A 56732-nucleotide genomic window follows, 5' to 3' on the forward strand; every position below is an offset into this window, starting at 1 on the left:
CGCTGCACCGGCTGCCCTCGGACGAGCGGGAACACGGTGCGCAGCGCCTCATGACGGGCGACCACCGCCGACAGTGCCTTTTCCAGGTAACGCCGGAGGGGGACAAACGGCAGCCTCTGCGCAATCGAGATATTGTAGAAGGGATTGCCCGGAACGAGTTGGTCGAGGAACCACAGGCGATCTTGCGAGTGTGAAAGCGGGAAGTCGCGTCCGTCGCGCGGCTGGACAGGGATTTCTTGCGCCGGCCGAACCCGAATGAGGTGCTCGCGCAGCGAGCGCTTCTGCTCCGGGGTCATTGCGGTGATACGGTTTTGCAGACTGTTCAAGGCGCCCCTCTCGATTCCGCTGGTTCTCGTGAGGCGAGCAGCGCCTCGCGCTCGGCCGCTGGCAGCGACGTCAACAGCTCCAACAGCTCGTCGTCGCTGGTTTCCGGAGTCGCGGCCTGGCGCTCCGCGATCCAACCGGCAAGCTGGCGGACAGACGGGTGGTCAAACACGACTCCCGCCGGCACATCGGTTCCGAGTTGGCGTGACAGTCGTGAACTGACGCGCAAGGCCGCCAGCGAATGCCCGCCGAGATCGAGGAAGAAGTCTGCGTCAAGCGTCACCAAATGCAGCTGCAGCACCTGCGCGAAACACGCCTGGACCTCTTTCTCAAATGGCAGCACCGGATTCGCATCGCCAGCATCCGGCAGTTCTCCCGGCGGCGGCAGCGCCAGTCTGTCGCGCTTTCCGTTGGGCGTCAGCGGCAGCGCATCGAAACGCACGATGACCGCCGGCAGGAACGCGTGCGGAAGCCGTTCCCGCAACCCAGCCAACAATCGCCGGGCATCGAAGCTGGAAGCGGGCGCGGCGACGTAGGCAACGAGGCGATCATCCCGCAGCACGACCATGGCATCGCTGACTTCGGGGGCTTGGCAAAGAACCGCCTCGATTTCGGCCGGTTCGATCCGGAAACCACGCAACTTGATCTGCTGGTCGCGCCGGCCGAGGCAAACAATCAAGCCGTCGCGCTGCACCCGGGCCAGGTCCCCGGTGCGGTACATTCGTGCCGCTTTTCTGCCTGCAAAAGGGTCGGTCACAAAGCGCTCACGCGTCAGTTCGGCAGGCCCGAGATATCCAAGCGCGACACCTGCGCCGCCAATGTACAGCTCGCCCGCCACCTCAAGCGGAACCGGGCGCAGCTTGCTGTCGAGGACATATGCACGCACGCCGGTGATTGGTCGGCCGATCGGGACGACGGCCAGCACAGGAGGTTCTTGATCGGGGTCGAACCAGGTGGCGTCCCAGATTTCCGAAGTCCCGTAAAGATTGTAGAGCGTGGCCTTCGCATGGTGTCGGCGGAAATGGTGGTAGAGGTCTACCGGGAGCGGCTCGCCGGTGCAAACCCAGAACAGCAGGTGCGGCAGGTGCCGCCCGAGGTCCGGTTGCGCTTCGAGCATCATCTTCAGCAGCGACGGCACCAGCCACAGCCGTGTGACGCCGCGCGATGCCAGCAGGCGGATCAACGTGGAAGCATCCGTTCCGATCTGCTCGGAAACGATCGTGGTCGGCACACCGCGCAGCGTGGCGCCCAACAGCTCCCACAGCGAATCGACAAAATTGATTGCGGTACGCTGACAGGCCATTTCGTTCGCGCCGAAGGGATAGACCTGCCACATCCAGATGAGCCGGTTCGACACCTGGCCCCATTGAACCAGCACTCCTTTCGGCCGGCCCGTCGAACCCGATGTGAAGACGATGTAGGCGGGGTCGTCGCGCCGCCAACGGACCGGTTCGTCGTTTGCCGCATCGTCGCTGCAGGGCTCTAGGACGTCGCCGATGTCGATCACGGTCGCCGGTCCGTCCGGCGGCGTTGAGCCGGTTGCCAGCAGCACGGCCGGCTTGGCGTCCGCCACCATCTGCTCCAGGCGGTGCCTGGGATAGGCCGGATCGAGCGGCAGATAGACACCGTGCGCCTTGAGCACAGCGTAGAAGGCCACAACTTGCTCCAACGAGCGGGGTGCGGACACGGCGACCGGCACGCCGCGATGCACACCTAGGTTGCGCAACCGTCGTGCGAGCCGCGACGACGCGCGCTCCAAAGTGTCGAAGTCGAGCACGCGATCGTCGGCAATGAAGGCGGGAGCCGCGCCTTTGTCGTGCGCCAGACCCCGCAACAGTTCAAGCGGATCCAGATCCACGCACGCATCGGCATCGCCGATGTTTGGTTCTTCGATCAGCCGCCGGCGTTCAGCATCGGAGAGCGGCGAAAAGGTCGCCAGAGTTGCAAAGGGCGCAGCGCATATGCCCCGCAACAGGGTGAGCAGATGCTCGATAAGAGCTCCCATGTCATCGCCATGGAAGCGGCTGCGGTCGAACCGCAGTTTGAGGTGCAGCCGATCACCCGGAATAGCGAGCAAGCTGAGCGGCACATTGGCACGCGCCAAGTCGACGCCGCCGGTCGTGGATTCAAGCTTCGCCGCTGCTTGCGGGAAATTCTCGAACACCACCAGCGTGTCGAACAGAGGTCGGTCGGGGGCGATCTCGCAGCAGCGTTGCAGTTCGGCGCTGTCGAGGTGGTGGAAAGCCGAGCCGCGTGCCTGCGCGCTCTGCAAATCCTTGAGCCATGGCACCAATGCTGCCTGCGGATCCACGCGCACCCGCACCGGGACTGCGTTGATGAAGAGACCAATCATCTGCTCGATACCAGGAACCTCTGGCGGTCGGCCCGAAACGACGGCACCGAAAACCACATCGTCGCGGTCCGTATAGTGGCCGAGCAGCAAAGCCCACGCACCTTGCAGCACGGTGTTCAACGTCAGGCCGTGCTGGCGTGCGAACGCCCTGAGCCGCTCCGATTCCTCTGCATCGAGGTTGCCGCTGACCTCGGTGTCTGCATCTGCAAGAGCCGCTCGGCCAGGTGGCCGCGGCAGGCCAATCTCCACCGGCTCGTCGTAGCCACGAAGCAGATCGGCCCAATACTCGCGCGCGGCTTCGAGGTCGCGCGTGGCCAGCCAGTCGATGTAGTGGCGTAGCGAGCGTCGCACCGGAGGCTGGTAGGGCGCGTTGCGGACCAGCGCGCGATAGTGTTCGATCATCTCGGTTGCCAGCAGTTGCGCACTCCATCCGTCGAGCAGGATGTGATGGAACTGCCAGACAAATCTCACTTGGCCGGCGCGGCCGCGGATCAGCGCCAACCGCATCAAGGGTGGACGATCGAGCACGAAGCCCGCCCGGCGGCTGTCCCCCAGATACTGTGCCAGCTGAGCTTCGAAGGCGGCCGTGTCGAGATGTCGCCAGTCGAGTCGTTCGAAAGCCAGTGCGACGTGACGGTGAACAACTTGTACCGGCTGCTCAAGGTCTTGCCAATGGAAGGATGTGCGCAGTGCAGGCGTGCGCCGAACCAGTTCATGCCACGCCGTCTGGAACGCGTGCGCATCGACGGGCTCCGGCAGCGACATCACCTCCTGCTGTATGAAGACGCCGCTTTCCGGCGCACGCAGACTGGCGACCAGCATCGCCGCCTGGAGCGGCGCCAGTGGCCAGAAGTCTTCAACGTCAACGCTGTTCGTGTTCAATCTTGGCCTCCCTGCCCACGGTTGAGGCGCGACATCAACGTGACCAGATCCTCCGCCTTGATATGACGGGCGAACCCCCCAACGTCCTCTTCTTCGCCAACGTTCTCTTCAACGGATTCGGTCGGCTTCGCGGCGCGAGCGAGCAGGGCCAGTGTCTTGTGGACGAAGATGTCGTTCGGCTCGATCGACAGCCCCGCTTCACCAGCGCGACTGACCACCTGGATGCCGAGGATGGAGTCACCGCCGAGCTCAAAGAAATTGTCGTTGATGCCTACCTGCTCAAGCCGCAATATTTCGCCCCAGATGGCGGCGAGCCGCAGTTCAGCGGCTGTCGACGGGGCAACGTACTCAGCTCCGAGTTCAGGCCGCATACCGTCTATCTTCGGCAGGCGGTGGCGGTCGATCTTGCCGCTCGCGGTCATCGGCAGCGCGTCAAGCAGCAGGAAGCGCGCCGGGATCATGTAGGCCGGCAAACGCTGGGCAAGGAAGGCGCGGACCTGCGGCACCATCTTGCGCGCGAAGGCGGATTGCAGCGGGTTGTTGGTCCAGCGCCGCCGGTGCCCGGCGCCGCCTCCAAGAGTCCGCCGCGGGATCGGCCCGCGGCCCGCCCGGTTCATTGCGAGCGGACGGAACACGGCGTCGATGTGACCGGTCGCATGGCGTCCCGCAACATGAAGCTCGACCTTGCAGCCGGCTTCGGCTGCGCAAGCGAGCAACTGGTCGGCGTCAAGCCCCTGCACGGTCACCTGTCCTGCGTTCGAGCGCAGATCACCGACGCAGCGCGATCCATCGCTGCTCATGACCTCCGCGGCGGCGAGCATCTCGGCTGCGACGGTTCGGCCTGGAATGTCGGCGACCAGCAGGGTTTTCCCGTCAAGTGCCCGCAACGTCCGCAGCAGCGCTTCGGCGCTGCCCACGCTCGCCCAGTCACAGGTGTCCCCCGCCTCCACAACCTCGGGCGACCAGCCGACATGGAGCATGACGTCATATCGGAAAAGCGTCAGCTCATTATCGGCACGGCACGGTTTGGTCAGAATTTCAACGGCCCGGATGCCGGGGAAATCCGCTGCCAGCGCGAGGAAAAATTCGGAATCGACCGCCAGCTCTTGTTCCAGCCCCAGGCGGCGCGCCACACGTTCCTGCAAGGTGGCCAGCGGCAGGTCGGACTCGGCCCGGTACAACTCCACGGAGGCTGCGAAACACTCCAGCAGCGCCAGGCTCCGCACATCACCTATGAATACGGTGCCGCGGGTACCCAGCGTCGACAACGCGGCGCCTATCACGTCGATCAGGTAGCGTTCGCTCGGGAAGTACTGCACGACCGAATTGAGGATCACCAGGTCCACCGCATCCATCGATTGGGCCGCGACCTCGTGCGCTGCGCAACGACGGAACTCGATGCCCTTGATCCCGGTGCCGGCCGCATGCTTGGCTATATGATCAAGCGCGCCTTGCGAGATGTCGGTTGCCACATAGCGACGGGCCTTGGGTGCCAGGCGAAAAGCCAGCAACCCCGTGCCGCAGCCAATTTCGAGGGCTTGCTCGGCTGCGAGAGAATTCAATCGTTCAACCGTGCTTGCCAGCCACTCTCGCATCGTCCGCTCGTCGAGCGGCAGGCCCGTGTAGCTGCTGTTCCAGCCATCGATCACAAATGCCGGGTCGGTAGCTTCCGCGATCGTACCGTAGGTTTCATCGTAGATGCGGTGCCAGTGTTCCACCTGCTCGCTGGAAGCTGCGCTCTCGAACTGTGCGTCAGGTGCGCGCGGGTCGTCGCGCTGCACCACGTATGCGACGAGACGCGCATCTCCAGCGCCGACCTCGCGCACGGCGACCGCCGCCTCGGCGATCTCGGGATGCGATTGCAATGCCGCCTCGACTTCGCCGAGTTCGATGCGGTGACCGCGAAGCTTGACCTGGCGATCGATGCGGCCGATGAAGTCGATGCGCCCGTCGGCAAGCAATCGCACGCGGTCGCCGGTGCGATAGATTCGTTCGACAGGGCCATTGCCCAGCGGCAGCTCGACAAACCGCTCGGCCGTCAGTTGCGGCCTGCCAAGATATTCCCGCGCCAGTCCGATCCCTGCCAGACAGAGCTCACCTGGGACGCCGATCGGAACCGGCTCTCCGTGCGCATCGAGGACGAAGGCGCGCATATTGTCGATCGGCACACCGATGGTCGGCGCGCGCGAAAAATCCTCGCATCGCTGCCACGTCGCCCAGATGGTCGTTTCCGTGGGGCCGTACAGGTTGAAGAAGCGCCTGCCGGGCGCCCATTGTGCCACTATCGAGGCCGGACAGGCTTCGCCTGCCACCATCAGCGTGGTGAGAGTTCGCAACCCCGATGCATCGAACGCGAACAGCGCGGAAGGCGGCAACACCGCGTGGGTGACGCGCGCCTCGTCGATCAGCCGGGCGAGCCCGGGACCGGGCATGCGTTGCTCCGTTCCCGGGATCACCAGCGTGGCGCCGACGCCGAGGGCGAGGCCGAGTTCGAACACGGCGGCGTCGAAGCTGAGCGAGGCGAACTGCAGCACGCGGCTTTCCGCCGTCGTGTCGAGCAGTCGTCGTTGGGCCGCCAGAACATTGGCCAGTCCACGCTGCCCGATGACCACGCCCTTCGGCTGACCCGTCGAGCCTGAAGTGTAGATGATGTAGGCCACTTCACCTGATGCGCGCTCAGCTGCACGCGGGGCAGTGGTGGGGTCGCGCGCCATTGCGCTGACGAAAAGTGGCCGGCATTCGAGCAACGACAGCGCGCCCTCGACGCGCTCCCACGCCGCAGGCTCGGTGAGGACGTGGCGCGCCCCGGTATCCTCGGCAATATAGCGCAAGCGCTCGATCGGGAGATCGATATCGAGAGGTACGAACGCCGCGCCTGCCTTCAGCGCGGCGAGCATCGCGACCACGGCCGCAGGGGAGCGGTCGAGCAGCAACAGTACCGGTTCGCCCGGCCGAACGCCGGCTTCCTCAAGTCCGGCGGCGAGTTTTTCAGCCTGCTGATCAAGCGCCCCATATGTGAAGGTGCCCGCGGGGCCGGCAAGTGCGATACGGTCAGGTGCGTTCGCTGCGAAGCGCTCGAATTGCTGGCAGAGCGGCGTCTCGTCGAAGGCGACCGCTTTGCCCTCGGAAGCGTGCCGGAACCGGTTCCGCTCGTCCCGGTCGAGCATCGCGATCGTATCGATCGGCTGGTCGGGGTCTGCCGCCGCCGAGTTCAGCAGGAAGCAGAAATGCCTGACCATGCGCGCGGCCGTCTGGGGATCGAACAGCGCGGTGCTGTATTCCATGCCTCCGGAAATCCCGCCGGCATGCTCATGCAGGTGGAATGCGATATCGAAAATCGAGGTCCCGCGTTCGATGGAGACTACCGAATCCTGAGCCGGCAGTGCACTGCCGCTATCGATGTTCCATGCGTTCTGCAGCACCAGCCCGATTTGAAACAACGGATTGCGGTTAGGCTGGCGCTCGGGCTGGAGCGCTTCGACCAACTTCTCGAAGGGCATGTCCTGATGTGTGTAGGCATCGAGCGCGGTCTGCCGCACACGGCGCACCAGTTCGCGGAAGGTCGGCCTGCCACTGGCGTCGATACGAAACACGAGTGTATTGACGAAAAAACCGATCAGCGCCTCGACCTCGGGCCGCGTGCGATTGGCGATCGGGGCGCCGATCGCGATGTCCTCGTCGCCGGTGTAGCGCTGCAGCAACGCGGCAAGGCCTGCCAACAGCACCATGAACAGCGTAGCGCCTTCTTCGCTTGCCACCCGTTTCAGCAAAACGAGCACGGCGGCCCCGATGCTCAACTCCTCGAAATCGCCTTCGAAGCTCGGCTCGTCCGGACGCGGTCGGTCCGGCACCAGCGCCAATTGCGGCAGATCGGCGAGCTGCCGGCGCCAATAGGACAGTTCCGTCTCCAGCCGCTCGCCGCTGAAATACTGGCGCTGCCATTCGGCGAAATCGGCATACTGGATCGTCAGGGGTTGCAGCGGGGAGGGCCGGTTGGCGACGAACGCCCCATAGGCGGCAGCCAGTTCGCGCAGCAGGACCTGCATTGACCAGCCGTCACAAGCGATGTGATGCAGGGTCAGCAGGAGCCAGTGTTCATGCATCGACAGTCGCAGCAAACGCGCGTGCACCATGGGCCCATGCCGCAGGTCAAACGTCAGCCGCCCCTGTTCGCCGGCCTCGCGGCGCGCTGCCTTCTCGCGTTCCTTCGGCTCAAGATGCATTAGGTCGAGCAGCGGCATCGGCACCGGGCCGGGTGGCATCACCTGCTGCATCGGCTCGCCGGCAATGTCAGTGAACACAGTGCGCAGTGCGGCATGGCGTGAAATCACGTGATCCAGGGCGCGCTTGAGCGCCGCCACGTTCAGAGGCCCGCGCAGGGGCAAGTTCAGAGGCACATTGTAGAAAGGGCTTGCCGGCGCGAGGCGCTGCATGAACCACAGGCGCTGCTGGGCCCAGGAAAGCGATGCCAGGCCAGCGTGACTGCGGGGCGACAGTAGCGGATCACCTGACGCGGGGGGCTGCAGTCCGGCCGAGCCAAGCAACTTGCCGAGCAGCGAACGACGTTCGGCACTTATGTTGCCGGATATGGGGATTGCCGTCATATGCCGACCCCAAACAGAGCAATGTCATTCGTCGGATTTGCCGCTCGCCAGTGTCTGCAGGTCGGCCAGGTAGTCCGAAAAATTCGCGCGTGCCTTTTGCTGAGCTTCGTCATATGCGGACGCCAACTGCTCGCCCAAGTCCTTGATGGTCTGCCCGACGCTGTTCTGATGCTTGCTGATCACTTGCCCGTACTGGCGCGCGTGATCGAGCCATGCAGAGGCGGCGCGCTGTTGCGCGTCGTCGCCGTTGCCAGCCTCGCTCAACGCCCGCTGCCACGAGGCCATGATTTGTTGGAGTTGATCACGGGCCGGGACTTCGGCCTCTTCCAGCTGCTGGCGGCTGCGGCCGTAGAGTTCCTGGGCGCGCGCTGCATATTGCTGCGCCACCTCAAACCCTTTCAGGCAGTAGTTCGAATAGGCATTTTCAGCACTCATGGCGAGCTCCCGCGATCGTGGGCCCTCTGACGGCTCAGGCGCAGAACGTCGCTTGGAAGCGACTTCGTCGGACGTGCGACTTCTACGTCGGACCATGCCGGCCCTCCCGAAAAAACTAGTCGGAGGTAGCGTTGCCGAACGGTCTCGTCTGTCGCTTCCAAGACGAACAGACTCCTGATCGGCCTCCAAATCGGACGGCTTCACTACGCTCTAGCGGCTCGCATCTGCGCCGCGCAAGCAACTTAAAGTTTGCAATGCCCATCGTCAACAGATTTATTTTAATCTGTATTATTAAAATAAAATGTTATAGAAAGAAATACAGAAAAAAACTTGCGACAAGCGCCATGACTAAGGTCGGGCGCCGATAATTTCTATCTACAATCGAACGCTTCGCCAGAATGTATTTGGCCAAGCGTGACGCACTCGGCGTCAACGTCGCGGTTTGGGTGCACTGGCAGCAAGTCCGGCAATCCATTCAGCAACGGCTGCGAGGTACTCCGGGTTCGGTGGCAGATCCTGGCGGTAACGCTCCGGCGTCGACATTTCGGGCTCGAGCCGGAATAGATGGTCGGCGTTGTGGATTTCCTTGTATGTGGAGCGGACATTGTGGCTGCGGGCGGCGCGGTGCAGCGCTTTGGCATCACGGTCTGCCGATGTCTGAATGTCTTTGTCGCCGTGCAAGATCAGCATCGGACAGCGGACGGCTCCAACCGCTGCGCGTGGATCGGTTTCGAGAACGGCCGGATCGGTGAGCGGTCTCAGGCCCCCGAGCCGCAGTTCCGCGCCATCTGTCCTTGCTTCCCGGTCGAGCCACTGCCGTAGTGCCGCGTCTCGCTTGCCGGCCTCTTCCTCCGACACCTGTAGGCGTGCGCTCTCGCGTGCATTCTGTTCCATCAGGATGTCGCGCAACGGCCTGCCGGGGGGCGCGAGCAGGATCAGACCCGCCGGCGCCAGGGCCGGGTCGGCCGACAACAGCTGCAGGATCACAAGGGCGCCCAGGCTATGACCGGCCGCGAAAAGATGCAGGGCGTCGACGTCGGCGCGCGCGGCGAGCCAGCGCCAGGCGGCGGCGGCATCGGCCAGCCGCGTCGCGCCCAAGGGGCGGTCGGCCTTGCCGAATCCGGTTTTGCCTGCTCCGCGCGCATCTATCGCCAGGCTGGCTACGCCGACTTGCGCGAGCGCATCCATCGTCTCGAGTGTCTTCAGGCGCATGCCGGGCGCACCGCCCCAGCGGGTGATGGAGCCCGATCCATTCAGGAACAGGCAGGCCGGACTAGGCCCGGCGGGTTCGCGTCCGTGTACGAACAGGCCGTGCAGCGTGATATCCTCGCTTTCGATTGTAACTTCTTCGCGGTCGATGCCAGGGGGAGGCGGTGGTGGTTCGATGCTTTCCTCGGCACCGCGAAGGGTCTCAATCGGCGCCGCGTGGAACACCGGCGTGCCCGCCCGCCCGATAAGCGTTCCCTTCTCGTCCATTCCCACGGCGGAGACCAGGGCGCCACTGGCGCTCATGTTGAGCCGTATGCCGATCGACGTCTCCCAGTCCAGCGCTCCGGCAGGCGCGACGTCGAACTCGCGCACTGCCAGCGCTTCGGGCGAAAAGTAGTGAAGTTTCCGCGGACCTTCATCGCGATCGAGCGCGGCAAGACAGCGCGAAAGCTGCAGAAGCAAATTCTGTTGAAGCACGAGGTCGGGTGCGACAGTCAGCGCCAACTCATGCTCGTTGCCGTCGCGCAAGGTCAGGAGCGCGCGGTTCTGACCGAAAACGGCGCGGTGAAGCACGGCGCCGGATGAAAACAGCGAATAGTTCGCAACCTTGCCGTCGTCACCGATTTCAATGACTGCCGCTTCTTGAACAGGCTTGGGTCCGCCAACCTTCTCGGCGTGCGTGGTCCAGTGATATTCGTCGACGGTCGACGATACGCGCCGCCGCGCCTGTTCGACGAAGAGTTCGCCGCGAAGCAAAATTTGGAAACCCTCCATGCGAGGCAAATCGATTGGCTTCATTGCACCGGCTCAGGTCACCGCCGCTTCGTCTTGTCGGGCAAAGCGCATCGATGGCGCCGCCATATCCACGTGCTCGGCATCCTGGCTCGTGTCGGCGGCAACTTGGATCGCCAGCGCAAGGTAGAGATCGTCCTCCTGGAGAACGAGGTCGCTTTGGATGAAGCCTTGCACCGTTTTGGCCACGGTTTCCTCGTCCCAAGCGCGATCGGGGGCAACGCCGCGCAAATTGGCGGTGAGAGAAGCAATGGATTGAATGCTGTCGAGGCCGAGATAGACGAGCCGATCGTCCCCGACCAATATGTAAGGGCGAACCGGGTGATCCGGCCGCAGGTCGATGATCGTAACCAGATCGGTGCCGACGATAGCGCTCAGCGCGGCGTGCCGGTGCTCCTGCTTCCAGTCCTGCGCCTCGCGCCAGGCGCGATTGATCCCCTCCAGCGTCTGCGCGTCGGTGGTCCCGCGGTAGGTGAAGAAATAGGCGATGCGCGCCCGTGCATCTGGTGAAACGCCCGGGTAGCAAAGGTCATAGGATGGGTATGGCTTGATGTCGGAAAGCCCGAAATCGTCCGGCCGGTCGAACATCGGCGAGAATCGGTCCAGCCGAAACGCAGCGAAGGACGACGGCGGGGTCAGGTGACGTATCGACCGCATGAAACGGATGGCTTCCTCATAGTCCTCCGGCCGTTCTCCAGGAAAGCCGCAGAGAACGTTCCAGGTGACCAGCATCTTGTGCTGGCGGACCCATTTCAAGGTCTGCACATTCTGGATGCCGCGAATGCCCTTGTCCATGAGCTTGAGCACATGCGTGTTCAGGTGCTCGATTCCGGGCTGCATCCAGGTCGTTCCCAGGCGCCTGAGAACCCCGATCTGGTCCTTCTTGAGGTTTGCCTTGGTCTCGTAGAACAGCTGCAGCTTGGTGCCATCCTCCACCAGGGACGGAAACACCGTCGCGAAGTAGCGCATGTCGACAATGTTGTCGGTTGCGAAAAAGGTATGAATCCCCGTGCTGTCGCGCAGATGGCGGAACTCGGCCAGCGCGCGGTCCGCCGACTTTGCTCGGTAGCCGATACCGAGGCCGTTGAGGCCGCAAAAGGTGCAGTGGTGCTTTTCGCCCCACCAGCATCCGCGCGAGGTTTCGATCGTTAGCTCCGGTTCGATGAATTGCGGCGCCGTGGACCGCTCGAACGCGGCGAGGAAATCGCTGTGATCGGGGAAGGGGAGGCTGTCCATGTCGCGGATCGCGGCTTGTGGCACAAGGCTCTCGACCGTTTCGCCTGCCGAACCGCGATAGACAAGGCCGCCAATGGCGGACATGTCCGCACCTTTGCGAACGGCCTCGATCAACTGCGGAAAACTCGTATCGGACTCGCCGCGGCAGACCGCGTCGATGAAGGTGAAGCTGCGATGCAGTTCAAGCCCCATCTCACCCTCGCAATTGGCGCCGCCGAACACGACATGGAGGTTTGGCGCGCGCGCCTTGAGCGCCTTGGCCATGGCAAGGCTTGCGAGGTTCTGCTGAAAGGTGCTCGAGAAACCGACAATGTCGACGTCTTGAAGGTCGATCATTTCCGCCAGATCGTCGATATACTGAGGAGCCTGCTCCCGCGCGTAGCGGATCTGACCCAGGAAGGCGTTGGGGTAGTAATCGCCAGGCGTGGTCCTGGCATATCTATCGAAGGCCTCGTCGGGTAGCGCGTCGTGCCTCCAAAGTGCGCGGCTGAACACCCATTCCCCCGGCAGGTCGTGCGTCGGAGCGCTTTGCGCAATCCGCTGATAGAGCGGAAAGCCGATGCGGTCGGCAAAGCGGTGATTGGCGTAGAATACGTCGCATGCAATGCCTTGCTGTCGCAGACGCGCGGCAAACAGACTTACGCCCAGGGCCGGCCTTTCAATCGGCAGGAACGGCATCACGCACAGCAGCACTTTCGAATTAGCGGCCTTTCGCATTGGCGGCCTCCGAGGCTTGCTGTGTTCGCCGATCCAGTTCAGCGAGGCGGACTTCCAGCCGCGACAGGCTCGCCAACCGGCTCTCCAGAACCGAAATGCGCGCTGCGAGAGGCTCGATCGCCTTGCCAACCGTGCTTCCAGACTTGAAGGAACCGGTGACGGCGATCGCCGTCACCGCAACCGCCACTGCCACGGCTTCGGCAATGATCGCCACGTCGACGTCGACATAGGCAAACGCCCCGGCCAGGTCGGTCGGGTTGGCGATGCCGACTTCAGGATGATGCGCAAGGATGTACTCGCGTAGCCGGTCGAGTTCCCCACGGCTGTGCAGCTCGACCACCTGAGGGTCGAAAAACAGCCGGATGATTGCCTTCTCGCGGTCGCCAAGCGCAATCGTCTGGTCGGCGTTCACGCCATAGGTCCGCAACACCGTTCCGGGATGATCACAGAAACTGTCGAGCACCCTGCGATCGGCAGCGATGTCGTCGCGCAGCCGGGCCAGCCCGACCGGTGGAGGTGCCGTCACAAATTCCCGCAACAGTTCCCTTTGCCGCATACCAGCCCTCCAGTGTCCACACGGACGAAGACACGGGGGTGAACGCTATGGGCGTTCACCCGGTGATGCCGCGTCAGCGAATGCGCTGCTCGAGACGGGTGACCTTCGCATCGAGCTTGTCGACAAGATTGACCCGAGCCTCGAGCGCCGCCACCTTGGCGCTGAGAATTCCCGCCTCGGCCTCGATCGTTGCCAGCTTGGAAAACCTGTCGGCTGCACCCGCCACAACGATCGCCGCGACGGCCACCGCAACGGCGACGACCTCGACCTCGATAGCCACGTCGAAGTCCGCGACCGCCACTGCGTGGGTGTCGCCGGGATTGGTGATCACGATTTCCCTGTACTTGTCCGTGATGTGGGCGCGCAGGTCGTCGATCTTGCCGCTGTTGTACAATTCGATGACGCGAGGATCGGAGAACATCCGGATCATCGCCTTTTCACGGTCGCCGAGCTTGATGTCGCCGCTCACCGCAAGGCCGTGATCCTTCAGCACCGCTGACGGCTTGTCGACGAATTTCTCGAGTAGGCTCGGGTCGGACGCAAGTCTTTCTGACAGGTTCCTGACTTTTTCCGGAGGGTTATCGCTGACGAGTTTTCTGATGAGATCGCTATCATGCATGGTCTATGGCCTCCTGCCGGGATGAGGCGATTGGCGTATGCCGGGTGGACTGGTCCGGCCATTCTGCCTCGGGTTTTTGATGAGCCAGCCGATAACGGTAAAGCACGTCGTCGCGCCGCTCGCGCCAATGGTGGGCAAGCACGTCGCGCACCAATGCATCGTCATAGAGCGCGCGGCATGCGTCACAGTGATGATTGAAACGGTTCTCCCAGTCGATGCGTGGATCGATCGTGGAAGCCCAGGCGAGTATGTGCTCCGGCCCCTCTACCGCGAGCCATATCTTCAGGAAATCATTGCCGGCGGCTTCCGCGAGTTCCACGAGCGTAGCGTCTTGAAGCGATCCGATCTGCATTTCGGGAATCTGTTCGCGCGTCAAACCGCAGCAGGCGCCGACCTCGCCGCGCGGATTGACCACCATTGTGTCCAGCACGCTTTCACACGGGGCGCGGCGGTGAATGTTCAGGTGGTTGGTCAGGCTGGCGGGGCCATGCCGCACGGAATCGCGATCCTCCATCGCCATCCAGGGACTGTCGAACACAATGAGGTTGGGATGGTCGCGGATCGCTGCCATCTCCGGGTGAGAGAGTAGTCCCTGGGCATGAAAAGTCCGGTCCATTTCGCGCTCCACCACGACGACGGCGTTCATGCCGAGCCTGATCGCTGCGGCTGCGCCATAGGCGATGCGCTCGACCGGTACGAACTGCTGATGGTGGTCGCCGGTGCTTAAGTTGATTTCACGCAGACCAGCCCTGTAGAGCGGCTCGAGGCGTGCGTGCGCGGCTTGCGCCGACTTCGCCCAATAGCCGTTGGTGACACACCGGCTGGCGAGCCCTCGCTCGGTGCAGCGCGCAACCGCCACGACAAGCTCATCTTCCAGCATGAAGCATTCCCCGCCGGAGAAGACCACAAGCTTCATCGACGGCATCTCCGCCGCCTGGTCAATGGCATCGAGCATGCGCCACAACGGCAGTTTCTCCGCGATCCCGGGATGCGACGCGAAGCAGCAGTTCTCGCAGGCCGCCGTGCATTGGTAGGACGTCAGCAAGGTCAGCGTGGTTGGTTTCCTGCCGGCGGTCATGCGTTGCCCTCCCGCATCTGTCTGATGACCGGGTCGAACATTGCGAAATAGGCCGGCTGTGCCTCGGACGCGCCAGCTATCACCAGGGCGATGCGCGCTATCAGCGGACCTGCCTCGAGCACGGTCTGGTCGGACGGCTCCCCGGCCCAGCGCCCGCGCGCGCTCGGCCGCGTCGGAATTGCCGGGTTTGCATCGGGCTGCAGCATGTGGGCAAGGCCGGCTGGAATAAGCACGTCGCGAATTCCGGCCTGGGTGCGGCAGACTTCGGACATCACCGCCTTCCATGGCGCGCTGTAGAGCGCCAGCATCATCAACGCGTCGGCGATATCCAGGCGGTCCAGTCCGTCGACTGCCGTCCGCGCTTCATCGGCCACCTGAGCTGGTTCACAATTCAGCATTTCGGTGACCGCCACATTGGCGAACACCGTGGCGAGCAATGCCTCGAGACGGCAGCGCCGGTCGACAATGCTCCAGAACAGCCGCTGGGCAAGCGGCCGGCGCGGGGTGGGAAATCCTATGCAAAGCAGCCGCCGGACATGGTGCCGCTCGCTTTTTTCGATCGCATCCAACGCATCAAGCGGCGCCTCGACCGCATTGAGGACGGCGCGATCACTGAGGAGACAGGATACGAGCCGAGAGACCGAATGGCGGGCAGGGATCAGCGTATCCTCGTCGGCGCCGCCGATATCGATGATCAGCGGTTGGCGCCCCGGCTTTCTTTTCAGTTGCAGATTGATCCGCTCGCGCCCACCCGCGGCAAGCATGATCTCCATCTGCACCGTTTCGTGCCGCGGGCTCGCAACATGCAGTCTGAACTTGCCGGGCGGCAAAGCCCTGAACAGCAAACCGTCGAAGGCGCGGGCGTAGCGAAGGATGCGCCAGGTGCGTCCGCTGTCGAGATGGGTCAGTACCGGGAACATGTTTCCTTGCGGAAGCCGTCCGTCTTCGTCGCGTATTTCCAGCTCAAGACAGCACACGACCGTCGACGACGTCGCTTGGTCAACTGGAGAAAGCATACTCATGGGACGCCGCTCCTGCCGCATCGATATAACCATCGATGCTCCGAAAATCCGTCCTGGCCACAGAATTACACCCGCACTAAGAAATACCAATCAAGCGATTCGATATATTTCTGTTGCTTATACAAATATAAATGCCGCGCCAACTAAATATCAGCGCAGGTTTCAGCACTTTTCAAGATTTTTTATTATATGTTACTCATATTACATTTTCAAGCGATCCAGTTGAAATTTTCATATCTTCCGGCGGGCCAGCCAGTCGCCGGCCGGTGTCGAAAAAGCCGGCCGCGATCACGCCTTCCCCGTCACGCTCCGCCAGCTCCGACGGCTTCGGTTCGCTCGCGACCGAAAATTCATACTTCTCGAGAAATCGCTTGAGCAGCCAGTGATCGAGGCGCGCATCGACTTCCTTCGCGCACAAGCCTTTCGTGGCCGCGACGCAGACGTCGCAAATCGAGGCGTAGCCGTCAGGGTCGGAGGAACGATCTGGGCTCATTTCCGCAATCGCCTCATGGAGTGCGCGCGGACCGAACTGATTTATGAACCGGAAATGCGTCCGCGTTTGCATCTCGTCAAACAGATCCGCGAGCGAACGCTCACGCACGTTGCCGACCGTGAAGCTTGCGATCTTGCCGCCGGCGCAGCAGCACGCCTGAAGACTGCCGTCGGGGTAGATGACCGGTCGGTTCACCACTTCTTGGCAAGGCGTGTACGTGTAGGTGGCGAGATCCGAGCGGTAGTGCTCTTCGGGGTATTCGGCGGCGCGTCCGAGGCCGACAAGCCTGCCAAACGAGAGGTTCACCATCTGGGTCAATTCGGGCGGCACTGTATCGGTAGCCACCTGCCTGATGAACTCGTCCTCGTCGAAGAGGCGGATCTTCTCGGTGGGTATGCCGTAAAGTTTCGAGAACAGGGCGACAGGATCGCCCGGCATATTGAGGACCGTGTTGACGATGACCGGAAAACCGGCTTCCCAGGCGATCTCGATTGCGCGACGGAAAACCTCGGCCGGAAGGAATTCCAGGTGAAATTTGTCGGCACTGAAGTTGAGGGAATCAAGCCCGGCGAGCTGGAGCCGGTAGAGAAGGCGCCGACCGGTGGCTTGATTGCGGCCCCAAAAACCGTTGGTGATCACCCGTGTCGCAAATCCCAGCTGGTTGGCCACGCCAAGCAGGCGCTCCAGGTGTTGCGGGTACATCATCGGCTCGCCGCCGGTGAAGACGATCGTCGACGGCCTGGGATCGAGTGAGGCCGCCTCGGTGATGCAGCGCTCCGCCAATTCCATGGCCATGCTGTCGAAATTGTCCGGGCCGGAAAGGATGCCGCAATGGCGGCAGGCGATCGGGCAACGGTGCGTGAACATGATTCCCAGTTCGAGCGGGCGTTGAAGGTCGGTACCGGTCGCATTCATCGTGCGGCCTCCCGGTGACGGGGCTGCGCCGTCTTTGCCGTCGCCGCCCGCAGCCCGGCGTTCGACCAGACGCCACCGCCGGCCGCGCCCAAGAGCGTCGCAAGCGCGGCAAGCTCCTCGAGCCCGCCTTGATTGCCTTCCTCGCCATCGAGCGGCTCCTCGATGATCTCGAAGCGGCCGTAGTCGAACGGCACGCCGGGGGCACGCTGGACCAGACGGATCCGCTCGCGCAGGCCCTGGCCCGCGAGCGTCAGTGCCCGGTGGTGGCAGAACGGGTTGTTCCCGGGACGCCCGAACAGCGCATGTGCCGTCCATGTGCAGCCGGCCTTGCAGCGATCGGCGTGTTCGCAGGTGGCGCAGAAACCCCAAAGATCGGAGCGTGTCCTGGCGCCGAGGTCGCGTATACGCTCACTCGACCGCCACATGTCCTCGATAGAGCTGGTGCGCACCGAGCCCGCACCATAGTCGGCGCTCGGCAAGGAGGGACAGCCCTTCAATGTGCCATCGGCTTCAAGGCCCAGCGCAGCCTGGCCCGCGAGGCAACCACTCCATGTATGCCCGTCGGCGCCGCCGTAGCGCAGATAGGGCTCGTGCGGACCGAAATAGCCGATGTTGTTGCCAGGGAAGAGCTGGACGCCGCCCGGCTCCAGCACCGTCCGCTTGAGCCTTGCGAGCAGCGGCATCACGTTGAGCATATCGTAGGGCTGCAGCAGAAGGCCCGGGCGGTCCGCCGCGCGGCCGAGAGCGACCGTCAGCTGCACTTGCCAGGCGCTCGCGCCGATCTCGACCAACAGGTCGGCAAGGGCCGGCAATTCCGGCAGGCTAAGCCGGTTGATCTGGGTGTTGACGCTGAGCCCGATCCGGCCAGTGGCCATGATCCGTCTCGCCGCGTCGAGTGCTGCTTCGTAGCTGCCGATGCGGCCACGAAGGTGGTCGTGCGTCGCGCCGATGCCGTCGATCGACACGCCGATCCGCCGGATGCCGGCCGCGAGCGCTTCCTGGATGCGGAAATCATCGAAGCGATAGCCGCCGGTCACCATGGTGCAGGCCATTCCGGCCTTGGTGACTGCGCTGGCGATGTCGACCCAGTCATCCCGCAAATAGGCCTCGCCTCCAATCAAAGTGACCTCGCGAACGCCGAGCGCCGCAAGCTGCTTCACGGTGTCGAGCGCCTCCTCGAGCGTCAGCTCACCAGGGCGTTCAGCGCCCGCCCGCGAACCGCAATGCCGGCATCCGAGATCGCACTTCAGCGTGATTTCCCAGACGCAGACACGTGGTGGCTCGGACGGGCCGGACCACCAGCGCACTGTCTTCGTCGGATCACCGTCGTAGACGTCAAGCATTGGGGCGCACCATCACTTCACACGTGCGAGAAAGGCGGCGAGCATGTCGGCGTTCACGCCCTCGATGGCAACGCCATCCGGCCCGACGATGGAGAAGCTGAGCTTCTCCTTTGGAAAGCGAGCCAGTTCGCGCAGTGACCTCAACTGCTCGACCGATGTCATGGCCAATGATCCGGCGGCCGCCACTTGCGTAGATGAGGACGTCACCACGGAGACGCCGTAGATGACCACCGCCGAGGCAACCGACACGTCGATCCCGGGTTTGCCGCCCCCGGCTGCCGACCCCTTCCAGCCGATCACGCCGAACCGCTCCCACAACTCCCCTGCCGTCAACGTCTCCGGCTTGGCCCGTGCGAACTCGTCTTGCCACTCTCGCCCTGAAAACACGTGTTCGAGTTTCTTCAGCAGATCCCGTTCGTCGATGCGGTCGGGAAGCGCCAGCACGTCGGGGTTCAGCCCCTCTTCGGACAACACGTCCTTGGGCGATTGGACAAAGCGGTGGCGAAAGTCCTTGTCCTTGCGCAACCGGTTGATGAAACTCGCCGCTTCGGTTCCCATGACAAGCTCCTTGTTCTTCCCATGCTTGCGAGCGTCGGGCCGCTCAGCGCAGGCGGCCGACCAGCGCCTTGATCGCTTCGATGCCGAGGCCGTGCAGTGATCTCCCGTCCGGTCCGCTCACCGTAAAACTGAGGGCCGTTGCTGGCAGCCGGGTCAATTTGCGCAACCGGCCGAGACGCGCCAACTCCACATCCGTGCGGGCTGCACTGCCCTGCGCCGTAACAAGGGATATGACGGAGGTGGTTGCCGTCGTACCGTAGATGATGCTCGTCGCTGGGATCGACGGCGACGCAAGATCATAGTTGACGCGGATGAAATTGAACTTGTCCCACAGTTCCTGTGCCGACGCATGCCTCAGTGTGGCCGCATCCGGCGGAGCGGAGGAAATTTGCGCGTCGATACGCCGTTCCAGCGCGTCGAAATCGATCTTGGAAGGCAGGTCAAGGAGGTCTGGATCGAGCCCGCTCGCGCGAAGAACGCCGCGCGGATCATCGGCGAATGCCTGCCGGAACGCTTTGTCCCTGTGGAGCTTCTTGATGAAATCTGCATAAGGCGACACCATAGGTTCCCCCCTACGCTGAGCGCGTTGGCCATGCCTCTCGAATGTGACAATCGTCAGTTTGCCAGCGTAATATTGTTTCCAAATTCGCGGCGGAAACTTAAAGATTACTACCCTATCGCCAGTTTTCAGGCAAGAAAAGTACGTTATTTATCCGTTGCTAATGTGAGTTAAGAAAGGGTTTACAATCAGGCTCACAGCGAATGCGAGGCCGTGTTTGGCCATGCCGTTGATCCTGACGCCGATTCGGGGCAGCATTCCTTCGCGGTAGCGCGAGCCGACGCGGCGCTGCGAACCGGCCGCCTGAACTGGCAAATGGTCGAACAGGGAGACCTCTCATTCTCCGAAGGCTGATAGCGCTCATTGTGATGGTACTGAGCGGCATCGTCGCGGCACTCTTCACGTCGCCGGATGCACGCATTGCGGTTCACTGGTCGGCGTCGGGCGAAGCGGACGTCTTTGCGGGCCGCTGGGTCGCATTGCTTGGTGCGCCGGTGTTGCTCGCCGTGCTGTGGATGGTGCTGCACCTGTGGCCGGGGCGGCAGGTCGAGAACAGGCAGGCACCCGGCGAACCCGCAAGAAGTTTTGCGCCGGACCAGGCGTGGCTCATCGGCCTTTTGCTGCTCATCCTGCTGCAGGCCTTCTTGATTGCTTCGGCGCTTGGATTCCAGACGAACCGCCTTCGGCTGATGCCCATTGTCCTCGGCGTGATCATGACCGTCGTCGGTGCTCGAATGCCGCTCCTGCAGCCCAACCGATGGTTCGGTATCAGAACACCCTGGACCCTTGCGGATCGGGACGTCTGGACGGGAACTCACCGTTTCGGCGGCCTCGTCTTTCGGGCGGCGGGGCTGCTCACCGTGTCGCTGCCTCTTTTCGGCTTGTCGGATGATCGCGTCGGCCCGGCGGTGCTGGCTATCCTGCTGACCGCAGCACTCGCATGTGTGGCCTATTCGTGGTGGATATCCCGGCGCCGGAACGGCTCAGGGTGATACACAATCCAGGCTGGCCCCGATTCAGCAGTCGAGCCACTTGGCTGAGGACGTCTCGCACGGGGCGTCATCCAGACCGATCGCGGCAGCGCGATTATTTAGCGCTGCCGCCATCTTCCGAACGGAATTCGATTCCGTCCATCGTTTCCTAAATCTGGTTTACTCCCATATTGGCGAAGCGGACGGGATCGGCCCTCTCCAGCCGCAACGCCAACATGTATCCGACCACGGCGGCGGCCGGAATCAACGCCGGCAGGATGATCCCGAGCACGCCACCGGTGGTGCCGGTGAGGTCGCCGAAATGCAGGAAGATGTAGACGAACAGGGCGGCCATGATGAGCCCCGACAAGGCAGGCAGGATCACGGTCGACAGCGCCGGCGCGCCGGTGTGTTTCTTACGGAAGAAGGCGATGACGGCGAGCGAGGTGACGGTCATCATGCCGAGGACCCCGAGCGTGCCGACCTGGCTGATCCAGGTGAACATGTTGAGCACCGGGTCGAGTCGGAGCCCGGCGAAGATTGCCAGCACGACCAGGGCGCCGATCGTTTGAGTTACCGAGCCGATGTGCGGGCTCTGGTGGTCCGCGTGGGTGCGGCCGAAGGCTGCTGGCAGCAGGCCTTCGCGTCCCGCCACGTAGCTGTACCGGGCGATGTAGTTGTGGAAGGCCGACAACGCGGCAAACAGGCTCGACACCAGCAGAATGCCGGCGATCGTCGGCACGGGACCGCCGACATAGCGCCCGGCGAGGTCGAAGAAAAGTGCCGACGGATCGCCGTAGCCCTGGATGGTCGGCACCAGTTTCTCGGCGCCTATGCCAACGATCATCAGCCAGGTGGTGAAAACGAAGAAGATGCCGATCATCAGCACCGAAAGATAGGTGGCGCGCGGAATGGTCTTTTCCGGGTCGCGGGCTTCCTCGGCGTAGATCGTCGTCGCTTCAAAGCCGATGAAGGATCCTAGGCAAAACAGGATCGCGGCAGTCAGCGAACCCGAAAACATCGCGTTCGGATCGAACAGGTTCAGCGCCAGCCCGTGCGCGCCGCCCTTGCCGAGAATTGCAAAGTCCACGATCAGGACGATCAGGTATTCGAGCGCGACGGCCACGACCAGAACCTTTGCCGACAGGTCGACCTGACGGTAGCCGAGTATGCCGACCAGCAGGACGGCGATCAGGCTCCATCCCCACCAGGGCAGGGTCAGCCCGAGTTCGCCGAAGACACCGGCGGCGATGCCGCCCAGCAGGCCGATCAATCCAAACTGCATGGCGTTGTAGGCAACCACCGCCACGACCGCCACGGCGCCGGCGACCCGTCCGCCGAGACCGCGCGCGGCATAGGCGTAGAAGGCGCCGGCATTGGTGACATGCCGCGACATCGCCACGTAGCCGACCGAAAAGGCCAGCATCACCAGCGTCACGAAGATGAAGGTTGCCGGAATGCCGGCGCCGTTGCCCAGCATGAACGCCAGCGGCATCGCGCCGGCAACACCGGTAAGCGGGGCCGCTGCCGAGATCACCATGAAGGTCACGGCGATCAGGCCCAGTGAATTCCTGCGAAGTTGGTTGGTTCCTGCGGTACTCATTTGGGTGGTTCTCCCTCTGTGTTCCCCATGGCCGATTGACCGGTCCATTGTTGGTTGTTGGTTGACGTCTGTTTTCGTTCAGGCGGCCGTCTGGCCCCGGCCGTCATTGCTCTCCGTTGGCGAGATGCCCGAAGGACCCCCGGCACCTGGCGAGAAAGTGCTCGACCGAATCGCTCCTTTGATTGCCGCGCGGCGTGATCGCGATGACTGCCCCCTCGGGAAAGTCCTCATCCAGCGGTATGGCCAGGATCTCCTTGCCGTCGTGGGCGGTCCTGGTCTGCGGCGCCTGCGGGACGATGGAATATCCAAGCCCGTGGGCGACCAGACCTCGCACCATGGCGAAGGATGGCGACTGAAAGCGAATGAGCGGCGGAAGCCGGTTGCGCTTGAACAAGGCATCCGTGGCCGCACGGACGGAAGGATAGTCGAGAAGGATCATGGGTAGGTCCGCCAGGTCGGCGAGCCGCAGACGGGGCCTTTCCGCCAGCGCGTGATTGGCGCTCAGCAACACATGGGGAGCCGGCGGGCAGATGAGTTCGGCGTCGAGATCAGGCTCGTTCACCTGTCCGAAGGTGATGGCCGCCTCGATCCTGCCGGCGCGCATCTGTTCGATAAGGTCGTCGTGGTCGGCTTCCAGAAGACGGATGTCGACATCAGGCTGCTGGCTCGCAAAGCCGGCGACAAGCGCCGGCACGAACTGCGGCCCAAGCGTGATGAAAAAGCCGATGCTGAGGTGATTCGCCGGGTGCGGCGGCCGATGGTCATCCGGCGCGATCGGGATGGCGCGCCGGTAGCCGCGATTGCCGTAAACCAGCGGCGAGCGCTGCGCCGAAAGGTCGATGGTCTCGGCCTCGCCGATGAACAGGAAATGGGTTCCCCACAGCAAGGCTGTCTTGAGTTCGCAGTCGAGCGAAACGACGGCGCCATCGATGACCGGCGCGCCGGTTGCGCCGGGGTGCCAGGCGATCGCGCCGAACCTGTCGTCGTTCAGATGTTTGAGACGGCCGGAAAAGAGATCCGAGACGAAGCTCTGATTGCCGCTGAGCACATTGGCGCAGAACCGCCTGTTCCTCTTGATCGCCTCGCATGCGGGGCTGAGGTGATGGACGCTGATCAGCAAGGAGGGCCGGCTGGTGTCGGCCGACACCGACGTCATCGATGAAACGGTCACACCGAAACGACCTGCCTCGCCGTCCGTGGTCACCACAGTGACCGCGGCGGCGACGCGGCTCATGCCTTCGATGAAACGGGCGCGCAGGTCGGTATCCATGGTCGTTCACCCCAGGTCGAAGAAACGTTCCAGTTCCACGTCCGGAACCTTGCGGCGGAATTCGTCGTGCTGGCACTCGCGGGTGGCCGTGAACGCCTCGACAAAGCGCGGCCCCAGCCAGTCCTTGGCGAAGCTCGATCCGCGCAGCCGCTCGATCGCCTCGGGCATCGAGCGGGCGAAGTCGCGGGCGGGTTTCTGCGCGTAGCCTGAGCCGATGGTCTCGGGGTCGGGCTCGATCTCGCCTATGACACCGGCGATCCCGGCGGCGATTGTGGCCGCGGCCGAGAGATAAGGGTTGGAATCGGCGCCCGGCAGGCGATTTTCCACCCGCAGCGTCCCGGCGTCATGGCCGACCAGGCGAAAGCATGTGGTGCGGTTTTCAAAACCCCAGGTCAGGCCGGGCGGCGCGAAGGTGCCCGGTGCGAAGCGGCGGTAGCTGTTCACCGTCGGCTGGAAGACCAGCGTCATGTCGCCGATATAGGCTTGGAGACCGCCAAGGAAGTGGCGGAAGGTGCGGCTGACGCCGTTCTTTTCCTTTGGATCCCAAAACAGCGTCTTGCCATCCTTGTCCTTCAGGCTGATGTGCAAATGGATCGACTGGCTGTCCGCATTTTCGTTCCAGCGCGGCATGAAGGTGACGGACCGGCCTTGCCGCAACGCCAGCGCGCGGATGAAGTTCTTCAAGAGGACGAGTTGGTCGGCCGGTTCCGTACCTTCGCCGGCTCCGATGCAGGCCTCCATGAAGCCTGCGCCGATCTCTTCGTGCATCTTGGCGAGGTCGATCTTCAAAGGCTCGCAGATCGTGGCCAGCGCCTCGTACCATTCCGTCTGGACGACCTGATAGAGGATCAGGTCGTGGCTGGCGTGAGTTGTCGCTGTCTTGAGGTTGCGGTAACCCTTCGCCTTCGCGCTTTCCGGTGTCTCGTCGAAAAGTGTGTATTCCAGCTCCATTCCGTATTTCGGCACCAGCCCTGCTTCGCCGGCGCGGGCCAGCACCGATTTCAGGATCGCCCGGGGACATATCTGTGCCGAGGCGCCGGTATAGTTGGACAGGACCAGCAGGTCATGCCCCGGCTTCGACCATGGCAGGCGGCGAACAGAATTGGGATCGACCTGCAAGGGGTCATCGTGAAAATCGCCCTTGTCGTCGTTGACACCCGGGATGATCAGCATCACGTCGGTCGGGTCCAGCGCCAGTTGCGCGGGAGCCATGCCCATGCCGTTTTTCGCGATGCCTTTCAGGCTGCTGGTCGAGACCATCTGCCCGCGCAGCAGCCCGTTGGTGTCGGTCATCGCGACCGTGGCAAAACGGCTGGCCGGATCGGCCAGGTAATCGTCAACTGTCATGTTGCACCTGATTGAGGGATTGGGCGCCGATAAGTCGCGCGAGTTCGGCGAGATCGGTCTCGGGCTGTGTCGAATAGGCCTTGAGGAATACGCGCAGGCCGTTGTTCAGATAGCGGGCGACCTCGGCGCGCGACGGGAAACGGTCCGGCATGTAGAGGGCCTGGGTGCGCGGTGCCGAAAGGATCAGGCCCCACAGATCCTGCGCCGCGAGTTCGGCGTCGTCGAAAGCCAGTCGGCCTGCGCGCCGCTGGCCTTCCAGATAATCCATGATGCCGCGCAGCAGGCGGTCCGGGCCCACCTCCTGATAGGCGCGGCCGATCTCCGGAAACCGCTGCACCTCGCCGATGATGAGCCTGGCCAGGGACAGGAGGTCCGGACGCAGCACCGTGTCGGCATAGTCCCAGGAAAATTCGAGGAGGTCGGCCACCATCCCGCGCTCGGAAGGATGTTCGAAGATATCAAGCATCTGGTCGCGCTCGCCCAGCATCATGGCCGAGAACAGCGCCTCCTTTGACTGGAAGTACTGGTAAAGCGTCGGCTTCGACAGTCCCGCCTCGATAGCAACGGCATCCATGTTGGCGCCGGAATAGCCTGTTTCGGAAAAGACCTTCAAAGCGGCCGCCAGGATGCGGCGCTCGCGCTCGATCTTGTTTTGCTGTCGGCGGGACAAGGCGGTCATCTCGGCAGGTTCCCCAGAAAGTCCAGCAGGATCCGGCTGTAGGCCTCGGGCTGCTCGACATTGCAGACATGGCCGGCATCCGCGATGGTCTCGTAGCGGATGTCGGGCCGGGAGACCTGACCCAATATTCGCTCGGCAACACCGCGGATCTCCGATGGCGGAGCCAGCCGGTCGTGTTCGCCGGTCATCATCAGCACCGGCATGGTCAGGCGTGAGAAATCGAAACGCGCGGATGGATTGGTGAAACAGACCAGCGCGTCGCGGTAGCTCGCCGACGGGATCGCCGCCATCGACTGGAGGAGCTGCTTCTTCACCTCGTCCGAAGCGCTCGGTCCCGCCAGCACTTTCACTACCGCCGGCGCGAAATCAGCCGGTGTCTGGCCGGCATCGAGCGGCACCTTGCGGCTGACGCGGAAGGCCTCGCGTTCCTCTGAACTGGCTTCCGACATGCCGGTGCAGCCGCCTGACAGGACCAGCCCGGCCAGCATTTGCGGATAACGCATGGCGAAAGAGGTGGCTATCCACGAGCCTAAGGAGAGGCCGACCAGAACCAGCCGAGAGGCGCCGAAATTTTCCTTCACGCGCAAAATGTCGGCGCAGTAGTCGTCCACCGTCGACTGGTTGCGCCCGAGCGCGCTGCCGCCGTAGCCACGCAGGTCGAGTGCGCCCGCACGCATCACGCTGCCGGCGGCCGCGAGTTGCTGCAGCCAGTTGCCACGCGATCCGCCTATGCCGTGCAGGAACAGGCAGAGCGGCCCATCGCTGTCCGGCGTCGTTGTCAGCCCGAGGCGGGGATCGCCATCGATGACGATGTCGCGCATGGCCACAGGGGCGGGTAGAGGCGGCGGCTCCGCGCTGCGGATCTTAAGCGCTTTCTCCGAAAGCGCGGCGATGCCCATCTCGAAGATCGCTTTCGTGCCCTTGCAGATTTCCTGCAATCGCGGGGAGGCGGCGTTTACATCTGCGCTCCAGCGCACGATGCAGCCGCCCCGACCGTCGGCGGCGATGGCGATGCGGCCGTCATAGGCCTCGGCGCCCGCGATGCCTTGGAGATGCGTATAGGCGAGCGTGCGCTCGCTGTCGCTGAACCAGGTGAGCTGCTCGCGATAGACGGTGTCCTCGCCGTTGACGGTGAAGCTGCGGACCAGCGCACCGCGCTCGTCGCGCTCCGCGCGAATGGTCGCGATGATCGGGTGCCATCGACCGCAGAAATCCGCGACGATGGACCATACCGCCTCCGGTGAGGCGGCGCAGGCGCCGATGACCTCAACCGTTTCGTGCGCCATGGGCGTCTACCGGACCGACCGCAAGGCGCCGTGATCGCCGCGCCACAGCGACATGCGGGCACCGCCTTCATCGCCAGGGGCGGAATCGATCTCGTCCATGTCATAGAGTGCGAGGACCGAAAGGTAGTCTTCCATGATCTCCGAGGTGTAAGGCAGCATCAGCGCGCCGCATCGGCTGTCGCGGTACATCCGTTCCAGTGGCAACGACTTCAGCATCGACTGGCCGCCGCAGGTTCGGATCGCCATAGAGGTCATCTCGGCCGCACCCTCCATGACGTTGTATTGGGCGGCGTACATGCGCAGCACCTCGCCCTTGGTCGGGAAGCCCTTGGCTTCGCTGAAAGCCTGCCACCAGAGCGCGCGCATATTGGCGAGCCGCGCATACATCTTGCCGACGGCGACGCGCTTGGTCGCATACATGCGCCGGTCGATGGGCGGCTGACCGGGGATCTTGCCCTTCAGGTAATCCACCATGAAGTCGAAGGCGCCTTGCGCCACACCCATGTAGGTTGGCGACAGCGTAATCATCATATGCGGCCAGTTCGGCAGGGTCTTGCCGAAGATGCCGCGCGGCATCAGCATGTCCTGCTCGGTAACGAAGACATCCTTCAGGATGAGGTCGCGGCTGTTGGTGCCGCGCATGCCGAGCGGATCCCAGTCACCCTTGACGCTGAGGCCCGGCGCGTCCTTGTGGACGACAAACAGCATGGTGTCCTCGTGACGCGGCTCCTGGCCTTCGAACACCTCCGTGCAGACGATGGTGTAATAGTCGCAATAGCCGGCGAGCGAGGCGAACTTCTTGAAGCCGTTGATCTTCCAGCCGCCGTCCGTCTTGCGGCACTGCGTCTGGTTCGGCTTTGAAGTCCAGTTCTGTCCGCCCTCGGAGATCGGCTGCGAATAGATCGCCTTTTCGGCGATGGCGCGGCGGAACTGGCGCTCGCGCAGCGGCGCGAATGCAGCCTTCTCCTCAGGTGTCAGGTTCGGCATGTCGACCATGAAGCGTGACCAGGCCATGGACGAGTTGTGCATGTTGAAGGTCAGCGCGGTGGCGCCGCAATATTTGCCGATCTCGGCGCCGACCATGGCATATTCGAACATCGAATAGCCCCAGCCGCCGAATTCCTCAGGGATGCAGAGGCCGAGAAAGCCCTCGGCGGCCAGATCCTTGTAGTTCTCGACCGGGAAGGAGGCGTCATCGTCGATCCCCTTGGCGCGCCCCGCGAACTTGTCGCGGCCAAGCTCGTTCACCAGCCGCAGCTTGGCCTGCACCTCGGGACGGATGCGTGAGAGGTCGTAGTAGTCAACAATATCGCTCATGGTTTTCTCCGAGGGCGTCAGGACGCCAATTCGCCTTGCAGGACGCCGTCACCGACGACGACTTTCCCGTCCAATGTGATCGTGCAGTTGCGCATCGGCAGGTCGAAATGACCGAGCGTGTAGCGGCCGGCGTACTGGTTCGCCCCCGTGGACCACAGGAACGATCCTGCCAGGGCGCGGAACTCCACCGCCTGCATGTCACGCTTGTCGTACATGGCGGCCGAGACCCACCGGGCGCGCGGGTGCATGCCCCAGCCGACGTGGCTCATGCCGTAGGCGTTGCGGTCGTTCCAGGCCTCCATGTATTCGCGGAAATGGATAGCATCGACGCCGTCGCCCTTGATCGCGGTGACGAAGTCGTCCTCGACGGTGAAATCGATGCGGCTCGCAAGCGTCGTCTTGAACGTCAGGTTCATGTCGCCCACGTCCATCACGATCCGGCCGTTGACGCAGTTCCTTCCGGGGAAGGCGAGGCAGAGCCCGCCCGGCCAGTGCGCCACCGATCCCGGCGTCGTTCCGAAGCCAGGTGTGCCGCCGCAAGGTGCGTTGCGCAGGTCGATGACCAGATCGGTCCCGGCCAGCGAGGTGACGCGCATCTCGCTCGCCTCACGCAGCATCCGCACGCCCAGTGCCACCTTCGGGCCAAGATCGGCCGTCGGCTCGGTACGCTCCAGGATCTCGGGATGCTCGTTGCAGATCACAAGCAGGCGCGTGCCGCCGGCCGCCTCGATCTCGGGCCATTCCGGAGCATGGATAAGCCCTTCGACCGTGCAGTCGACGATGACCTCGACGCGCTTCAGCGCCTCGATAACAGCGCGGTTGCCCTGGATTGCCCAGGAGGTGCCGGTGGATTTCACCGGCACCGGCGCCGTCTGGCGCGGCGTCGGCATCTGGATCATGCAGAACTCGGCGCCTTGGTCGTGCAGGGCGAGTTCCGAGAGGTGGATCAGCACCGGACGCGACTGCGTCTCGGACAGGATCGCGACCCTCGTCCCCTTGCCGATCGCATTCAGCGCGAAGACGCGCCGGAAGCAGTCCAGCCACCGTCCTTCGATGCGCTCTTGCAACATCGCTAAACTCCCATTGACGATCCGGCTTGTTTCGGATTTCTTAACTTGTGAGTTAAGTTTTCAGTTTTGCGGCGACTTGTCAACGAAATTTTCGAAGATTTTTCGTATTTTCGATAGTCGGTTGATTTCTGCGCTCAGATCCAGTGGGATCGTCACCGCAACTGACTGCTGAGCCGAACCCTCGGCGGACCGGCTGTCAGAGCCGTCATCGTCGCCTGGCCAACCCTGAATTGGTCTAGTAGCGAGCGGAGAGCAGTTCGCCGGCGCCGGGCGACGCGACTTTCAATCCAAGCCTCGACATCAGTTGAAAACCCGTACAGACGGAGGCGCTGACAACTGGAAGGCCCAATGCTTGCTGAAGCCTGTCAATGATTGGCAAGGAAGGCATCTGCACACAGGCCGATGCGACAAACGCGTCGATGCCTGTCGTGTCGACTTGCCTGTAGATATCGAGCAGTTTGTCCGGATCGTGCCTGCCGACCTCGATGTTGTCGGGGATTTCAAGCGCGATGAAGTCCTTCACCGCTATCCCCTCGTGCTCGATGTAGTCGACCACCAGTTGCGTAAGCGGCTTCATGTACGGGCATATGACGGAAATCTTCTTGGCTCCCAGGACCTTGAGGCCGTCGACGAGAGCGCCGGCACTGGTAACAACGGGAGCGGGCGCGCCGTTCTCCGCGGTACGCTGGTGCAGCCGGGCTTCCGAGGTGCGGTGATAACCCTTACCCATGCTCATGATGGCGACCAGACAGGCGTAGCCGAGGACGTCGACGCGAGCATCCGAAAGTTCGGCCGCACAGCGGTCGCTGTCGCGATCCATGGCCTCGAGCTCTTCCTTGACCACCTTTTTCATTCGCATTCGGCTGGAATGGAAAGTGAAGCGTTCTGGCAGGATTGTCTCGCGACTACGGAAAATCGCCGGGATTTCCGTCTCCATGGTGGTGTTGGAGGAGGGCACAATCTGTCCGATCCGATAGGTCTTCGGCATCCTTATCCGTCCTCTGGCTCGTAGCTGCTGGTGACTATTCGGCCTATTCCTGATGGCCGCGCTGCGATGCTGTTTCCGCCACGCTGGCATCATCGCCGTCGAACATCTGCGCCCTTTCGATCAGGGATATCGGCTCCAATCTGCGCCGGTTCACCTTCAGGTCGAAAACGTCGAACCGGTTGTAATGGCCGGCAATGTCATGCATCTGCTTCGGCTGGATGCAGCGTCCGAGATCAATCTCGGCATATACGATGCCCTCTTCGTCGATCAGCGGCTTGCCAACCACCCGCCCGTCCGGACCGATCACGCCTGAGAAGGCGCTGGATTTGCGTTGCAAGCGCGCCCGCGCATCCGAAACGACGCTCTCCATCGCCGTTATGATTTCCTCCGAGACGGTCGAACACGAGACGATCGTGAAGAGCTTGCCTTCGAACGAGTGGGCCATGGCGCGCAGCTTTATGGCCTCAGCCATGTCGTAGTCGGGCGGCGCAACGGGCAGCGAAATGTAGCTGGCGACGTGAACCAGTTCGCCTTGAGCGAGAAGGGTGAAGCGCGCCAGGGTGTTTGTGTTCTCGCCGCAGGCAAGCGCGCCAATTGGCCCGATTGCAGTGTCGTAAACTCTCAGCCCGGCCCCATCACCGGGCGCCCAGGTCAGCTTCTCGGCCCAAGTTGGCATCAATTTGCGGTGCTTGCCGAGCAGGGATCCGTCGGGTCCTATGGTCAGAAGCGTGTTGTAGAGAGTACCAACAGACCTCAGGCTGCGTTCGTTGATCCCGATCACGACATGGATGCCGGCTTCGCGTGCCGCGCCGCGCAGGATTTCGACTTCAGGGCCGGGCTCGGTGATGGCGGCGCGCACCAGTTTGTCGAACCAGGCTCCGCCCGTCACCGGATCGGTGATCCAGCTCCAGTACGGATAGCCCGGGATGAACACTTCCGGGAAGGCGATGATATCCGCCCCGTTGGCCCTTGCCTCGCGGATCAGCTCGACCGCCTTCTCCACCGTCGCTGGCGTATCGAGAAAGACGGGTGCCGCCTGCACCGCCGCGGCAACGAATTTCGGAAGCTTCAGCATGGCAACCTCCTGCTTGTGATTGACCGTCTAGGCGGGCGGTGGTGGGCTCGGCGGTGGCCATCGGATCGCCGGGAACCGAGGCCATCTGGATGACCGCCTTGAATTGCGCGTTCACGTGCTAGTCCGGTGTCGCGTCCACCACTGGGTGCCGCAGAGTGCCGATCCCTTCGACGCACGCTGTGACAACATCGCCCGGCCACATCCATTCTTGCGGGTCACGCCCGGCGCCAACGCCTTCCGGCGTGCCGCTGGCGATGATATCGCCGGGCTCCAGCGTGATCCCCGACGAGATGTCGGCGATCAGGTGGTCGACTTTGAACAGCATATGGCGCGTGTTGGACCGCTGTTTCTCGACCCCGTTCAGCGTCAGCCACAGGTCAAGCACCTGTGGGTCGGGGATCTCGTCGGCCGTGACGATGCATGGCCCGAACGGCGCGTAGGTGTCCTGTCCCTTGGAGAAAATCCATTGCCCGGCGCGCCGATTGTCGCGCGCCGAGATATCGATCATCACCGAATAGCCGAAGACGTGGTTCAGAGCATCTTGCTTGCGGACACGACGGGCGGTCGTGCCGATAATGACAGCGAGTTCCACCTCCCAGTCGAGCTGCTTCGTGATCTTCTTGTTGTGCTCGATGCCGTCGCCGGGCCCGATCACCGTGGTTGGCGGCTTGGAGAAGACGACCGGCTGCTTCGGCAGATCTTTCGACGTGTCGAGCGCCTTGGCGCTCTCGGCGACATGCTCGACATAGTTCAGGCCGATGCCGAAGATGTTCTTGCGGGGCCGGGGAATGGGGGCGAGCAGCTTCACATTGCCCATCGCGGTGGCGCAGCCGGTGGGGAAGCGACCGGCGCACGTGTCGAGGCAGTCGCGCAGCGTCTCCAATCCGGCGCGTCCAGCGTCGATCAGGCCGAGCATGGTGTCGGGCAGCAGCTTTCCTTGAGCCGCGGCGAGCGCCCCGACGTCCACCACCAGACCATCGACCAGCACGCCGAGCCTTGCCGCCCCCTCGACCGAGGCGCGATAGGTTACAAGTTTCATGATTGTTCCTTCAGAGAAGCGGCTGCAGGCCGCCATTGTCGCCGAATGCCTGCTCCCGGTAGAGCCCGAGTGCCCGCATCACCGGCAGGTCGGACAGGCAGAAGAGACAGGCATCCTCACGATCCGAGCCGTTGACATGCTCGTGCCAGGCCCAGGAGGGCACGCAAAAGATGTCATGCTCCTGCCAGTCGAAGCGCTGGCCGTTGATGATCGAATGGCCGCCGCCCTTCGCCACATGGTAGAGGCCGCTGCCGGTGTGCCGGTGCGCCTTGGTGTGCTCGCCCGCTCGCAGCATCTGCATCGACGCGCCGAGTGTCTGCATGACCGGGCCGTTCGTCACCGGGTTCACATACTCCATCAGCACACCGTCGAAGGGCGAGCCGTCGCTGCAACCGGCATATTTCAGCAGCGACTCGTAGGTCGGCGCCCACTCGTATTTGAACATCGGGCTGTAACCCTTGGTCCATGCCTCGCCTGTCGGCTTCAGTCCCGGATTTCCCCAGGTTTTGGTCATGTCGTCGACCGCGTAGCCGACGGACTGGCTCTGATCCGGATGCACCTCGTAGAAATTGGCTTCCATCGCGTTGACGAAGGGGATGTCCAGTCCGTCCTGCCAGATGCAGGGCGAACCGCTGGCCTCCACGCCATGCTCGTGCCAGGTGCCGTTGGGTGTCAGCACGAAGTCGTTCGCGCCGAGCGTCATCTTGTGTCCGTCCACCACCGTATAGGCTCCCGAGCCCTCGATGATGAAGCGGATCGCCGAGGCCGAATGGCGATGCGCCGATGCCACCTCGCCAGGGTTCATTACCTGAAGCCCGCCATAGATCCAGCCGACCGCCGCAGCCACGTCGGTCCGCCCCGGATTGTTCAGGTAGACCACACGCCGCCCGGCCTTTTCCGGTGTCACCAGTTCGACCGAGCGAAGGACATGCGCACGCAGGTCGCGATAGCGCCAGACGACAGGGACCGACTGCGACTTCGGTTCCCACGGCTCGATCTTGTTGGCGACGGTCCACAGCGCGCCTGCCTTATGGCGCTCGAGCTCCTCGTAATAGGCAAGCAACTCCGGCGTGTCCTCGACGTTTGCCCGCCCGACGACGTCTTCGCGATGGTTTTCGCGCTCCCGTGCCATGGGATCCTCCTGGTTGGGGCTGTTGGGCTAAGCATGACCCGACATATTTTCGATTGCAACACAAATTTTCGAAAATAATGAAATTGCCGACAAGTCCATCTATGAGGTAAGGCTGTGCGGTGAGGAACACTGATGACGCTTGCCGAAAAAGCCTACGATGCGCTGCGCCACGACATCATTCGCGGCGAACTCCCCCCTGGCAGACCGTTGCGCCTCGCCGATCTCGGCGAGCGCTACGGCATGGGCTTCTCGCCGCTGCGCGAGGCGCTGAACCGCCTGCAGGCGGAGCGGCTGGTGACGGCAGAGTCGCTGCGCGGTTTCCGCGTGGCGCCGCTGTCGCTCGATGAGCTGCACGATGCCGTGTCGCTTCGCATCGTCATCGAAACGGAGGCACTCAAAGCTTCGATCAGCAAGGGCGACGACAGCTGGGCATCAGACATCGTGTCCGCCCTCTATGCCCTGAACGTCCAGGCCGCGCGCACAGGCGCCGAGGCCGATATCTGGACGCTTGAAAAGCGGCATCACGCGTTCCATCGCGCCCTGCTGGCTGCCTGCAACTCGCCCTGGACGCTGGAATTCTTCGAACGCCTCTATGCTGCAACCGAGCGCTACCGCATTCCGGTTCTGCTCGCGTCGGCATTGCCGGTGGGACGTGATGTCCAGGCCGAGCACAGCGCGCTTGCGCAGGCCGCGCTCGACAGGGATGCCGAGAAGGCCTCGGCGCTGCTCAGCCAGCATTACCTTAGAACGGTGGAAGATCTGGCGGGGGCTATGAGTCCTGTGGAAGTGAAGCTGCGCGCCTCGTGATATGGAATACGCCACGCCAGGCCATTTGTGACAAAGCCCTCATGCGGATCGGCTCGCAGAAGGGGCGACATGCCGCCAAACCGCCGTCGACAAGGGCGAGAGCACGATAGCTTCAGCGTCGTGCGGGAGACGCACTGTTCGGCTTGGGCAACTTGGACGCACAATGGTCAGGGCAATCCCAAGCGAATTGCCGCAGCGCTTGCCTTGCCTGGTGGGACCGCGGCCAACGGCAAGGGCAATATCCTGGCAGCCTCCGTGGATACCGGCGGCCGGATGGGGACCGTGCGCAGATCGATTGATCTCACCCCGACCTGAGCGACGGCCTCGGCGCCTGGCGAAGGGATGGAGCCCTGAACGTCACATGCAGAGACACTCAAGGCCGTCGATGCGCGGTCGATTTCTGCAGGGCCTGTCGACCAAGGGCACAGGAACGGCGGCTTGACGTCCAGCACGAGGCGTGATTTATTTGGATGGACAGATAAAAAATTGAATAGCTGGAGGGGATACCGATGCAGACCCCGCGACTGTGGTGCTTTTCACTCGTCATGGCCGTCGCCATGACCTTCTCGGCGGCTGCCCAGGAAAGGGTGGTCAACATATACAACTGGTCCGATTACATCGATCCGAAGGTCCTGGACCAGTTTACGGCCGAGACGGGCATCAAGGTCGTCTATGACGTCTATGACGACAACAAGATCCTGGAGACCAAACTCCTGGCCGGAAGGACCGGCTACGATATTGTCGTTCCCTCGGCCTATTTCCTTCAGCGCCAGATCATGGCCGGCGTCTACCAGCCGCTGGACAGGTCGAAGCTCCCGAATGCGAAAAACCTCTGGCCCGAGCTTATGACGCGGATGGAGCTTTACGATCCGGGCAACCGCTATGCCATCAACCTGATGTGGGGCACCACCGGCATCGGTGTGAACGTCGACAAGGTCAAGGCCGCGCTCGGAAGCGTTCCCAACAGCTGGAGTCTGGTATTTGATCCTGCAAACATGGCCAAGCTTCAGGGCTGCGGCGTCACGATGCTCGACGCGCCTGACGACGTACTGCCTGCGGCATTGAACTACCTCGGTCTCGATCCGAACTCGAAGAATGCCGACGACCTGCAGAAAGCCGCCGACGTCGTCGCCAAAGTCCGCCCCTATGTTCGCAACTTCACCTCATCGGCCTACATCGAGGGCCTGGCGACGGGCGACCTTTGTGTCGCGATAGGCTGGTCCGGCGACATCCTGCAGGCGCGCGACCGTGCGCTCGAAGCCGCCAACGGCCTCGGCACCAAGCCGATCAACATCGCCTACCTCCTGCCCAAGGAAGGCGGGCAGATCTGGTTCGACAGCGTTGCCATCCCGGCCGATGCGCCGCATCCCGACGAGGCGCATCAGTTCCTGAACTTCATCATGCGTCCCGAGATCGCGGCCCAGATCAGCAATTACGTTCGTTATGCCAGCGGCAACCTTGCGGCCAAGGACAAGATCGACCCTGCCATGGTCAACGACCCGACTGTCTATCCGAACGATCAGGCCATGGCCCGGCTCTACGCGATCACCATGTACGACAATGCGGTGACCCGCGCGATGACCCGCATGTGGACGCGCATTGCCACCCAGCAATGAGCAGCGTGTCGGTTGTTGAGCGGCTCGATTTGCGGCCTCGGCGTGAGCTGTTCGATGAATTCATGCGAGACCCCAGCGGCCCGCACTGTCCTGAACTGGCGCGCCTGCTGAAGGTGATGCGGTCGCGAACGATCATGCCATGGGTGGCGGCGATCGAGTGTCCGGCAGGCTATCGGCTGGTCGGATTGTCGGGCAGGGGACAGCCGCTGGAGTTCCTGTCCGACGAGACCTTTGCGTCGCCAAAAGAAGCCGAAACGGCAGCCTTCGCCATCCGCTGGCGACAATTGTTCGGACAAGCACCGCCGGACGCGGACTCACGCCACGGGACTGTACATCAAGCATGAAACGGCTTCTGGGCTATGCCAGCCAATGGTCGGTCAGATCCGGCGACACGGTCGACTTTTTCCTGTCCAGCGAACCGGAAGAGACCGTCTCGCTCGACATCGTGCGTGTCATCAACGGAGCGCCGGCAGCGCTTGAGCTGCGACCGATTCCCGGCGGCGAGCTAGGGTCACGGCTCATAGCCAATCAGCCGATGCGCACGGGATCCTACCTGGCCTTGACCATGCAGGACGGGTCCGACCTGCATGGCGTGACCATGGCTTTCAGCGTCAAGCCGACACGCGATGCGCTGGCCTGCATCCTGGATACGGGCACGTTGCGTTTGTGGCGCGATGCGGATAGCAACTTGGCGCTCGAAGGCGCCGAGGGGCCGGATTGGGTCCCCTGCCTGCGAATGGGACGCGGTAAGTGGCACTCCGTTCGGATCGCGCTGGATGCGATCCAGCAATCGGCCGTCGTCACGGTGGAAACGGTGTCTGCCGGCCCGGTCTTTGCGATCACCGTGCCCGTGCCGGTTCGTCAGCAACGCGTTCATGTCCTGTCGCTCGGCGCAAAAGTAGACGGCAGCTCCGCGTTCGATGGGCTCGTCTCCGAATTCCGGCTGTGGACGACCGATGAGGCGAGCCCGGATATTGCCCTCGACTTCTGCGACCGGCTCGACTGTGACCAACTCACGAACCGGGGCACGGCAAAGGTCGACGCCAGGTTGGTCAACGCGCCGACGCGCGGTGTGCCCGGTCGCAGCTGGGCGGGACAGGCGTTCTCGCCGGCGGAGGACCGGGCTCTCTATGACGCCGTTCATTTCCACAGCGACGACCTCGAGGATGCCCGATGGGAAGCCAGCGCAAGCTGGGTCATTCCGCCGGCTTTTGAAAGCGGTTCCTACGCGCTGCGCGCAAGAGGTGCGGCAGAGACGACCTACATTCCCTTCTTCGTGGTTCCTGCTCGGGCGGCGCCATGCAAGCCAGTCGCCTTCCTCGCCTCCACGTTCACCTATCATGCCTATGCCAATCACCGGATCGCCCTTGAAAGCCCGGAATACGAAATATCGGAGCTGAGCGCCCTGCCGATCCTCGACGAGGAACTGCAGACCCTGCAGGACATGCCGGAACTCGGGGCATCACACTATGACCGGCATGTGGACGGCCATCCAATTTATGTGACGACGCGCCGGCGGCCGATCCTCAACATGGCGCCCGACACCAGCAACTGGTCCTATAATGCCGACACCAGCGTCACGGCCTTCCTGCACGGCCGCGAAATCGACCACGATATCGTGACCGACGACCTGCTTCATGATGAGGGGGTGTCGGCGCTGGAGGGGTGTCGCGTCCTGATCACCGGGACCCATCCGGAATATCTCTCTACGCGCGAGTGGGACGCCCTGGTCGCCTTCCTCGACCGTGGCGGCCGCCTCATCTATCTCGGCGGCAATGGCTTTTACTGGCGTGTGGCTATCGCACGCGACCGTCCATGGCTGATGGAGCTTCGCCGGGCGGAATCGGGCGCGCGCTACAACGAGGCCGGACCCGCCGAATACCATATGCAGTTCAACGGCGAACGCGGCGGCCTCTGGCGTCGGCTCGGCAGACCGCCGCAAGCTCTGGTCGGGGTCGGCATGGTCGCCGACGGATGGGACCGCGGCGCCGGCTACAGGCTTACCGATGCAGCGCGCGACCCGCGCGTGGCCTTCGCCTTTGAAGAGGTTCATGGCGACGTCATCGGCGCGCCCTGCAGCGCGCATCCCGGTGCGGCCGGACAGGAGGTCGATGCCGCCGACCTGGGGCTGGGCACGCCCGATCATGCTCTCGTGATCGCATCGTCCACCATGCTGGGGGCCGGCTTCTACCTGGCACCGGAGGAAGTGGTATTCCTGCACTCAGCGACCACAGGCGACGTGAACGCCCGGGTCAGAGCAGACCTGACTTTCTTCGAAACACCGGCCGGGGGTGCTGTGTTCTCCACGGGTTCGATTGCCTGGGGAGCGGCGATGGCCGCCGAGCAGGGGCGGAACGATGTCGGCCGGTTGACTGAAAACGTTATCCGCCGCTTTGCTGATCCGAAGCCGTTCGCTTTCCCCCCGGCTTCAGGTCCGGGAGGAGACGGGTAAGCCCCTTGGTCATCCGCGACCTGGCAGCCTGGACCGACAATGCGCCCTGGCCAAGATGCATCTCCAACCAAAGAGCGTCGCACAGACCGCTGATCAGGCTTGCCTCGGTTGCGGCATCGGATGCGGTATGCCCCGTTGCCTGACGTAATGCCTGGGTCAGGGCAACGAGATATTCTCGTTCCAATTCGAGGCTTATCTCGCGGTAGCGTCGACGCGGCCCTGCCTCTCCCCAAAAGGCAAACCATACCGACAGCTTGCTGCGCGAGCAGATCGCCTTGTCCAGCGGAGCCAACGCCAGCGCCCTTACGCGCTCCGCCGGATCGGCTTCTGAACGCAGCAAGGCGTGCTGCCAGGCCGCCCGGAACTCAGCGGCCAGTTTATCGATCACGCTCTCGAACAGGCTTTCCTTACTGTCGAAATGGAAGTTGACAAGACCATGGGAAAGGCCGGCGTGCCGGGCGATATCGTAGACGGTGCAGGCCGCAAATCCACGCTCTGCGATTGCTTCCAGGGCAGCATCGATCAACTGACGGCGGCGTTCGGCGCGCTGTTCTTCGCGCCGAGGCGTGTCGGGGACGGCACGGACGCGATGCGCGGGTCGCCGCCCTTCCTTGGAATCTTCTTTCTTCGACATGGAACTGGACTAGGCAAGCGCAAGGGCACCGTCAAGCGAGCTGTCGAACCGGTGTCACCGGCCAAGCATCCGGCGCGTCCGCCCCAATTTATCGCGAACGCCATCCAAGGGCAGTGCGCTTTGAAAGGTCATACAGTTTTGCTGCGCTTGCGAAAAGGCGAGATCAAGCTGTCGGCGCGGGCTTTGGCCATACGGCAGACAGGGCCGGCGCTAAGCTCCCGCCACGGTCCCTAGGCGAAGGAGTAAGGCCGATTGACAACGATCCTACTAGAAGGTAGGCATGCTGCATGAGCAATCTCGTCATGACGTCCGATCAGATTTTGGCGTCCGCGCGGAACTTCATTGTTTCGGGCGGCTACAACGGATTCAGCTATGCTGATATCGCTGACGAGGTGGGAATTCGAAAGGCGAGTATCCACCATCATTTCCCCAGCAAAGTCGACCTTGTTCGCACGCTTGTGGCGCGCCATCGCGAGCGTACCGAGGTCAGCATGGCAGATCTGGAAAGTAAACTCCCTGACCCGCTTGCACTGCTTCAAACCTATGCTGGCTACTGGGCAAAATGCATTGAAGACGCGAGCATCCCGTTTTGCGTCTGCGCGCTGCTTGCCAGCGAACTCCCGGCACTCCCGCCTGAGGTTGCCGTCGAGGTGCGGGCCTACTTTCGGTTTCTGTCGTCCTGGTTGACCAAGGTCATGGAGCGGGGCGCTGAACAGGGCGTTCTCAAATTCGCCGGCTCTGCGGATCTGGAGGCAGAGACTTTCATGGCGACTGTCCATGGCGCGATGTTGTCGGCGCGTGCCTATGGCAGCCCTACCATCTTTGGCGCGATCCTGACGCCGACCTTGCAGCGCTTATCGGCGAAGGTTCACTAACAAGTTATCTGCGCGGCATGGCGGCGAGCCGCCGCAACCAAATTCGCATCTCACAGGGACCGTTGAGACCCCCAGTGCATCGGTGCTGAAAGTAGCAACTTAGGGTCGGCCATTTCGTATGGCCAATACGGTTCACGATCTCCGCCACCGCTTGGTTGATCGGTCGTGCCGAGCCAAGAAAGTGGTTGACGTCACACTATCTACCTTCTAGTAGGTAGGCGACAATATCAAGCGCGAAGGAGATTCAAAAATGCTTGCTAAGACGACTGAAGCCAACCTGGTCCAATCCTCAACCACCTGGCTTAAGAGCTACTATTTCACACGCTTTGCCGTTTCGACCGCCTGGGTCCTCCTGGCCTTCACGGTAGCCAAGACAATGCCTCCCCTGGCAGCCATCATGCTGGTCGCCTATCCGGCTTGGGATGCACTGGCCAACTTCATCGACGCCCAGCGCACCGGCGGCTTGAACCGCAACAAAACGCAACTGCTCAACTTCGTCATCAGCATCATCACCACCGTGGCAGTCGCCATTGCTCTCGGCAAAGATATGAATACGGTGCTCGCCGTCTTCGGCGTCTGGGCGGTCCTGTCGGGCCTTTTTCAGCTTGCAACCGCGGTCAGGCGCTGGAAGTCCGGCGCGCAGTGGGCAATGGTGTTGAGCGGCGCTCAGTCGGCACTGGCAGGCATTTTCTTTGTGAAGATGGCGGGCAGTGCGGCGACGATCGACATCACCAACATCGCGCCCTATGCGGCCTTCGGCGCCTTCTACTTCCTCGTTTCCGCTGTCTGGTTGACGGTAAGTGATGCGCGGCGCAAGTCGGCCCAAGCGGCTGGCTGAAGAGCGTCAAACGCCCCTATCCTCCAAGCCCCTCAATCGAAGCGCTGCCCTGCAAGGTCGGCGCTCGCATGATGCGGCGGCGTGTAATGCCTTGTTTTGATGGAAACAGCGATCACTCGCTCATATTCTGAAGCGCATCATGTTTGATTATTTCGACGCAGCGCAGGCTGATCAAGCGGATGATACCCTTTTCCTTCAGCCTGGTGAATATTCTTGAGACCGTCTCTATGGTGAGGCCGAGATAGTCGCCAATGTCGACGCGCGACATCGGCAGCTCGACCTGCCGAAGCCCGCCTTGGCGCTCTGCCATATCGACCAGGAACGCCGCGACGCGCTCGATGGCGTTCTGGCGGCCGAGGACCAGCAGGTGCTCCTGTGCCCTGGTCAGCCCCTTGAGCGCCAACGGCAGCAACTGATGAGACATGTCAGCCCCGGCGGCAATACGGAAGACCCGGACCCCGGTCGCGTTGATTGCTTCGGCGAAGAAATGATGCGTCATGTCTGCTTCGAAGCCAAATGTCTCTCCCGCAAGGTGGAAGGCGCTTATCTGCCGGCGACCATCGGCGAGCAGGCGGTACACACGAACGGCCCCAAACTCGATTTGGTAGAAAGCTCCGGCCTTCTCGCCCTGGGCATAGATTTCCGCACCGGCGGGAAAGAAGCTGAGCGGCTGCAGTGGTGCCGTGTCGAATGCCGCTGGCAGGCTCGGCTGGGCAAAATGCGACGGTAGCGAAATCTTGGAGGTCGTGTAGGCGTGCATGGCTGTTTCCCCGGTTGATCCGTGTCACAGCAATCGCTCGAATCCGCGCCGCGCGAAATTCGGTTATGTCCCTACGGGATACTACCTAGACTCCCCAGTGGTGACGATTTCGACAGCGTTGTCAGCCGGGAATTTTCGGCACGATTGGCCATAGCCAGCGAACTCATTGTGATCCAGGCGTTCGGCCTTCGGCACCTGATGCAAACGCGTTTTGCGGTGGATCAAAGCTCGCACTGTTCGTCGCCACTATGAATGGCGCAAACGACCGCCCGCCATACGCCCGGTTGACGGCCACCTCGCTGCAAACTGGTCCGGCGGTCATGAACCGAATGGCGCACGAATGCGTTGGTTGTCCATTCGCGGCGACTCGATGGACGGCGGCGCATGTCGCGATCCGACGGCATTGGCAAATGGGGACTATGGGAGCCAGACATGACCGAGCACACGACGACAGCAACCCCCGGCAGGCGGCTGTCCGAACGCCAGCTGCACGACATCAATGCATACTGGCGCGCCGCCAACTATCTGACGATCGGGCAGATCTACCTGCTCGACAATCCGCTGCTCCGGGAGCCTTTGCGGCTGGAACACGTGAAGCCGCGTCTGCTTGGCCACTGGGGAACATCGCCGGGCCTGAGTTTCATCTATGCCCATCTCAACCGCGCCATCCGGCTGAGGGATGCAAACATGATCTACGTCTGCGGGCCGGGCCATGGCGGTCCGGCGATGGTCGCCAATGCCTATCTCGAAGGCACTTACAGCGAGCTTAGTCCGGACATATCCCTGGACGAACAAGGCATGCGCAAACTGTTCCGGCAGTTCTCCTTTCCGGGCGGAATTCCAAGCCATGCCGCGCCCGATGTGCCGGGCTCGATCCACGAGGGTGGCGAACTGGGCTACGCGCTTTCTCATGCCTTTGGCGCAGCCTTCGACAATCCGGACCTTGTCGTTGCCTGCGTTGTCGGCGACGGTGAAGCGGAGACCGGGCCATTGGCTGCCGCGTGGCATTCAAACAAGTTTCTCAACCCGGCGCGTGACGGGGCAGTGCTGCCGATCCTGCATCTGAACGGCTACAAGATCGCCAATCCCACAATCCTTGCCCGCATTCCCGAAGAGGAACTGCGCGCGCTGTTCACCGGCTATGGCTATGATCCACTTTTCGTCGAGGGCGATGACCCGACGTTGATGCACGAGCGGATGGCAACAGTGCTCGACGATGCGCTGGACCGCATCGAAGTGATCCAGAAAGGTGCGCACGGCGGATCTGCCGACGCGGGGTTGCGGCCGAAGTGGCCCATGATCGTGCTGCGAAGCCCGAAGGGCTGGACCGGTCCAAAGGAAGTCGACGGGCTGAAGACCGAAGGCTTCTGGCGTGCGCACCAGGTCCCGTTGTCTGGCCTTGCGGAAAATCCGGCGCATCTGACGATGCTCGAGGAGTGGCTGAAAGGCCACCGGCCGGATGAGTTGTTCGATGCCGCTGGTGCCCCTGTCGAGGCGATCCGTGCCACCACGCCGCAAGCCGCGCGGCGCATGAGCGCCAATCCGCATGCCAATGGCGGCCTGCTGCGCCGGACCCTCGATTTGCCCGGGCTGCGGGACCATGCAGTGGCCGTCGCTCGGCCCGGCGCGGAGAAGGCCGAGTCAACACGTGTAATGGGCAGTTTCCTTCGGGCTGTGATGGAACTGAACGAGGCCGCGAAGAACTTCCGCATCGTCGGTCCTGACGAGACGGCCTCGAACCGGCTTCAGGACGTGTTCGAAGCCACCGAGCGCGCCTGGATGGAAAAGATCCTGCCCGAAGACGTTCATCTCGGCCGCGACGGCAGGGTCATGGAAATCCTCTCCGAGCACACCTGCCAGGGCTGGCTCGAAGGCTATCTTTTGACCGGGCGGCATGGCCTGTTTTCCTGTTACGAGGCGTTTATCCACATCGTCGATTCCATGTTCAACCAGCATGCGAAATGGCTTGATGCCTGCCGTGACATCCCGTGGCGGCGGCCGGTCGCCTCGCTGAACTATCTGCTGTCGAGCCATGTCTGGCACCAGGAGCACAATGGCTTCAGCCATCAGGATCCCGGCTTCATCGATGTCGCCCTCAACAAGAAGGCCGACATCGTGCGCGTCTATCTGCCGCCGGATGCCAACACCTTGCTTTGCGTGACCGATCACGTGCTGCGGACATGGAACCGGATCAACGTCATCGTCGCCGGCAAGCCGCCTTCATGGCAGTGGTTATCGATGGACAAGGCCATCGTCCATTGCCGGGCAGGGATCGGCATATGGGACTGGGCATCGACCGAGAACGGCGACGAGCCAGACGTCGTGATGGCGTGCGCCGGCGACGTTCCGACCCTCGAAACGCTGGCGGCGGTGCAGATCCTGCGGCATCACGTTCCTGAGCTCAGGATCAGGGTGGTCAACGTCGTGGACCTGATGACCCTGCAGCCCAAGGAATATCATCCACACGGCCTGTCGGACCGCGATTTCGATGCATTGTTCACCACCGGCAAGCCTGTCATCTTCGCCTATCACGGCTACCCGTGGACCATCCACCGGCTGACCTATCGGCGCACCAATCACGACAACATCCATGTCCGCGGTTACAATGAGGAAGGCACGACCACCACGCCCTTCGACATGACGGTACTGAACGGCCTCGACCGGTTTCACCTCGTGCAAAGCGTGCTTGACTGGGTTCCGCAGCTCAGGAGCGTGCAGGTTGGCCTGAAGCAGGCAATGGAGAGTAAGCTGCTCGAGCATCGAGCCTATATCCGGGCTCATGGCCAGGACATGCCGGAAATACTCGGCTGGAAGTGGGATCAGGATCCCGGTGCGGCGTCGACCGGTCGCCGCTGAGGACGAACGCATGACAGACGCTATCCTGGTCCTCAATGGCGGCTCCTCCAGCCTGAAGTTCGCCGTCTTCGAGGAACGCGACGCGCTTCCCCTGCTGTTGCGCGGCAACGTCTCGTCGCTGGCGGGGCACCCGCGGCTGTGTGTCGAGGCCACTGCGGATGAGCCGACGACAGACAAAAGCCTGGACGACGGACCGATCGACATCGGCAAGGCATTCGCGGCCGTCGCCTCTGTGCTTGCCGATCACGACCTCCTACGCCGCATCGGCAGGGTCGGGCACAGGATCGTCCATGGTGGCCGCAATTTCACTGGAGCGACGCTGCTCGACGGGCCCACGCTCGACGCACTGCGCCTGCTCGAGCCGCTCGCGCCAATCCATCAAAGGATCAATCTCGAGCTTGTCGCCCTGGCCGCTGAGTTCCTGCCGCAAGCCCTCCAGGTCGGATGCTTCGACACGGCATTCCATTCGGCCCGGCCGGAGGTCGCCAAAATCTACGGCCTGCCGCGCGCGATGACCGAGACGGGCATCGTCTCCTATGGCTTTCACGGCCTGTCCTACAGCCATATCGCATCAGAGCTGCGCGACCGCTACGGCGCGCGGGCTGGAGGCCGAGCGATCGTTGCCCATCTGGGCAGTGGTGCCAGCCTCTGCGCCATGGACTCCGGACGAAGTATCGCCACGACGATGGGGTTTTCGACGCTGGACGGCCTGGTGATGAGCACGCGTTGCGGTGCCCTGGACCCAGGGATAATCCTCCATTTGCTGCAGGACGGTAAACTGTCGCCCAACGAACTGGTGACGCTTCTCTATGAGCAATCCGGCCTGCTCGGAGTGTCGGGGATATCCGGAGACATGCGCACGCTGATCGGTTCCGAGGATACTGCCGCCGCCGAGGCGATCGATCTCTTCGTCTATCGAATCGGGCGCGAGATCGGGTCGCTGGCGGCTGCCCTCGGAGGTCTGGATACGCTGGTGTTCACGGCCGGCATCGGCGAGAACGCGCCGTTGGTCCGGGAGAAGATCGGTGCCGCGGCCGGTTGGCTCGGCGTCGGCATCGACAATGAGTTGAACCGGAGAGGCGAGGGCGTGATCAGCCTCGCCGATTCCAGCGTCAACGTGCTTGTCATTCCCACGGATGAAGAGAGGGCAGTCGCCAGTGATGTACAGGCTGCATCCCAGGCGGCATCGCTGCGCGGGACCTGACGGCTGGACCTCCCGTGCCGGACAAATGACTTGGCCCGCTCGCCCGGCTCGCGCATTTTATTCGAGCCACGCGCCCCGTCCCTCCAGGCACCTTGTCTCTAAGGCCGTTCGACCCTTGCCACCTGATAGGTGTGCATGGTGCCGTTGCGTTCGATGGAAACGTATTCGCCGGTGACGAAGCGTTCGTCGCCGAGATGGAAGCCGATCTCGTCGTCGCGGTCGCCTTCTGCATAGTCGAAGTACCACTGTCCGCCGGGCTTGCGCCGCAGAAGGCCGACCAAGTCTTCTTCGTCAGCACGAAAACGGCGAACGCGGCAGGAACCCCGGTGTGATTTCCACTCGTCGGCGTCGATCCGTCCGTCGCTCTTCAACGGGGCGAGCACATCATAGCCCTCTTCGCGATCGCCGCCCGGATGGCCCTTCTCGCGGGCAAGCAGCAGCCGGACATGCCGGAACTTCGGGGTAAGATCTTTCAGATCGGTCATGGCGAACTCCCTTGACGAAGTTCATAGCGCGACAACCGGATTTCGCCTTGATCCGGATCAAGAGGGCCTGGTCGTTTCTGTGCAGGTCAGAAGGTCGCTAGCAGCACCATGGCGCAGTAGCCGGCGGCTGCAGCGATCAGAGTCGCCACGGCCAACGGCAACCAGAACCTGACCGGGCCGGCAACGACCGCCAGCGAGACGCGACCGGTCGCGTTTGCCGCCAGTGCCGCCAGCACCGCCTGCCCCACGGTCTCGACAGGGACCGAATGCCTGACCAGGCGCAACGCGCTGAGCACCGAGACATCGACATCGAACGTTCCGGCAAGCGCCGAGCTCGCCAGCAAGCCGCGCCCGCCGAATTGACCCGCCAGTGCGGCGCTGGCGGTCGAGACCACCGCAAAGAGCAGGGCAAAGAGCAGCAATGGACCAAGTTCGAATGGATTGCGCGTCAGCCCACCACCTTTTTGATCCCCGCCGACGCGCACCAACAGAAATGCGCCGCAGGCCGCGAAGGCGAATGCCGCGGCAATCGCCGGAATGCCGGCTGGGACGAATACGCTTGGTTGGATGATCAAAATCACCACGCAAACGCGCAGCGATGAGACCATCGCTGCCAGCGAAGCTGCCCCTGCCAGCGGTAGCGGATTGCTCGACGACGTCGCGTTGCGGGCAAGTGCCACGGTCACGGCTGTGGAGGAGACGATTGCACCGACGAGCGAGCTGACGAGCAGACCCCGCGTGGTTCCAAGAACGCGGACGGCGACATAGCCAGCGAACGATATCGACGCCATCAGCACCGTAAGGAACCAGACCTCCCAAGGATTGAACCCGCCCCATGGGTCCATGGTCCGGTTTGGCAGCAAGGGCAGGACAATCGCGGTCATTACCGCCAGGATCAACGCCGAACGAAGCTCGATCCAGGTCAGTCGTCGCAACAGGCCGTGCAGGACCTCGCGACTGGCAAGTACCGCCGCGAGCGCGGCCCCTCCAGCGCAAGCAACCCGATAGTCGCCGGCTACACAAAGGGCGCCAAGGGCGAACACGCCCAGGCCGGCCATGACCGAGGTGACACTGAAATCCTGGTCATGAGCAGCTTCTCGCGCCTTGTACCACGCGAAGATCGCGGCAAAGGCGATAAACCCCCCGACCAGCACCGAAACCGCGTCAAGGGCTTCGGCCAGCGCTGCCAGATTGCCACCGAGTAGGCCGGATATGCCGAAGGTTCGAATACCGGCCGTACGGCTGCGATCTGGTGCATCCCGCTCCCGCCAGCCACGCTCCAGTCCGACGAGCAGGCCGATTGCCAAGGCGAGTCCGAGCCGGGCGATGAGCGGATCCATGGGAGGCAGTTTACTCGCCCGCTTCCCTGCCCGACACCTGCTGAATCAGAATTCGGAAGAACACAGGCGACGCGCTGTCTGAAACGGGAGGTATTGCCGGCTTGAGGGCACCGGGCTCCCACCAGTCCGCGTGCTTGCTGAGCACCGACCATGCATGATCGCGCTCGACCTTGTGGCCGATCTGATCCGGCAATTCCTCATAGCGGCCGTCGACCACCACGCTTCTCCATCCTCGCCCTTTGCCGCGTTCATCGACCTCAACGCACACCAGCGGGTTGCCGCGCATCCACTCGATCTTCTTGCCTGGCATCGAAAACGCGTAAAGGTGATTGTCTGAATGGGCATAGTGTATCGGCACGACGTAAGGCTGGCCGTCCTTCGCGCATGCCAAACGACCGATCCGGTTGGCGGTCAGCAATTTCGTACATTCCAAGGCAGAAAGGCTACGGATCAGCATCGGTGCGATCTCCTACTTTTTCGAGGTGGCCCCGTGACGCTGCCGCTCAGTCTCGTTTGTACGGCGGCCGGCGGGCTTCTTGAGATTCTTGCGTTGGCCGGTCGCTTGCCGCAGGGCAGCTTCGTCCATTGCAGCGACAACAGAGCTGTCGGAAAGCTGAGGGAACGACAAGTAGTGGTAGCCCAGTGCGCCGAACCGCGCTGGTTGACTAAGGCAAACCACCCGGTCGGCTTCGCCAGCCAATTCCGATATCGTATCGCGCGGTGAAACAGGAACTGCTACGACGACCTCCTTGGGGGCTCGTTTTCTCAGGGCACGAATGGCAACCTTGATCGTCGTTCCTGTTGCCGCGCCGTCATCGACGATGATCGCCGTCTTCCCCGCGATCGATAAGGGTGGATGCTTGGCCCGATAGGCGAGCCGGCGACGTTCAAGCTCGGGTCGTTCCTGCGCGATCAAGGCGCGAAGTGCGTCATCATCGAGCGAGTAGGCTTCGACAATCTCCCGGTTCAGCACGATGTCCGGAGGATCGCCGTCCACGATTGCGGCAATGGCCAGTTCAGGATTTCCCGGCGCGCCTACCTTGCGCACGATAATCAGATCAAGCGGTGCCTTCAGAGCTTTGGCCACTTCGGCGGCGACCGGAACGCCGCCACGCGGCAACGCGAGCACGACGGGCTGGCGCAATTGAAGCTTGCCCAGTTCTATGCCGAGCTTCTCTCCAGCCTCTTTGCGGTCGCGGAACATCATCAGTCCGCCGGCCAGAGTTGATGAAGTGACTTCCTCATCGAATTCCTCACCTGGGTGATCTCGCCATGCGAAATATGACGATCGAGGAGCTTGAAAACTGCACCGATCGCAGTGTCGAAATCGACTTCGTCATCGTAGCCGAAACCGCTTCTGACATCGATGATGAAGTCTCGCTTCGTTCGCTTGCAGGCAGGTGCTTTCGTTGGCTGCCAACCCTCGAAATAGATGCCGCGAACCAAGGCAGGGAGCTGCGCTGCGAGGTCGGCAGTTTCCGCAGGCGACAACCAGTCTCGCAGCGTGTGCAGAACAGATTTCAGCAGCCGGTACGCGCTCGGCTCGCTCCAGCAGAGGTCCCTGGCGAGTTCGTTGACCCACTGCTGAGCCTGTTGCGCGGCATGGGAAAAGCCAGAAAATGATGTGTGAGACATTTGGGTCATATCAATTGCTCGCTCATGTCTGGCTTGATCTTCCAATCCCGGGAGTGCGTGAGCATTGCGCCGGATCAGTTTCCTGCATCCGACCCACAGCCGACGATGCCCGATCGGTTGGTCTGCATGCGCCGTCAGTCGGCCCGGATCGTATCGTCCAATGTTGCCAGAACCGATCCGGGTTCGATCATGGCATTCACGGGGGCCATGATCGTCGCGCGACCGCTTGCCGGCGACACGATCTCATGCAGTGCGTCTTCAATTCGAACCTCGGCTATTTTATCGCCAGCCTTGATCGTGGTGCCGCTGGCAACGAACCATCGTTCCACAATGCCCTCGGGAAGCATGCTGGACGCCCACAGCGCTTCATCGACCTTGATTTCGTGCATCGCGTTTCTCCTTATGAGCCAGGAAAAGTAGCCCAGCCGCCAAGATGGACATTGATCGCGATCAAAAGGGGCGGTTCGGCAGACGCAGGGCAGCCAGCTCGAGGCTGCATTCGGGTGTCGAAAACTGATTCAAATCAAGGCGAGGCATGCCATCTCGCGCATCCTAGGGGGATGTGGAAGCCGATCCTAAGCGCTCCGTTCGACAGCGATCTCGAACTGGCCGTCCTCGACGAGGATGGCGAGCATGCGCTTGTATTTCCCTGCATGAAGACGCGGAAAGGATGGAAGAACGCCGCGACCGGCGCCTATCTCGACATCCACCCGACCCATTGGCGCGACTGGGTGCCGGACAAGACACCCGCAGATATCGGCAACGCCTTCTCTCGGTCGCCCTAGTGCTTGGGATCCACGATGAGTGCCATGCGAACCAGATGCGACAGGCTGCTCGCGGCCATCTTGCTCATGACATTGGCGCGATGGATTTCGACAGTGCGCGGGCTGATCCCCAGATCATAGGCGATTGTCTTGTTCGGCAGACCCGACACAAGTCCATCCAGCACCTGCCGCTCACGATCCGATAGTGTAGACAGACGCCCGCGGATTTCCGCGGATTTCGGGTGAGTTGCATCTATCCGATTGCGATTGGCCAACGCGGAGCGGATCGCGTCGATCAGCATCTCGTCGTCGAACGGCTTTTCGATGAAATCAGCAGCGCCTTCCTTCATCGCCTGGACGGCGAGCGCGACATCGGCATGGCCCGTCATGACGATAACCGGAAGCCTATGTCCGCGAGTCCGAAGTTGTCGCAGGAACTCGATGCCGTCGATACCCGGCATGCGCACATCGGTCACGATACAGCCATCAATATTGTCTGCCGTCGCGGCCAGAAAGGCTGTCGCGGATTCATGCAGGCGCACGGCAAAGTCGGCTGTGGCGAGAAGAAACCCAAGCGACTTGCGGACGTCGACGTCGTCGTCGACCACATGCACAAGATCATTGCCGGCCATTGGCGACCTCTTCCTTCTCAACGATGCGCAATGTGAACCGGAATGCTGTTCCTCCGGCGGGCATTGGCTCGGCCCAGATGTGGCCGCCATGCGACTCGACGATGGTACGGCAAATGGAGAGTCCGACGCCCATCCCTTGCTTCTTGGTGGTGACGAAGGGCTGGAAAAGTTGGGCCGAGACTTCTGGCGCAAGGCCGGTGCCTGTATCCGTCACGCTTACCTCGGCCATCCCATCCTCCCGTGCGACGGTCGTCACGTGCAACTCGCGGCGCGGTACACCTTGCATGGCTTCCACCGCGTTGCGCATGAGGTTGAGCAAAACCTGCTGAATCTGGATGCGGTCGGTCAACACCAGCTCGGCGGCGGGATCAAGCTCATAGCTGACGCGGACATCGATCTCCCTTGCGCCGACCAGGGCGAGCGACGAGGCTTCCTCGATCAGCGCGGGCAGTCGTTCGACCTGACGCTCGCTTTCGCCCCGCGCAACAAAGTCCCTCAGGTGACGAATGACGTTTCCTGCCCGCAGGGCCTGCTCGGCCGCCTTTTCCACGGCATCGCGCAGCATAGGCGCATTTTCTTCCTTGCTGTTCTCGAGAAGCCGGCGGCTGCCCTTCAGGTAATTGGTAATGGCGGTGAGCGGCTGGTTGATCTCATGTGCCAATGTCGATGCCATCTCGCCAAGCGCGGTGAACCGCGCCATGTGAAGGAGTTCCTGCTGCTGTTCCTGTATTCTTGCTTCCGCCCGATGGCGCTCGGTCAGGTCGCGGCAAAAGCCGGTGAAGAAGCGTCCCGTTCCCGGGTGCATCTCGCCGACGGAAAGCTCCATGGGGAAGGTCGAGCCATCCTTGCGCATTCCCGTGACCGTGCGGCCCAGTCCGATGATCCGGCGCTCGCCGGTGGTCAGGTAGCGAAGCAGATAGGCGTCATGCTCATTGCGATAGGGAGAGGGCATCAGCATATTGACGTTCTGACCAATAACTTCGCCCGACTGGTAGGCAAACAGGGTTTCGGCAGCGGTGCTGAAGGATTGGATCAAGCCCTGTTCATCAATGACGACCATTGCATCGGGCACTGTCGCCAGAATCGAACGCAAATGATCTTCGCGCAAAAGAAGAGCTGCGTTTGCGAAGGAAAGCTCGCTAACATCGGTGCCTTCGACGAAGATAGCCGTAATGCGGCCATCGTCGGCCTTGATCGGCTGATAGACGAAATCAAGAATGCGCTCTTCGGCAGGTTCATCATCCTTGCGAAGCGCGACCTTCACCGCCCGTCCCCTGTACGGCTCACCCGTTTCATACACCTGGTCCAGTAGTTCGTAGAAGCCTTGGCCTTCGAGCTCGGGAAGGGCCTCCCGCACGGACTTTCCAATCACTTGCCTGTGGCCGATCAGCCTTTGGTAGGCAGTATTGGTCAGTTCGAAGACATGATTTGGCTCACTCATGAGAGCCATGAAGCTCGGAGCTTGTTCGAACATTTGCGACAAGACTGATTTAAGCGTCGTCGCGCCGACCGACAAAATAAGCGCTTCGTCTTGGCTCACCTGGGATTCCTGGGTTCGATACGCCTGCAAGAAGGCTAACTATCACTTCTCTCCGTACAGACAAAACGGATCGAGGCCGAGGGTTTTCGCACAGATGCAACTGGCGGGTTCTTTGACGCGCATCAAGGCGTCGAGCGCCGATGGGTGTATTCATCATCGTATTCCACCGGTCCAGCGAAAGGCGTCCATAATGTCCTACAAGTCAATCATCATGAACCTTGCCGTGGATGCACCTCCGGCGGCCATGGTGAAATTGGGGATCGAGTTCGCGGAGCGATTTGGCGCCCGTCTTATCGGTCTGGCGGCAGCGGATGTCCCGCCCCTGGTCGCGACAGGCGACGGCATGGTCTACGAAGGGGAGATCATGCAGATCCAGCGCACGGAAATCGAAAAACGGCTTGCCGAACTGCGAGCCGAATTCGAGAGATTGGTTCCGGCTTCAATCTTCAGCGAATGGGCGCAAGCCGTTTGCAGTCCAACCCGCTTCCTGAGCGTTTCGGCCCGAGCCGCCGATCTCATCGTTACTGGCAGCGGGAAAGGGGAAAATGTCTTTCGCGCAGTGGACGTCGGCAGCCTGGTGCTTGGTACTGGCCGGCCGGTCCTGGTCACCGCAAACAATGTCGAACACGTCCTTGCAAAAACCGTTCTTGTTGCCTGGAAGGACACCAGGGAGGCGCGACGGGCGATAGCAGACGCATTGCCTTTCCTGGCCACAGCCAACGAGGTTGTCATCGCCACAATCGATACCGGCCGCGACGAGAGCATTCGCGACAGCCTCGCCGATGTCGCGGTTTTTCTCGAACATCACGGCATCATGGCACGAACCGAACTGATCGCCGGCGAAGCCGATGGCGACCGGTTGCTGACATTTGCGCGGTCGATCCATGCGGACCTGATCGTCTCCGGCGCCTATGGCCATAGCCGGTTGAGGGAATGGGCGTTCGGCGGCGTCACCCGCTCGCTGATCGAGGAAAGCGGCATCAACCGCTTGATGTCCTATTGAACGCGCGTCGCGTCGGCATCTTCAAGTCGCCACACGCAGTCACAAGCTGGAACGATGGCCGAGCGTGCCTCGCGCTGTTGACCGAGATCAATGTAGTGCTCGCCAACATGGCGATTATGGCTGAGAAATAGGAGTGACCGACGTGACTTTTCTCGACTACCTGATTTCAGTGGACGCAAGGACAGCCCTGATGGGCCGTATGGTGCGGAAGCTCGGCGTCGACAGACAATTGAAGATCGTCGCGGACCACGCAGCCGTTACAAATCGGGCGGTGGACCGCTGCCGCTCCTGCGGACACCAGGATGAATGCTCGAACTGGCTCGACGAACACCGGCAAGCGGATGATCCGCCGGATTACTGCCGTAACCGCGACCTGATCGCACGGCTGCAGCATGCGGCCGGCGCGCGATAGTGCTTTCAGCGCCAGACACGGGCTGATGCGTATGTAGTGTCCTATAGCTTGCTTGCAGCAACGAGGTCTGCGAATGCCGTTCGACGTTTAGGGTTGACGAGAGTCAACGCGTCAAACCGAGTTCTTCTGTGATACATTTGCATCCACGGGACCAGGCAGTTTTGGACACTCTGTTTTTCCTAGAAGCATTTCTGCTCTTTATCGCGCCCGGGCCAACCAACGCTCTTCTGATGGCGGGGGCGGTCAAGCGAGAGAAGGCAATTAAACTCCTGGTCGCACAGGCCTGCGGCTACGGGTTCGCAGCGGCCTGCTGGCTTTTGCTGCGACCCTTGCTGCCGTCCGGCGCCATCCAGGTGCTCAAGCTGGTCGCAGCTGTATGGCTCGTAATTCTTGGCCTGCGTCTGATAGGCACCGACCGGATCGACGCATCCGACGACGGCGATAGCCTTTCGGTTCTGGCAACCACTGCACTCAACCCGAAAGGCTTTATCTATTGTCTGGCAATCGTGCCGGTCGACGCGGGGCAGTACGAACTGGGCTTTTTCTGGATCGTGCTCCTGGTGACTACGGCTGCCACCGGGTCGATGTGGATCTTGCTCGGCAGGCGGCTGAACGGAGGCAAGAAAGTAGCAGACAGAGTCGCGGGCGCGGCGCTTGTTCTATTCGCCCTGTTGCTGCTTCGACCATTGATAGCGGTAGGCTTGATCTAGGGTCAACGCGGACATTTCACAATTCGAATGTCGGGTCGTGCAATGCGGAGTCCGCGAATTCTTTAGTGCTGAACTAGAGCAATTACAGGAAAAGTGTGAACCGGTTTTCCGTCCGGAATTGCGTCAAAACAAAGAGATAGAGCGGTTCTGCGGTTCCGTGAAACGATCAACCGCTCTAAGAGACGAGCACGACCGACAGCGGCCCCGGGCAGAAAAGCCCATCCTTCACTGCCTTTACGCCGGCGATGTTTTCGGCGGCGACAATGGCCGCCTGACGCTCGCGTTCGTCGAAGATGGCGCCGCTCAGCTCCACCACCCCGTTGTCCACGGTCACGTCGATCATGCCCTTGCCGGCCCATTTCTGCGTCGCAAGCTCGGCGATGATGTCCTGGCGGATCCGTTCGTCGTCCCTGGCTGCCGAAGGGGCCACCGACAGGACGGTGAGCAGCGCGCGCAGGATGTCGGAACGGGTGATGATGCCAACGACTTTCCCATCGTCGACAACCGGAATGCGTTTCACGCGATGGCACGTCATGAGCTCGACGATCTCGGGCAGCGATACGCCCGGCGATGCCGTGACGACATCCGTCGTCATCACCTCCTCGATACGGCGTCCGTTGGCTTGAACGTATTCGTCCGCGGCTCTTCCGGGGCTCACAAGAAACTCCAGCCAGCGTGAGCGTTTGCGGTTGGTGCCGAGTTCTCCCCGGCGCAGGAAATCGCCCTCGCTGACAATGCCCACCAGCGTGCCGTCGCTTCGAATGACGGGAAGGCCACTGAACTTCTTGGAGAGCATCAACCCTGCTGCATCGGAGATCGATGCTGTTGGTTCTATTCCGATGACCGGAGCGGTCATTATGGCTTCGGCTTGCATGTCTGCCTCCTCCAATATCTATCGCATCATTATCGGGGCCTTGTGTGAGGCATGCCTTGATCTGCGTCATCTCCGGCGTCGAGGACGTCAATTTGACTTGTCGTCCCGGTCGATGAGTATCCGTTCCGCCGCACCGTCGAGGTCCTCGTATTGACCGCTCCTCAAGGCCCACAGGAAGCCGGCCAGCCCGAGCGCGCCGAGGAACAAAGCCACAGGTATGAGGTAGACGAGCGTCGTCATGAGGATCGTGCCAGTGCACCAAAGTCGGCGCGCCTGTCGGCCGCGGTGCTTCTTGCTGGTGCGTGCGGCCCAAAGCCCTGCAGCCGTAGCGCGTTGCCAATAACCAGCAGCGAGGAGGCGGACATGGCGATCGCCGCAATCAATGGCGTGACCTGTCCCAGGATCGCGATCGGCACGGCGACGGCATTGTAGACGATCGCGATGGCGATGTTCTGGCGTATCAGCCGCCCGGCTTTCCGCGAGACGTCCAGTGCGAGAGGCACGGCCAGAAGGCTTTCGCGCAGGAATACGAAGTCCGCCGCGTTGCGGCCAATGTCGGCTGCGGTGGCCGGTGCGATCGAGACATGCGCTGCGCTCAGCGCAGGCGTGTCGTTGAGGCCGTCGCCAACCATCAGGACCTTGTGTCCGTCTTTCGCCAGGGTCTCGATGCATTCTACCTTGCCGGACGGCAGCAGGCACGCAACGAAGTCGCCGACACCCAGAATTTTCGAGACTTCGGCGCAGGCGCCTGCAGTATCGCCAGACAGCATTTGCACCGACACCCCGACATCGTTCAATCGCTCGACTGCCGCCCTGGCGTCGGCACGCAGCGCATCCTCGAAATCGAAGGTGGCGACGATGATGCCGTCTTTCGTCAGGACCGTTCCGCCATAGCCATGCTTGCCTTCGCCGCCGGTCCGGGCCTTCCATCCGGCCCATCCGCGTCGGCCCAGCCGCCAGATAGCTCCCGCGTCGGCAGCTTCGATCCCAAACCCGGGATGCTCGGTGACGGCATCGAATTTTTGTTGCCTGCCAGGAGAGGCAAATCCGGCGATGGCCTTCGAAAACGGATGACGCGAATGTACGGCCATGTCTGCGGCGATTGCCAGCATGGCTGGATCGATCGACGACGCATTGACGAGCCGGGGCTGTCCAAGCGTGAGCGTTCCGGTCTTGTCGAACACCGCTGTATCGATCGTCGCCAGGCGCTCCATGGCCGAACCGTCCTTGACCATGATGCCGTTCTCGAACAGGCGCCGCGCGGCGACCACCTGAACGATCGGCACGGCGAGGCCGAGCGCGCACGGGCATGTGATGATGAGAACAGCAATGGCGATGGTGATCGCCCTATGCCAGTCGCCGGTTGCCGCCATCCAGCCAAGGAACGTCACGAAGGCGGTCAGGTGAACCACAGGGGCATAGAGCGCCGAAACGCGGTCGGCGATCCGGCGATAATGCGCCCGGCCGCCCTCGGCGGCCTCCATCAGGCGAACCATTTCCGCCAGGAACGAATCCTTCGCGGCGGCTGTCGCCTCGATCGTCAGCGAGCCGGTGAGATTGAGCGTACCGGCCTGAACCCGTTCCCCCGACGCCACGGTTTTCGGCGTGCTCTCGCCGGAAACCAGCGAGCGGTCGAGATCCGACGCCCCCTGAACGATCTTGCCGTCGACGGGTATCCTTTCGCCGGCTGCGATCAGCAGCAACATGCCTGGTTCGATCTCGCCAACCGGCAGGTAATCGCGTGCGCCATCGCTGCGCAGGACCATGGCGCCACGCGCCGCCAGCTGCGACAGGCCTTTCACGGCGGTCCGGGCACGTTCCCG

51 protein-coding genes (2 of these 51 cut by a window edge) are annotated in these 56732 nt (G+C 62.4%); 13 read left to right on the forward strand and 38 right to left on the reverse strand.

What is annotated here, in order from left to right:
* The 14 genes from AC1DZU_RS22035 to AC1DZU_RS22100 all read right to left on the reverse strand — a co-directional run.
* Positions 1-326, reverse strand: the start of a protein-coding gene (locus tag AC1DZU_RS22035; RefSeq protein WP_477288296.1) for an amino acid adenylation domain-containing protein. It extends 3025 nt beyond the left edge of the window; only the first 326 of its 3351 coding nucleotides appear in the window; it begins with the start codon at positions 324-326; its stop codon lies beyond the left edge, outside the window.
* On the reverse strand, positions 323-3559 hold the full coding sequence (locus AC1DZU_RS22040; protein WP_477288298.1) for an amino acid adenylation domain-containing protein: 3237 nt from the start codon (positions 3557-3559) through the stop codon (positions 323-325). The genes AC1DZU_RS22035 and AC1DZU_RS22040 overlap by 4 nt, the downstream gene beginning before the upstream one ends.
* On the reverse strand, positions 3556-8163 hold the full coding sequence (locus tag AC1DZU_RS22045; protein WP_477288300.1) for a non-ribosomal peptide synthetase: 4608 nt from the start codon (positions 8161-8163) through the stop codon (positions 3556-3558). The genes AC1DZU_RS22040 and AC1DZU_RS22045 overlap by 4 nt, the downstream gene beginning before the upstream one ends.
* 24 nt (positions 8164-8187) lie before the next feature.
* Positions 8188-8598, reverse strand: coding sequence for a hypothetical protein (locus tag AC1DZU_RS22050; RefSeq protein ID WP_477288302.1), 411 nt, complete (start codon positions 8596-8598; stop codon positions 8188-8190).
* Positions 8599-9027: 429 nt separating this feature from the next.
* Positions 9028-10605 (reverse strand): alpha/beta hydrolase family protein, encoded by a 1578-nt coding sequence (locus AC1DZU_RS22055; RefSeq protein ID WP_477288304.1) that lies wholly within the window; start codon positions 10603-10605, stop codon positions 9028-9030.
* Between the two features lie 9 nt (positions 10606-10614).
* Positions 10615-12552 carry a RiPP maturation radical SAM C-methyltransferase gene (locus AC1DZU_RS22060; RefSeq protein ID WP_477288306.1) on the reverse strand — a complete coding sequence of 646 codons (1938 nt, stop codon included), beginning with the start codon at positions 12550-12552 and terminating at the stop codon, positions 10615-10617.
* Entirely contained in the window at positions 12536-13108 is a 573-nt protein-coding gene (locus tag AC1DZU_RS22065) for a hypothetical protein (protein ID WP_477288308.1), read from the reverse strand. The genes AC1DZU_RS22060 and AC1DZU_RS22065 overlap by 17 nt, the downstream gene beginning before the upstream one ends.
* A 73-nt stretch (positions 13109-13181) precedes the next feature.
* On the reverse strand, positions 13182-13727 hold the full coding sequence (locus tag AC1DZU_RS22070; RefSeq protein ID WP_095080443.1) for a hypothetical protein: 546 nt from the start codon (positions 13725-13727) through the stop codon (positions 13182-13184).
* On the reverse strand, positions 13720-14805 hold the full coding sequence (locus AC1DZU_RS22075; protein ID WP_477288310.1) for a hypothetical protein: 1086 nt from the start codon (positions 14803-14805) through the stop codon (positions 13720-13722). Before AC1DZU_RS22075 ends, AC1DZU_RS22070 begins: the two co-directional genes overlap by 8 nt.
* Entirely contained in the window at positions 14802-15848 is a 1047-nt protein-coding gene (locus AC1DZU_RS22080; RefSeq protein ID WP_477288312.1) for a hypothetical protein, read from the reverse strand. The genes AC1DZU_RS22075 and AC1DZU_RS22080 overlap by 4 nt, the downstream gene beginning before the upstream one ends.
* Before the next feature lie 175 nt (positions 15849-16023).
* A complete protein-coding gene (locus AC1DZU_RS22085; protein ID WP_477288313.1) occupies positions 16024-17235 on the reverse strand; it encodes a radical SAM/SPASM domain-containing protein in 1212 nt (403 codons plus the stop codon).
* Complete coding sequence (locus AC1DZU_RS22090; protein WP_477288315.1) at positions 17232-18578, reverse strand: radical SAM protein; 1347 nt, start codon at positions 18576-18578, stop codon at positions 17232-17234. Before AC1DZU_RS22090 ends, AC1DZU_RS22085 begins: the two co-directional genes overlap by 4 nt.
* Before the next feature lie 12 nt (positions 18579-18590).
* Entirely contained in the window at positions 18591-19136 is a 546-nt protein-coding gene (locus tag AC1DZU_RS22095) for a hypothetical protein (protein ID WP_477288317.1), read from the reverse strand.
* A 43-nt stretch (positions 19137-19179) separates the two neighbouring features.
* Positions 19180-19698, reverse strand: a complete 519-nt coding sequence (locus AC1DZU_RS22100) for a hypothetical protein (protein WP_477288319.1) — start codon at positions 19696-19698, stop codon at positions 19180-19182.
* A 365-nt stretch (positions 19699-20063) separates the two neighbouring features.
* Between AC1DZU_RS22100 and AC1DZU_RS22105 the strand changes: the two genes are divergently transcribed.
* Complete coding sequence (locus AC1DZU_RS22105) at positions 20064-20687, forward strand: SdpI family protein (protein WP_477288321.1); 624 nt, start codon at positions 20064-20066, stop codon at positions 20685-20687.
* 148 nt (positions 20688-20835) lie between these two features.
* Here AC1DZU_RS22105 and AC1DZU_RS22110 read toward each other — a convergent pair whose 3' ends face one another.
* From AC1DZU_RS22110 to AC1DZU_RS22160, 11 genes are all read right to left on the reverse strand, one after another.
* Entirely contained in the window at positions 20836-22269 is a 1434-nt protein-coding gene (locus AC1DZU_RS22110) for an APC family permease (RefSeq protein WP_477288323.1), read from the reverse strand.
* A 103-nt stretch (positions 22270-22372) separates the two neighbouring features.
* The gene (locus AC1DZU_RS22115; protein ID WP_477288325.1) at positions 22373-23539 is read right to left on the reverse strand and encodes a LysR substrate-binding domain-containing protein; all 1167 of its coding nucleotides are present in this window, start codon (positions 23537-23539) and stop codon (positions 22373-22375) included.
* Positions 23540-23545: 6 nt separating this feature from the next.
* A complete protein-coding gene (locus tag AC1DZU_RS22120) occupies positions 23546-24886 on the reverse strand; it encodes a glutamine synthetase family protein (protein ID WP_477288327.1) in 1341 nt (446 codons plus the stop codon).
* Positions 24876-25565 carry a TetR/AcrR family transcriptional regulator gene (locus tag AC1DZU_RS22125; protein ID WP_477288329.1) on the reverse strand — a complete coding sequence of 230 codons (690 nt, stop codon included), beginning with the start codon at positions 25563-25565 and terminating at the stop codon, positions 24876-24878. The genes AC1DZU_RS22120 and AC1DZU_RS22125 overlap by 11 nt, the downstream gene beginning before the upstream one ends.
* Positions 25562-26851: an alpha/beta fold hydrolase gene (locus AC1DZU_RS22130; protein ID WP_477288331.1), complete on the reverse strand. Its 1290-nt coding sequence runs from the start codon at positions 26849-26851 to the stop codon at positions 25562-25564. Before AC1DZU_RS22130 ends, AC1DZU_RS22125 begins: the two co-directional genes overlap by 4 nt.
* Before the next feature lie 6 nt (positions 26852-26857).
* Positions 26858-28168, reverse strand: coding sequence for an acyl-CoA dehydrogenase family protein (locus AC1DZU_RS22135; RefSeq protein WP_477288333.1), 1311 nt, complete (start codon positions 28166-28168; stop codon positions 26858-26860).
* A 17-nt stretch (positions 28169-28185) separates the two neighbouring features.
* Entirely contained in the window at positions 28186-29238 is a 1053-nt protein-coding gene (locus AC1DZU_RS22140) for a 2,5-dihydroxypyridine 5,6-dioxygenase NicX family protein (RefSeq protein WP_477288335.1), read from the reverse strand.
* Between the two features lie 235 nt (positions 29239-29473).
* Positions 29474-30226 carry a maleate cis-trans isomerase family protein gene (locus AC1DZU_RS22145; protein ID WP_477288337.1) on the reverse strand — a complete coding sequence of 251 codons (753 nt, stop codon included), beginning with the start codon at positions 30224-30226 and terminating at the stop codon, positions 29474-29476.
* A gap of 43 nt (positions 30227-30269) precedes the next feature.
* Entirely contained in the window at positions 30270-31301 is a 1032-nt protein-coding gene (locus tag AC1DZU_RS22150; protein WP_477288339.1) for a carbon-nitrogen hydrolase family protein, read from the reverse strand.
* Between the two features lie 118 nt (positions 31302-31419).
* Positions 31420-32340: a fumarylacetoacetate hydrolase family protein gene (locus AC1DZU_RS22155; RefSeq protein ID WP_477288341.1), complete on the reverse strand. Its 921-nt coding sequence runs from the start codon at positions 32338-32340 to the stop codon at positions 31420-31422.
* Positions 32341-32350: 10 nt separating this feature from the next.
* On the reverse strand, positions 32351-33472 hold the full coding sequence (locus AC1DZU_RS22160) for a cupin domain-containing protein (protein WP_477288343.1): 1122 nt from the start codon (positions 33470-33472) through the stop codon (positions 32351-32353).
* A gap of 132 nt (positions 33473-33604) precedes the next feature.
* Between AC1DZU_RS22160 and AC1DZU_RS22165 the strand changes: the two genes are divergently transcribed.
* The 4 genes from AC1DZU_RS22165 (at position 33605) to AC1DZU_RS22180 (ending at position 38347) form a co-directional block, all read left to right on the forward strand.
* A complete protein-coding gene (locus AC1DZU_RS22165) occupies positions 33605-34279 on the forward strand; it encodes a GntR family transcriptional regulator (protein WP_477288345.1) in 675 nt (224 codons plus the stop codon).
* A 509-nt stretch (positions 34280-34788) separates the two neighbouring features.
* A complete protein-coding gene (locus AC1DZU_RS22170; RefSeq protein ID WP_477288347.1) occupies positions 34789-35895 on the forward strand; it encodes a polyamine ABC transporter substrate-binding protein in 1107 nt (368 codons plus the stop codon).
* Entirely contained in the window at positions 35868-36239 is a 372-nt protein-coding gene (locus tag AC1DZU_RS22175) for a N,N-dimethylformamidase alpha subunit family protein (RefSeq protein ID WP_477288349.1), read from the forward strand. The genes AC1DZU_RS22170 and AC1DZU_RS22175 overlap by 28 nt, the downstream gene beginning before the upstream one ends.
* A 221-nt stretch (positions 36240-36460) precedes the next feature.
* Entirely contained in the window at positions 36461-38347 is a 1887-nt protein-coding gene (locus tag AC1DZU_RS22180) for a N,N-dimethylformamidase beta subunit family domain-containing protein (protein ID WP_477288462.1), read from the forward strand.
* Here AC1DZU_RS22180 and AC1DZU_RS22185 read toward each other — a convergent pair.
* Positions 38277-38981 carry a TetR/AcrR family transcriptional regulator gene (locus AC1DZU_RS22185; RefSeq protein WP_477288351.1) on the reverse strand — a complete coding sequence of 235 codons (705 nt, stop codon included), beginning with the start codon at positions 38979-38981 and terminating at the stop codon, positions 38277-38279. The two genes, AC1DZU_RS22180 and AC1DZU_RS22185, sit on opposite strands and share 71 nt — an antisense overlap.
* A 287-nt stretch (positions 38982-39268) precedes the next feature.
* Between AC1DZU_RS22185 and AC1DZU_RS22190 the strand changes: the two genes are divergently transcribed.
* Entirely contained in the window at positions 39269-39856 is a 588-nt protein-coding gene (locus tag AC1DZU_RS22190) for a TetR/AcrR family transcriptional regulator (protein WP_477288353.1), read from the forward strand.
* A 250-nt stretch (positions 39857-40106) separates the two neighbouring features.
* A complete protein-coding gene (locus AC1DZU_RS22195) occupies positions 40107-40694 on the forward strand; it encodes a DUF308 domain-containing protein (protein ID WP_477288355.1) in 588 nt (195 codons plus the stop codon).
* A 112-nt stretch (positions 40695-40806) separates the two neighbouring features.
* Here the strand turns inward: AC1DZU_RS22195 and AC1DZU_RS22200 are convergent, their stop codons facing one another.
* Positions 40807-41454, reverse strand: coding sequence for a helix-turn-helix domain-containing protein (locus tag AC1DZU_RS22200; RefSeq protein WP_477288357.1), 648 nt, complete (start codon positions 41452-41454; stop codon positions 40807-40809).
* Between the two features lie 432 nt (positions 41455-41886).
* Between AC1DZU_RS22200 and AC1DZU_RS22205 the strand changes: the two genes are divergently transcribed.
* The gene (locus AC1DZU_RS22205) at positions 41887-44310 is read left to right on the forward strand and encodes a phosphoketolase family protein (protein WP_477288358.1); all 2424 of its coding nucleotides are present in this window, start codon (positions 41887-41889) and stop codon (positions 44308-44310) included.
* Between the two features lie 10 nt (positions 44311-44320).
* A complete protein-coding gene (locus tag AC1DZU_RS22210) occupies positions 44321-45514 on the forward strand; it encodes an acetate/propionate family kinase (protein ID WP_477288360.1) in 1194 nt (397 codons plus the stop codon).
* A gap of 98 nt (positions 45515-45612) precedes the next feature.
* On the opposite strand, the gene AC1DZU_RS22215 is transcribed toward AC1DZU_RS22210, so the two are convergent.
* The 6 genes from AC1DZU_RS22215 to AC1DZU_RS22240 form a co-directional block, all read right to left on the reverse strand.
* The gene (locus AC1DZU_RS22215; protein ID WP_095080458.1) at positions 45613-45999 is read right to left on the reverse strand and encodes a hypothetical protein; all 387 of its coding nucleotides are present in this window, start codon (positions 45997-45999) and stop codon (positions 45613-45615) included.
* An 86-nt stretch (positions 46000-46085) separates the two neighbouring features.
* The gene (locus tag AC1DZU_RS22220) at positions 46086-47339 is read right to left on the reverse strand and encodes an MgtC/SapB family protein (RefSeq protein ID WP_477288362.1); all 1254 of its coding nucleotides are present in this window, start codon (positions 47337-47339) and stop codon (positions 46086-46088) included.
* Positions 47340-47349: 10 nt separating this feature from the next.
* The gene (locus tag AC1DZU_RS22225; RefSeq protein ID WP_477288364.1) at positions 47350-47796 is read right to left on the reverse strand and encodes a pyridoxamine 5'-phosphate oxidase family protein; all 447 of its coding nucleotides are present in this window, start codon (positions 47794-47796) and stop codon (positions 47350-47352) included.
* A 12-nt stretch (positions 47797-47808) separates the two neighbouring features.
* Positions 47809-48543 carry a phosphoribosyltransferase gene (locus AC1DZU_RS22230; protein WP_477288464.1) on the reverse strand — a complete coding sequence of 245 codons (735 nt, stop codon included), beginning with the start codon at positions 48541-48543 and terminating at the stop codon, positions 47809-47811.
* 2 nt (positions 48544-48545) lie between these two features.
* A complete protein-coding gene (locus tag AC1DZU_RS22235) occupies positions 48546-49019 on the reverse strand; it encodes a DUF2267 domain-containing protein (RefSeq protein ID WP_477288366.1) in 474 nt (157 codons plus the stop codon).
* An 89-nt stretch (positions 49020-49108) separates the two neighbouring features.
* Entirely contained in the window at positions 49109-49363 is a 255-nt protein-coding gene (locus tag AC1DZU_RS22240; protein ID WP_477288368.1) for a lipoyl domain-containing protein, read from the reverse strand.
* 171 nt (positions 49364-49534) lie between these two features.
* Between AC1DZU_RS22240 and AC1DZU_RS22245 the strand changes: the two genes are divergently transcribed.
* The gene (locus tag AC1DZU_RS22245; protein ID WP_477288370.1) at positions 49535-49759 is read left to right on the forward strand and encodes a hypothetical protein; all 225 of its coding nucleotides are present in this window, start codon (positions 49535-49537) and stop codon (positions 49757-49759) included.
* Here the strand turns inward: AC1DZU_RS22245 and fixJ are convergent.
* Both fixJ and AC1DZU_RS22255 read right to left on the reverse strand, forming a co-directional pair.
* Entirely contained in the window at positions 49756-50370 is a 615-nt protein-coding gene (gene fixJ / locus AC1DZU_RS22250; protein WP_477288372.1) for a response regulator FixJ, read from the reverse strand. The two genes, AC1DZU_RS22245 and fixJ, sit on opposite strands and share 4 nt — an antisense overlap.
* A complete protein-coding gene (locus AC1DZU_RS22255; RefSeq protein ID WP_477288374.1) occupies positions 50357-51910 on the reverse strand; it encodes a PAS domain S-box protein in 1554 nt (517 codons plus the stop codon). Before AC1DZU_RS22255 ends, fixJ begins: the two co-directional genes overlap by 14 nt.
* Positions 51911-52100: 190 nt before the next feature.
* On the opposite strand from AC1DZU_RS22255, the gene AC1DZU_RS22260 reads away from it, so the two are divergent.
* From AC1DZU_RS22260 to AC1DZU_RS22270, 3 genes are all read left to right on the forward strand, one after another.
* Positions 52101-52913, forward strand: coding sequence for a universal stress protein (locus AC1DZU_RS22260; RefSeq protein WP_477288467.1), 813 nt, complete (start codon positions 52101-52103; stop codon positions 52911-52913).
* A 133-nt stretch (positions 52914-53046) separates the two neighbouring features.
* On the forward strand, positions 53047-53325 hold the full coding sequence (locus tag AC1DZU_RS22265; protein ID WP_477288376.1) for a DUF6455 family protein: 279 nt from the start codon (positions 53047-53049) through the stop codon (positions 53323-53325).
* Positions 53326-53486: 161 nt separating this feature from the next.
* Positions 53487-54035 (forward strand): hypothetical protein, encoded by a 549-nt coding sequence (locus AC1DZU_RS22270; RefSeq protein ID WP_477288378.1) that lies wholly within the window; start codon positions 53487-53489, stop codon positions 54033-54035.
* Between the two features lie 175 nt (positions 54036-54210).
* On the opposite strand, the gene AC1DZU_RS22275 is transcribed toward AC1DZU_RS22270, so the two are convergent.
* From AC1DZU_RS22275 to AC1DZU_RS22285, 3 genes are all read right to left on the reverse strand, one after another.
* The gene (locus tag AC1DZU_RS22275) at positions 54211-54909 is read right to left on the reverse strand and encodes a CBS domain-containing protein (RefSeq protein ID WP_477288380.1); all 699 of its coding nucleotides are present in this window, start codon (positions 54907-54909) and stop codon (positions 54211-54213) included.
* A gap of 87 nt (positions 54910-54996) precedes the next feature.
* Complete coding sequence (gene ccoS, locus AC1DZU_RS22280; protein WP_457153287.1) at positions 54997-55149, reverse strand: cbb3-type cytochrome oxidase assembly protein CcoS; 153 nt, start codon at positions 55147-55149, stop codon at positions 54997-54999.
* On the reverse strand, positions 55146-56732 hold the 3' portion of the coding sequence (locus tag AC1DZU_RS22285; protein ID WP_477288382.1) for a cation-translocating P-type ATPase. It continues 702 nt past the right edge of the window; only the last 1587 of its 2289 coding nucleotides appear in the window; its start codon lies beyond the right edge, outside the window; it ends in the stop codon at positions 55146-55148. The genes ccoS and AC1DZU_RS22285 overlap by 4 nt, the downstream gene beginning before the upstream one ends.

The organism is Mesorhizobium sp. P2_A12 (genome assembly GCF_056405075.1).

Excerpts from the sequence above, each read along its gene's own strand:
- AC1DZU_RS22045 (WP_477288300.1), bottom strand. The coding sequence starts at position 8,163 with ATGACGGCAATCCCCATATCCGGCAACATAAGTGCCGAACGTCGTTCG.
- AC1DZU_RS22050 (WP_477288302.1), bottom strand. The coding sequence starts at position 8,598 with ATGAGTGCTGAAAATGCCTATTCGAACTACTGCCTGAAAGGGTTTGAG.
- AC1DZU_RS22055 (WP_477288304.1), bottom strand. The coding sequence starts at position 10,605 with ATGAAGCCAATCGATTTGCCTCGCATGGAGGGTTTCCAAATTTTGCTT.
- AC1DZU_RS22060 (WP_477288306.1), bottom strand. The coding sequence starts at position 12,552 with ATGCGAAAGGCCGCTAATTCGAAAGTGCTGCTGTGCGTGATGCCGTTC.
- AC1DZU_RS22065 (WP_477288308.1), bottom strand. The coding sequence starts at position 13,108 with ATGCGGCAAAGGGAACTGTTGCGGGAATTTGTGACGGCACCTCCACCG.
- AC1DZU_RS22070 (WP_095080443.1), bottom strand. The coding sequence starts at position 13,727 with ATGCATGATAGCGATCTCATCAGAAAACTCGTCAGCGATAACCCTCCG.
- AC1DZU_RS22075 (WP_477288310.1), bottom strand. The coding sequence starts at position 14,805 with ATGACCGCCGGCAGGAAACCAACCACGCTGACCTTGCTGACGTCCTAC.
- AC1DZU_RS22080 (WP_477288312.1), bottom strand. The coding sequence starts at position 15,848 with ATGCGGCAGGAGCGGCGTCCCATGAGTATGCTTTCTCCAGTTGACCAA.
- AC1DZU_RS22085 (WP_477288313.1), bottom strand. The coding sequence starts at position 17,235 with ATGAATGCGACCGGTACCGACCTTCAACGCCCGCTCGAACTGGGAATC.
- AC1DZU_RS22090 (WP_477288315.1), bottom strand. The coding sequence starts at position 18,578 with ATGCTTGACGTCTACGACGGTGATCCGACGAAGACAGTGCGCTGGTGG.
- AC1DZU_RS22095 (WP_477288317.1), bottom strand. The coding sequence starts at position 19,136 with ATGGGAACCGAAGCGGCGAGTTTCATCAACCGGTTGCGCAAGGACAAG.
- AC1DZU_RS22100 (WP_477288319.1), bottom strand. The coding sequence starts at position 19,698 with ATGGTGTCGCCTTATGCAGATTTCATCAAGAAGCTCCACAGGGACAAA.
- AC1DZU_RS22105 (WP_477288321.1), top strand. The coding sequence starts at position 20,064 with ATGGTACTGAGCGGCATCGTCGCGGCACTCTTCACGTCGCCGGATGCA.
- AC1DZU_RS22110 (WP_477288323.1), bottom strand. The coding sequence starts at position 22,269 with ATGAGTACCGCAGGAACCAACCAACTTCGCAGGAATTCACTGGGCCTG.
- AC1DZU_RS22115 (WP_477288325.1), bottom strand. The coding sequence starts at position 23,539 with ATGGATACCGACCTGCGCGCCCGTTTCATCGAAGGCATGAGCCGCGTC.
- AC1DZU_RS22120 (WP_477288327.1), bottom strand. The coding sequence starts at position 24,886 with ATGACAGTTGACGATTACCTGGCCGATCCGGCCAGCCGTTTTGCCACG.
- AC1DZU_RS22125 (WP_477288329.1), bottom strand. The coding sequence starts at position 25,565 with ATGACCGCCTTGTCCCGCCGACAGCAAAACAAGATCGAGCGCGAGCGC.
- AC1DZU_RS22130 (WP_477288331.1), bottom strand. The coding sequence starts at position 26,851 with ATGGCGCACGAAACGGTTGAGGTCATCGGCGCCTGCGCCGCCTCACCG.
- AC1DZU_RS22135 (WP_477288333.1), bottom strand. The coding sequence starts at position 28,168 with ATGAGCGATATTGTTGACTACTACGACCTCTCACGCATCCGTCCCGAG.
- AC1DZU_RS22140 (WP_477288335.1), bottom strand. The coding sequence starts at position 29,238 with ATGTTGCAAGAGCGCATCGAAGGACGGTGGCTGGACTGCTTCCGGCGC.
- AC1DZU_RS22145 (WP_477288337.1), bottom strand. The coding sequence starts at position 30,226 with ATGCCGAAGACCTATCGGATCGGACAGATTGTGCCCTCCTCCAACACC.
- AC1DZU_RS22150 (WP_477288339.1), bottom strand. The coding sequence starts at position 31,301 with ATGCTGAAGCTTCCGAAATTCGTTGCCGCGGCGGTGCAGGCGGCACCC.
- AC1DZU_RS22155 (WP_477288341.1), bottom strand. The coding sequence starts at position 32,340 with ATGAAACTTGTAACCTATCGCGCCTCGGTCGAGGGGGCGGCAAGGCTC.
- AC1DZU_RS22160 (WP_477288343.1), bottom strand. The coding sequence starts at position 33,472 with ATGGCACGGGAGCGCGAAAACCATCGCGAAGACGTCGTCGGGCGGGCA.
- AC1DZU_RS22165 (WP_477288345.1), top strand. The coding sequence starts at position 33,605 with ATGACGCTTGCCGAAAAAGCCTACGATGCGCTGCGCCACGACATCATT.
- AC1DZU_RS22170 (WP_477288347.1), top strand. The coding sequence starts at position 34,789 with ATGCAGACCCCGCGACTGTGGTGCTTTTCACTCGTCATGGCCGTCGCC.
- AC1DZU_RS22180 (WP_477288462.1), top strand. The coding sequence starts at position 36,461 with ATGCAGGACGGGTCCGACCTGCATGGCGTGACCATGGCTTTCAGCGTC.
- AC1DZU_RS22185 (WP_477288351.1), bottom strand. The coding sequence starts at position 38,981 with ATGTCGAAGAAAGAAGATTCCAAGGAAGGGCGGCGACCCGCGCATCGC.
- AC1DZU_RS22190 (WP_477288353.1), top strand. The coding sequence starts at position 39,269 with ATGAGCAATCTCGTCATGACGTCCGATCAGATTTTGGCGTCCGCGCGG.
- AC1DZU_RS22195 (WP_477288355.1), top strand. The coding sequence starts at position 40,107 with ATGCTTGCTAAGACGACTGAAGCCAACCTGGTCCAATCCTCAACCACC.
- AC1DZU_RS22200 (WP_477288357.1), bottom strand. The coding sequence starts at position 41,454 with ATGCACGCCTACACGACCTCCAAGATTTCGCTACCGTCGCATTTTGCC.
- AC1DZU_RS22205 (WP_477288358.1), top strand. The coding sequence starts at position 41,887 with ATGACCGAGCACACGACGACAGCAACCCCCGGCAGGCGGCTGTCCGAA.
- AC1DZU_RS22210 (WP_477288360.1), top strand. The coding sequence starts at position 44,321 with ATGACAGACGCTATCCTGGTCCTCAATGGCGGCTCCTCCAGCCTGAAG.
- AC1DZU_RS22215 (WP_095080458.1), bottom strand. The coding sequence starts at position 45,999 with ATGACCGATCTGAAAGATCTTACCCCGAAGTTCCGGCATGTCCGGCTG.
- AC1DZU_RS22220 (WP_477288362.1), bottom strand. The coding sequence starts at position 47,339 with ATGGATCCGCTCATCGCCCGGCTCGGACTCGCCTTGGCAATCGGCCTG.
- AC1DZU_RS22225 (WP_477288364.1), bottom strand. The coding sequence starts at position 47,796 with ATGCTGATCCGTAGCCTTTCTGCCTTGGAATGTACGAAATTGCTGACC.
- AC1DZU_RS22230 (WP_477288464.1), bottom strand. The coding sequence starts at position 48,543 with ATGTTCCGCGACCGCAAAGAGGCTGGAGAGAAGCTCGGCATAGAACTG.
- AC1DZU_RS22240 (WP_477288368.1), bottom strand. The coding sequence starts at position 49,363 with ATGCACGAAATCAAGGTCGATGAAGCGCTGTGGGCGTCCAGCATGCTT.
- AC1DZU_RS22245 (WP_477288370.1), top strand. The coding sequence starts at position 49,535 with ATGTGGAAGCCGATCCTAAGCGCTCCGTTCGACAGCGATCTCGAACTG.
- fixJ (WP_477288372.1), bottom strand. The coding sequence starts at position 50,370 with ATGGCCGGCAATGATCTTGTGCATGTGGTCGACGACGACGTCGACGTC.
- AC1DZU_RS22260 (WP_477288467.1), top strand. The coding sequence starts at position 52,101 with ATGTCCTACAAGTCAATCATCATGAACCTTGCCGTGGATGCACCTCCG.
- AC1DZU_RS22275 (WP_477288380.1), bottom strand. The coding sequence starts at position 54,909 with ATGCAAGCCGAAGCCATAATGACCGCTCCGGTCATCGGAATAGAACCA.
- ccoS (WP_457153287.1), bottom strand. The coding sequence starts at position 55,149 with ATGACGACGCTCGTCTACCTCATACCTGTGGCTTTGTTCCTCGGCGCG.